The sequence below is a fragment of the Streptomyces sp. WAC05292 genome, assembly GCF_003949955.1.
Classification (GTDB): Bacteria; Actinomycetota; Actinomycetes; order Streptomycetales; family Streptomycetaceae; genus Streptomyces; species Streptomyces globosus.
Map to the genome: position 1 here is coordinate 1 of NZ_RPSE01000002.1, position 57,671 is coordinate 57,671.

General features: G+C 72.0%; 55 protein-coding genes. 47 read left to right on the top strand and 8 right to left on the bottom strand.

The window, feature by feature from the left end:
* Nucleotides 1-128: 128 nt before the first annotated feature.
* Entirely contained in the window at nt 129-611 is a 483-nt protein-coding gene (locus EF903_RS00330; RefSeq protein ID WP_125540570.1) for a GNAT family N-acetyltransferase, read from the bottom strand.
* 164 nt (nt 612-775) lie between these two features.
* Between EF903_RS00330 and thrS the strand changes: the two genes are divergently transcribed.
* Nucleotides 776-2,752, top strand: coding sequence for a threonine--tRNA ligase (gene thrS / locus EF903_RS00335; RefSeq protein WP_125540571.1), 1,977 nt, complete (start codon nt 776-778; stop codon nt 2,750-2,752).
* A 42-nt stretch (nt 2,753-2,794) separates the two neighbouring features.
* On the opposite strand, the gene EF903_RS00340 is transcribed toward thrS, so the two are convergent.
* Nucleotides 2,795-3,481, bottom strand: coding sequence for a potassium channel family protein (locus EF903_RS00340; RefSeq protein ID WP_125540572.1), 687 nt, complete (start codon nt 3,479-3,481; stop codon nt 2,795-2,797).
* 67 nt (nt 3,482-3,548) lie between these two features.
* On the opposite strand from EF903_RS00340, the gene EF903_RS00345 reads away from it, so the two are divergent.
* Entirely contained in the window at nt 3,549-4,109 is a 561-nt protein-coding gene (locus EF903_RS00345) for an HIT domain-containing protein (RefSeq protein ID WP_125540573.1), read from the top strand.
* A 54-nt stretch (nt 4,110-4,163) separates the two neighbouring features.
* Here EF903_RS00345 and EF903_RS00350 read toward each other — a convergent pair whose 3' ends face one another.
* Both EF903_RS00350 and EF903_RS00355 read right to left on the bottom strand, forming a co-directional pair.
* A complete protein-coding gene (locus tag EF903_RS00350; RefSeq protein ID WP_125540574.1) occupies nt 4,164-5,828 on the bottom strand; it encodes a hypothetical protein in 1,665 nt (554 codons plus the stop codon).
* A gap of 136 nt (nt 5,829-5,964) precedes the next feature.
* Nucleotides 5,965-8,169 (bottom strand): elongation factor G-like protein EF-G2, encoded by a 2,205-nt coding sequence (locus EF903_RS00355; protein WP_125540575.1) that lies wholly within the window; start codon nt 8,167-8,169, stop codon nt 5,965-5,967.
* A 255-nt stretch (nt 8,170-8,424) separates the two neighbouring features.
* Between EF903_RS00355 and pgsA the strand changes: the two genes are divergently transcribed.
* The 15 genes from pgsA (at nt 8,425) to EF903_RS00430 (ending at nt 23,403) form a co-directional block, all read left to right on the top strand.
* The gene (gene pgsA / locus EF903_RS00360) at nt 8,425-9,087 is read left to right on the top strand and encodes a phosphatidylinositol phosphate synthase (RefSeq protein ID WP_125540576.1); all 663 of its coding nucleotides are present in this window, start codon (nt 8,425-8,427) and stop codon (nt 9,085-9,087) included.
* On the top strand, nt 9,087-9,992 hold the full coding sequence (locus EF903_RS00365) for a phosphatidylinositol mannoside acyltransferase (RefSeq protein WP_125540577.1): 906 nt from the start codon (nt 9,087-9,089) through the stop codon (nt 9,990-9,992). The genes pgsA and EF903_RS00365 overlap by 1 nt, the downstream gene beginning before the upstream one ends.
* On the top strand, nt 9,989-11,158 hold the full coding sequence (locus EF903_RS00370; protein ID WP_125540578.1) for a glycosyltransferase family 4 protein: 1,170 nt from the start codon (nt 9,989-9,991) through the stop codon (nt 11,156-11,158). Before EF903_RS00365 ends, EF903_RS00370 begins: the two co-directional genes overlap by 4 nt.
* 67 nt (nt 11,159-11,225) lie before the next feature.
* Nucleotides 11,226-11,765 carry a hypothetical protein gene (locus tag EF903_RS00375; protein WP_125540579.1) on the top strand — a complete coding sequence of 180 codons (540 nt, stop codon included), beginning with the start codon at nt 11,226-11,228 and terminating at the stop codon, nt 11,763-11,765.
* A 149-nt stretch (nt 11,766-11,914) separates the two neighbouring features.
* Complete coding sequence (gene pdxS, locus EF903_RS00380; protein WP_125540580.1) at nt 11,915-12,826, top strand: pyridoxal 5'-phosphate synthase lyase subunit PdxS; 912 nt, start codon at nt 11,915-11,917, stop codon at nt 12,824-12,826.
* 12 nt (nt 12,827-12,838) lie between these two features.
* Nucleotides 12,839-13,432: a pyridoxal 5'-phosphate synthase glutaminase subunit PdxT gene (gene pdxT, locus EF903_RS00385; protein WP_125540581.1), complete on the top strand. Its 594-nt coding sequence runs from the start codon at nt 12,839-12,841 to the stop codon at nt 13,430-13,432.
* Between the two features lie 57 nt (nt 13,433-13,489).
* Entirely contained in the window at nt 13,490-14,242 is a 753-nt protein-coding gene (locus EF903_RS00390) for a YebC/PmpR family DNA-binding transcriptional regulator (protein ID WP_125540582.1), read from the top strand.
* A gap of 121 nt (nt 14,243-14,363) precedes the next feature.
* Nucleotides 14,364-14,894: a crossover junction endodeoxyribonuclease RuvC gene (gene ruvC / locus EF903_RS00395; protein ID WP_125540583.1), complete on the top strand. Its 531-nt coding sequence runs from the start codon at nt 14,364-14,366 to the stop codon at nt 14,892-14,894.
* Nucleotides 14,891-15,520 carry a Holliday junction branch migration protein RuvA gene (gene ruvA, locus EF903_RS00400; RefSeq protein ID WP_125540584.1) on the top strand — a complete coding sequence of 210 codons (630 nt, stop codon included), beginning with the start codon at nt 14,891-14,893 and terminating at the stop codon, nt 15,518-15,520. Before ruvC ends, ruvA begins: the two co-directional genes overlap by 4 nt.
* Before the next feature lie 44 nt (nt 15,521-15,564).
* Nucleotides 15,565-16,623, top strand: a complete 1,059-nt coding sequence (gene ruvB, locus EF903_RS00405) for a Holliday junction branch migration DNA helicase RuvB (RefSeq protein ID WP_125540585.1) — start codon at nt 15,565-15,567, stop codon at nt 16,621-16,623.
* Between the two features lie 165 nt (nt 16,624-16,788).
* Nucleotides 16,789-17,250 (top strand): preprotein translocase subunit YajC, encoded by a 462-nt coding sequence (gene yajC / locus EF903_RS00410; RefSeq protein ID WP_125540586.1) that lies wholly within the window; start codon nt 16,789-16,791, stop codon nt 17,248-17,250.
* A 150-nt stretch (nt 17,251-17,400) separates the two neighbouring features.
* Nucleotides 17,401-19,182 carry a protein translocase subunit SecD gene (gene secD, locus EF903_RS00415; protein ID WP_125540587.1) on the top strand — a complete coding sequence of 594 codons (1,782 nt, stop codon included), beginning with the start codon at nt 17,401-17,403 and terminating at the stop codon, nt 19,180-19,182.
* 3 nt (nt 19,183-19,185) lie between these two features.
* A complete protein-coding gene (gene secF, locus EF903_RS00420) occupies nt 19,186-20,247 on the top strand; it encodes a protein translocase subunit SecF (protein ID WP_125540588.1) in 1,062 nt (353 codons plus the stop codon).
* Nucleotides 20,244-20,795 (top strand): adenine phosphoribosyltransferase, encoded by a 552-nt coding sequence (locus EF903_RS00425; protein WP_125540589.1) that lies wholly within the window; start codon nt 20,244-20,246, stop codon nt 20,793-20,795. Before secF ends, EF903_RS00425 begins: the two co-directional genes overlap by 4 nt.
* A 226-nt stretch (nt 20,796-21,021) precedes the next feature.
* Nucleotides 21,022-23,403, top strand: coding sequence for a bifunctional (p)ppGpp synthetase/guanosine-3',5'-bis(diphosphate) 3'-pyrophosphohydrolase (locus EF903_RS00430; RefSeq protein WP_125540590.1), 2,382 nt, complete (start codon nt 21,022-21,024; stop codon nt 23,401-23,403).
* A 115-nt stretch (nt 23,404-23,518) separates the two neighbouring features.
* On the opposite strand, the gene EF903_RS00435 is transcribed toward EF903_RS00430, so the two are convergent.
* Together EF903_RS00435 and EF903_RS00440 are read right to left on the bottom strand one after the other, a co-directional pair.
* A complete protein-coding gene (locus EF903_RS00435; RefSeq protein ID WP_125540591.1) occupies nt 23,519-24,748 on the bottom strand; it encodes a DUF349 domain-containing protein in 1,230 nt (409 codons plus the stop codon).
* A 190-nt stretch (nt 24,749-24,938) separates the two neighbouring features.
* Nucleotides 24,939-25,721: a peptidylprolyl isomerase gene (locus tag EF903_RS00440; protein ID WP_125540592.1), complete on the bottom strand. Its 783-nt coding sequence runs from the start codon at nt 25,719-25,721 to the stop codon at nt 24,939-24,941.
* A gap of 165 nt (nt 25,722-25,886) precedes the next feature.
* On the opposite strand from EF903_RS00440, the gene EF903_RS00445 reads away from it, so the two are divergent.
* From EF903_RS00445 to EF903_RS00460, 4 genes are all read left to right on the top strand, one after another.
* Complete coding sequence (locus EF903_RS00445) at nt 25,887-26,600, top strand: MBL fold metallo-hydrolase (RefSeq protein ID WP_125540593.1); 714 nt, start codon at nt 25,887-25,889, stop codon at nt 26,598-26,600.
* Between the two features lie 10 nt (nt 26,601-26,610).
* Nucleotides 26,611-27,870 carry a histidine--tRNA ligase gene (gene hisS, locus EF903_RS00450; protein WP_125540594.1) on the top strand — a complete coding sequence of 420 codons (1,260 nt, stop codon included), beginning with the start codon at nt 26,611-26,613 and terminating at the stop codon, nt 27,868-27,870.
* Nucleotides 27,871-28,069: 199 nt separating this feature from the next.
* The gene (locus EF903_RS00455) at nt 28,070-28,678 is read left to right on the top strand and encodes a vitamin K epoxide reductase family protein (RefSeq protein ID WP_125540595.1); all 609 of its coding nucleotides are present in this window, start codon (nt 28,070-28,072) and stop codon (nt 28,676-28,678) included.
* Between the two features lie 40 nt (nt 28,679-28,718).
* A complete protein-coding gene (locus EF903_RS00460) occupies nt 28,719-30,077 on the top strand; it encodes a replication-associated recombination protein A (protein ID WP_125540596.1) in 1,359 nt (452 codons plus the stop codon).
* A 30-nt stretch (nt 30,078-30,107) separates the two neighbouring features.
* On the opposite strand, the gene EF903_RS00465 is transcribed toward EF903_RS00460, so the two are convergent.
* Nucleotides 30,108-30,770: a DUF2470 domain-containing protein gene (locus EF903_RS00465; RefSeq protein ID WP_125540597.1), complete on the bottom strand. Its 663-nt coding sequence runs from the start codon at nt 30,768-30,770 to the stop codon at nt 30,108-30,110.
* Nucleotides 30,771-31,047: 277 nt separating this feature from the next.
* On the opposite strand from EF903_RS00465, the gene rpsD reads away from it, so the two are divergent.
* The 15 genes from rpsD (at nt 31,048) to nusB (ending at nt 45,152) form a co-directional block, all read left to right on the top strand.
* Nucleotides 31,048-31,659, top strand: a complete 612-nt coding sequence (gene rpsD, locus EF903_RS00470; protein WP_114056761.1) for a 30S ribosomal protein S4 — start codon at nt 31,048-31,050, stop codon at nt 31,657-31,659.
* A gap of 202 nt (nt 31,660-31,861) precedes the next feature.
* Complete coding sequence (locus EF903_RS00475) at nt 31,862-32,293, top strand: DUF948 domain-containing protein (protein WP_125540598.1); 432 nt, start codon at nt 31,862-31,864, stop codon at nt 32,291-32,293.
* An 8-nt stretch (nt 32,294-32,301) separates the two neighbouring features.
* Nucleotides 32,302-32,652, top strand: a complete 351-nt coding sequence (locus EF903_RS00480) for a DUF6167 family protein (protein ID WP_125540599.1) — start codon at nt 32,302-32,304, stop codon at nt 32,650-32,652.
* Nucleotides 32,652-35,321, top strand: coding sequence for an alanine--tRNA ligase (alaS, locus tag EF903_RS00485; protein WP_125540600.1), 2,670 nt, complete (start codon nt 32,652-32,654; stop codon nt 35,319-35,321). Before EF903_RS00480 ends, alaS begins: the two co-directional genes overlap by 1 nt.
* A gap of 2 nt (nt 35,322-35,323) precedes the next feature.
* Nucleotides 35,324-35,794, top strand: a complete 471-nt coding sequence (gene ruvX, locus EF903_RS00490) for a Holliday junction resolvase RuvX (protein ID WP_125540601.1) — start codon at nt 35,324-35,326, stop codon at nt 35,792-35,794.
* Nucleotides 35,795-35,920: 126 nt separating this feature from the next.
* Nucleotides 35,921-37,726 carry an endolytic transglycosylase MltG gene (gene mltG / locus EF903_RS00500; RefSeq protein WP_125540602.1) on the top strand — a complete coding sequence of 602 codons (1,806 nt, stop codon included), beginning with the start codon at nt 35,921-35,923 and terminating at the stop codon, nt 37,724-37,726.
* 12 nt (nt 37,727-37,738) lie between these two features.
* Nucleotides 37,739-38,566 carry a shikimate dehydrogenase gene (locus EF903_RS00505; protein ID WP_125540603.1) on the top strand — a complete coding sequence of 276 codons (828 nt, stop codon included), beginning with the start codon at nt 37,739-37,741 and terminating at the stop codon, nt 38,564-38,566.
* Between the two features lie 222 nt (nt 38,567-38,788).
* Nucleotides 38,789-39,973: a chorismate synthase gene (aroC, locus tag EF903_RS00510; RefSeq protein WP_114056754.1), complete on the top strand. Its 1,185-nt coding sequence runs from the start codon at nt 38,789-38,791 to the stop codon at nt 39,971-39,973.
* Nucleotides 39,970-40,488 carry a shikimate kinase gene (locus EF903_RS00515; RefSeq protein WP_125540604.1) on the top strand — a complete coding sequence of 173 codons (519 nt, stop codon included), beginning with the start codon at nt 39,970-39,972 and terminating at the stop codon, nt 40,486-40,488. Before aroC ends, EF903_RS00515 begins: the two co-directional genes overlap by 4 nt.
* On the top strand, nt 40,485-41,576 hold the full coding sequence (gene aroB, locus EF903_RS00520; RefSeq protein ID WP_125540605.1) for a 3-dehydroquinate synthase: 1,092 nt from the start codon (nt 40,485-40,487) through the stop codon (nt 41,574-41,576). The genes EF903_RS00515 and aroB overlap by 4 nt, the downstream gene beginning before the upstream one ends.
* Complete coding sequence (aroQ, locus tag EF903_RS00525) at nt 41,573-42,013, top strand: type II 3-dehydroquinate dehydratase (RefSeq protein ID WP_125540606.1); 441 nt, start codon at nt 41,573-41,575, stop codon at nt 42,011-42,013. The genes aroB and aroQ overlap by 4 nt, the downstream gene beginning before the upstream one ends.
* 84 nt (nt 42,014-42,097) lie before the next feature.
* Nucleotides 42,098-42,904, top strand: a complete 807-nt coding sequence (locus EF903_RS00530; RefSeq protein ID WP_125540607.1) for an AAA family ATPase — start codon at nt 42,098-42,100, stop codon at nt 42,902-42,904.
* Nucleotides 42,905-42,982: 78 nt separating this feature from the next.
* Nucleotides 42,983-44,092, top strand: a complete 1,110-nt coding sequence (locus tag EF903_RS00535; protein ID WP_114056749.1) for an aminopeptidase P family protein — start codon at nt 42,983-42,985, stop codon at nt 44,090-44,092.
* Between the two features lie 59 nt (nt 44,093-44,151).
* The gene (gene efp / locus EF903_RS00540) at nt 44,152-44,718 is read left to right on the top strand and encodes an elongation factor P (RefSeq protein WP_125540608.1); all 567 of its coding nucleotides are present in this window, start codon (nt 44,152-44,154) and stop codon (nt 44,716-44,718) included.
* A 2-nt stretch (nt 44,719-44,720) separates the two neighbouring features.
* Nucleotides 44,721-45,152 carry a transcription antitermination factor NusB gene (nusB, locus tag EF903_RS00545; protein ID WP_125540609.1) on the top strand — a complete coding sequence of 144 codons (432 nt, stop codon included), beginning with the start codon at nt 44,721-44,723 and terminating at the stop codon, nt 45,150-45,152.
* A 173-nt stretch (nt 45,153-45,325) separates the two neighbouring features.
* On the opposite strand, the gene bldD is transcribed toward nusB, so the two are convergent.
* On the bottom strand, nt 45,326-45,826 hold the full coding sequence (gene bldD, locus EF903_RS00550) for a transcriptional regulator BldD (RefSeq protein ID WP_030841550.1): 501 nt from the start codon (nt 45,824-45,826) through the stop codon (nt 45,326-45,328).
* 246 nt (nt 45,827-46,072) lie between these two features.
* On the opposite strand from bldD, the gene pyrR reads away from it, so the two are divergent.
* From pyrR to rpoZ, 11 genes are all read left to right on the top strand, one after another.
* Nucleotides 46,073-46,666: a bifunctional pyr operon transcriptional regulator/uracil phosphoribosyltransferase PyrR gene (gene pyrR, locus EF903_RS00555; RefSeq protein ID WP_260614683.1), complete on the top strand. Its 594-nt coding sequence runs from the start codon at nt 46,073-46,075 to the stop codon at nt 46,664-46,666.
* Between the two features lie 106 nt (nt 46,667-46,772).
* Nucleotides 46,773-47,756, top strand: a complete 984-nt coding sequence (locus tag EF903_RS00560; RefSeq protein ID WP_114056746.1) for an aspartate carbamoyltransferase catalytic subunit — start codon at nt 46,773-46,775, stop codon at nt 47,754-47,756.
* A 2-nt stretch (nt 47,757-47,758) separates the two neighbouring features.
* Entirely contained in the window at nt 47,759-49,048 is a 1,290-nt protein-coding gene (locus EF903_RS00565) for a dihydroorotase (protein ID WP_125540610.1), read from the top strand.
* A complete protein-coding gene (locus EF903_RS00570) occupies nt 49,045-49,626 on the top strand; it encodes a hypothetical protein (protein WP_125540611.1) in 582 nt (193 codons plus the stop codon). Before EF903_RS00565 ends, EF903_RS00570 begins: the two co-directional genes overlap by 4 nt.
* Nucleotides 49,623-50,771 (top strand): glutamine-hydrolyzing carbamoyl-phosphate synthase small subunit, encoded by a 1,149-nt coding sequence (gene carA / locus EF903_RS00575; protein WP_125540612.1) that lies wholly within the window; start codon nt 49,623-49,625, stop codon nt 50,769-50,771. Before EF903_RS00570 ends, carA begins: the two co-directional genes overlap by 4 nt.
* Nucleotides 50,764-54,072 carry a carbamoyl-phosphate synthase large subunit gene (gene carB / locus EF903_RS00580; RefSeq protein ID WP_125540613.1) on the top strand — a complete coding sequence of 1,103 codons (3,309 nt, stop codon included), beginning with the start codon at nt 50,764-50,766 and terminating at the stop codon, nt 54,070-54,072. Before carA ends, carB begins: the two co-directional genes overlap by 8 nt.
* 87 nt (nt 54,073-54,159) lie before the next feature.
* Nucleotides 54,160-55,269, top strand: coding sequence for a quinone-dependent dihydroorotate dehydrogenase (locus EF903_RS00585; protein ID WP_125540614.1), 1,110 nt, complete (start codon nt 54,160-54,162; stop codon nt 55,267-55,269).
* Nucleotides 55,266-56,102, top strand: coding sequence for an orotidine-5'-phosphate decarboxylase (gene pyrF / locus EF903_RS00590; protein ID WP_125540615.1), 837 nt, complete (start codon nt 55,266-55,268; stop codon nt 56,100-56,102). The genes EF903_RS00585 and pyrF overlap by 4 nt, the downstream gene beginning before the upstream one ends.
* A gap of 276 nt (nt 56,103-56,378) precedes the next feature.
* Entirely contained in the window at nt 56,379-56,702 is a 324-nt protein-coding gene (locus tag EF903_RS00595) for an integration host factor (RefSeq protein ID WP_008740406.1), read from the top strand.
* 61 nt (nt 56,703-56,763) lie between these two features.
* Entirely contained in the window at nt 56,764-57,327 is a 564-nt protein-coding gene (gmk, locus tag EF903_RS00600) for a guanylate kinase (RefSeq protein ID WP_125540616.1), read from the top strand.
* A gap of 62 nt (nt 57,328-57,389) precedes the next feature.
* A complete protein-coding gene (rpoZ, locus tag EF903_RS00605) occupies nt 57,390-57,662 on the top strand; it encodes a DNA-directed RNA polymerase subunit omega (protein WP_114056739.1) in 273 nt (90 codons plus the stop codon).
* The last annotated feature ends 9 nt before the right edge of the window (nt 57,663-57,671 follow it).

Sequence of the window (57,671 nt, forward strand, 5' to 3'; positions counted from 1 at the left end):
GGGGCACGAGGGCCTTTCTGGTCGGTGTAGACGTCGCAATCCACACCGAACCCGGAAGGCCCTCACCCGTTCAAGACCCCACAACCGAGACCTGCACCACCCGTCCACAACCTCCCGGGTCAATACAACTAGGACGCGCGAGGGGCCAGTGCGAACGAGGCCATCACCAGGCCCGGCGCGGGGGAGAAGTCCGCACCCCGGACGAAGCCCAGCCGCTCGTACAGGGAGACCGCCGGCGCGTTCGCCGCACCCGTCGCCACCGTGACCGGCACCCGGGGCGGGAGCTCCGCCAGCAGGTGCCGCAGCAGCAGCGAGGCGATGCCGAGGCGGAAGCGGGCCGGGGCCACGCACAGCCGGTCCACGCACACGGAGCCGTCCGCCTCGCGCTCCCAGGCGACGAACCCGCCGATCTCCCCGTCCGCACGGACGGCACCCCGCCATTCCAAGGGCCTGCCGCGCATCTCGGCGAGACTCTCGTGCAGGGCGGGGATGCCGTCGAAGCCGATCAGCTCCGCCTCCACCGCGTACGCCGCCCGCCCGATCCGGTGGACGGCGGCGGCGACCTCCTCATCGGCCAGGTCCAGCGGCCGCACCGGCCATGTCGTCGTCATGGGCCCCACGCTATCCGCGGCGCGGGCCGCGGGACGCGGCGGGCCGGCGACAACCGCTTCGCGGGGGACCCGCTCCGCTCGGTACGATTCACACGCGCGGCGTCCACCGCCGCACGCCTCCCCGGGCCGACCGCCGGGAGGCGCCACCAGAGTCAGGAGAGACCGTGTCAGACGTCCGTGTGATCATCCAACGCGATTCCGAGCGGGACGAGCGCGTGGTGGCCACGGGCACTACGGCCGCCGACCTCTTCGCCGACGACCGCACCGTCATCGCCGCGCGCGTCGCGGGCGAGCTGAAGGACCTCTCCTACGCCGTCCAGGACGGCGAGACCGTCGAGCCCGTGGAGATCTCCTCCCCGGACGGCCTCGACATCCTGCGCCACTCCACCGCGCACGTCATGGCCCAGGCCGTGCAGGAGCTCTTCCCCGAGGCGAAGCTGGGCATCGGCCCGCCGGTCCGGGACGGCTTCTACTACGACTTCGACGTCGCGAGGCCCTTCACCCCCGAAGACCTCAAGGCCATCGAGAAGCGTATGCAGGAGATCCAGAAGCGCGGGCAGAAGTTCTCCCGCCGCGTCGTCACCGACGAGGCCGCCCGCGAGGAGCTCGCCGACGAGCCGTACAAGCTGGAGCTCATCGGCATCAAGGGTTCCGCGTCCGCCGACGACGGGGCGAACGTCGAGGTGGGCGGCGGCGAGCTGACCATCTACGACAACCTGGACGCCAAGACCGGCGAGCTGTGCTGGAAGGACCTCTGCCGAGGACCCCACCTGCCGACCACCCGCAGCATCCCGGCGTTCAAGCTGATGCGGAACGCGGCCGCCTACTGGCGCGGCAGCGAGAAGAACCCGATGCTCCAGCGCATCTACGGCACCGCCTGGCCGTCGAAGGACGAGCTGAAGGCCCACCTCGACTTCCTCGCCGAGGCCGAGAAGCGCGACCACCGCCGCCTCGGCACCGAGCTGGACCTCTTCTCCATCCCGGACGAGATCGGCTCCGGCCTCGCCGTCTTCCACCCCAAGGGCGGCATCATCCGCCGGGTCATGGAGGACTACAGCCGCAAGCGGCACGAGGAGGAGGGCTACGAGTTCGTCTACTCGCCGCACGCCACCAAGGGCGCCCTCTTCGAGAAGAGCGGCCACCTGGACTGGTACGCGGAGGGCATGTACCCCCCCATGCAGCTCGACGGCGGTACCGACTACTACCTCAAGCCGATGAACTGCCCCATGCACAACCTGATCTTCGACGCCCGCGGGCGCTCGTACAGGGAACTGCCGCTGCGGCTCTTCGAGTTCGGCACCGTCTACCGGTACGAGAAGTCCGGCGTGGTCCACGGCCTGACCCGCGCCCGCGGCTTCACCCAGGACGACGCGCACATCTACTGCACCCGCGAGCAGATGGCGGAGGAGCTGGACCGCACCCTCACCTTCGTCCTGAACCTGCTCCGCGACTACGGCCTGACCGACTTCTACCTGGAGCTGTCCACCAAGGACCCGGAGAAGTTCGTCGGCTCGGACGAGGTCTGGGAGGAGGCCACCGCCACCCTCCAGCAGGTGGCCGAGAAGCAGGGCCTCCCGCTGGTCCCGGACCCGGGCGGCGCCGCCTTCTACGGCCCGAAGATCTCCGTCCAGTGCCGTGACGCCATCGGCCGCACCTGGCAGATGTCGACCGTCCAGCTCGACTTCAACCTGCCCGAGCGCTTCGACCTGGAGTACACCGCCGGAGACGGCTCCCGCCGGCGGCCGGTCATGATCCACCGTGCGCTGTTCGGCAGCATCGAGCGGTTCTTCGCCGTCCTGCTGGAGCACTACGCCGGCGCCATGCCGCCGTGGCTCGCCCCGGTCCAGGCCGTCGGCATCCCGATCGGCGACGCGCACGTGGACTACCTGAAGGACTTCGCCGCCGAGGCCAAGAAGAAGGGCCTGCGGGTCGAGGTGGACGCCTCCTCCGACCGCATGCAGAAGAAGATCCGGACCTGGCAGAAGCAGAAGGTCCCGTTCATGATCATCGTCGGTGACGAGGACATGGCCGCGGGCACGGTCTCCTTCCGCTACCGCGACGGCTCGCAGGAGAACGGTGTCAGCCGTGACGCGGCGCTGGCGAAGCTCGTCGACGTGGTGGAGCGCCGAATTCAGGTGTGATCTGCTCCCCGCACCAGCGGGGATCGAGCCCCCGGGAAGTGATCACTTCCCGGGGGCTTCGTCGTCGCCCTCCTGGGCGAAGACCGACAGCAGCCATGAGGAGAACGAGCCGGTGACCGCGCCCAGCAGGGCCAGACCGCCGATCATCATGCCCACCGCCACGGTGCGGCCCCTGGCCGTCACCGGTACGACGTCCCCGTACCCGACCGTGGTGAGGGTGGCGGCCACCCACCACACCGAGTCCCCGAAAGTCGTGATCGTCGCGTCCGGGGCGTGGCGCTCCGCCTGGTACACGTTCAGCGCGCCCGCGAAGCCGAGCAGCAGCGCGGCCAGCCCGGCGTACGTGATCACGCGCGCGTGCAGACCGAGGCGGGCGCGGCTGCCCCGGCGCCGGATCGCGGTGTACACCTTCACCACCCGCAGGGGGCGCAGCAGCGGCAGCACGAGCACGACGGTGTCCAGCCAGTGGGTGCGGACGAAGCGGGCCGGCCGCTGCCGGCTGAGCCGGTAGCGCACGGCGTAGTCCACGAGGAACATCAGCCACGTGACGCCCACGGCGACCAGCCCCGTCTCGCGGACGAAGCGGTTGCCCTCCGGTACCAGGACGTGCAGCGCATAGCCCGCGAGGAAGACCAGGGAGGCGGCCAGCAGCGGCAGCTCAGCCCCGGCCTCCCAGCGTTCCAGCCGGGGGTCCGGGGGCACCGTGGCGTTCGGCGTGCGGTGTCTCATCCGGCCAGGATGGCCGCCCGCCGGGGGATCTCCGCCCCGGCGACACGCCGCCAGGCGGCAAGGTCATATGCTGCATGGCATGACGACTGAGCCGGAGCAGCAGAACGGCGTGGGTACGCAGGACGCCTTCCAGCGTCTGTGGACCCCTCACCGGATGGCGTACATCCAGGGCGAGAACAAGCCCACCGGCCCCGCGGCCGGGGACGGCTGTCCCTTCTGCGGGATCCCGGCGATGTCGGACGCGGACGGGCTGGTCGTGGCCCGCGGCAAGCACGTCTACGCGGTGCTGAACCTGTACCCGTACAACGGCGGCCACCTGATGGTGGTGCCCTACCGGCACGTCGCCGACTACACCGAGCTGGACGCCGACGAGACGGCCGAGCTGGCCGACCTGACCAAGCGGGCCATGGTGGCGCTGCGCAAGGCGTCCGGGGCGCACGGCTTCAACATCGGCATGAACCAGGGCGCGGCGGCGGGCGCCGGGATCGCCGCCCACCTGCACCAGCACATCGTGCCGCGGTGGGGCGGGGACACCAACTTCATGCCGGTCGTCGGGCACACGAAGGTGCTGCCGCAGCTCCTGGCCGACACCCGGCAGATGCTCGCGGACGCCTGGCCGGGCGAGTAGGACACGTCGCGGGGAGGGAGGCGGCAGCCGCCTCCCTCCCCGTTCGCATGCTCCTCACGCGTCGTAGACGTCGGCCTTGCGCGGGGAGGCGTCCTGCACGAGGCCGCTGACGATGAGCGAGCGGTTGGTGAAGCGGTCGATGTCGACGCCGTTCTCGTCGAGGACGCGCATGGCGGCGGCGTGCACCGCCCGCAGCACGGGCGTCGCCGCGCGCAGGGCGTCGTCGGCCATGAAGCGGTGGCGCCAGGGCTGCCCCGCCCAGACGTGCCGTACGCCGAACGGCTCGGGCAGGACGAGCTTGCCGCCGAAGAACTCCAGCAGCGGGGGGTACCAGGTGAGAGGGGCGCGGACCGCGAGCCGCACCACCTCCGCCGCGTCGACCAGCGGCAGCGGGCGCTCCACGGTCTCCCAGAAGCGGACGGACTTGGGGACCTCGACCTTGGGGGCCGCGGACTTGGTCGTGAACAGGCCGTGGACGGGGCCGAGTGCGTGCCCGGTGACCTCGACGCGGAGGGTCTTGTAGAGGACCGTCACCGTGACCAGCATCGTGATCACGAGCTGTCCGTCCCACAGCGGGTACTGGATGCCGAGGTAGTGCCGGTTTCCGCCGCTGAACTGCTGCTCGTTGCAGATGCGGGTGACCTCGTGCGGTTTGACGAGGAAGGTGTCGACGTCCGCGCCGGACGGCCGGGCCACCTCGCCGGCGCCCTCGCCGACCGGGGTGACGATCCAGTGCTGGATGCTCGCCGGCGGGAGGCCGCCGGTGTGCAGGGGGCCGCGCTCCAGCTTGCGCAGCTCGCTGTCGACCGCGCGTATGACGTCCCAGCTGCGGAAGGGGTGGATCTCCGCCGTGCCGGGCTTGGGGACGAGCTCCTCGGCGAGCTGCCAGCTGCCCCAGCGGGTGCCCATGCCGAGGATGCCCTTGGGGCCGGCGTAGAAGACGGAGTTGCTGCGGTTCTCGGCCGTCAGCTTGGCCAGGGAGTGGCGCAGGTCCTCGCGCGCCTTCTCGTCCGGGTTGCCGGGGACCGCCTCGGGGATCTTCGCGCCGACGCCGCCGCCCGAGAGGAGGCCGTCCCAGCGGGAGCGCAGGTCGGCGGCGGTGGACTCGCAGATCCGGCGGGCGAGGAACCAGCCGACCGCGGGGGCGATGACCATGGCGCGCAGGTAGAGGCCGAGGAAGCCGTCGAACGGGAGCCGGAACATCATCACGGCGACGACGACGGCGACGCCGACGAGGAGCAGCGTGCTCAGCCAGGAGGCGTACTTCTCGTTGCCGGTCAGGGTCCTGCGCAGCTGGAACAGGGCGAGCCACAGCAGCAGGCCCGGCAGGAACAGCACCCCGGCGACCAGCATGATCAGGCGGAGCTTGCGGTCGCGCTGCTTGCGGATGTGCGAGGCGGCCAGGCAGTGCTCGACGACGGTCTGCGGGTCGGCGCCGAAGGACTGGATGAGCGGCTTGCGGCCGGCGGGGATGGTGCGGGCCTCGACGGCGCGGCAGAAGGCCTCGCCGAGGTTCGGCTCGAAGAGGGAGATCTTCGGCGGCTTGACGGTGGAGGAGTGGTACTCGTTGTCCGCGGCGAGTATCGCGGAGAGCTTGGTGTCCTTCCCGCCGTCGCGGTAGGCCGCCGAGGCCAGCGCGTGCGTCGCCGCGGTCTGGCCCCCGCCGCCCTGGAGGGGCACCTGCGCCCCCGGCCTGAAGTCGAATCCGTCGTCCGCCACCGCTGCCCCCAACCCCCATCGCTGTGCGTCGTGCTCACGTACCGCCCGGACGAGCCTATCGGCGTATCCGCTCCCGCGGTCCCGGGACGGCGAAAGCCGCCCGCGGCAACCGGGCCGTACGGGCGGCTTCCTGGCGCTACGTCAGAGGACTTCCCTTCTCCAGGCGTTCGCGCACCTTCTCGGCGATGTTCGGCGGCATCGGCTCGTGGCGGGCGTAGGAGCGGGAGAAGCGGCCGGTGCCGTGGGAGACGGAGCGGAGCTCGACGGCGTACCGGCTGATCTCGATCTCGGGGATCTCCGCGCGGACCAGGGTGCGGCCCGATCCCGACTGCTCGGTGCCCACGACGCGGCCGCGGCGGCCGGCGAGGTCGCTCATGACGGGGCCGACGTAGTCGTCGGGGACGAGGACGGCGAGCTCGGCGACGGGCTCCAGCAGGTGGATGGCGGATGCGGCGGCGGCCTCGCGCAGGGCCAGCGCGCCCGCGGTCTGGAAGGCGGCGTCGGAGGAGTCCACCGAGTGCGCCTTGCCGTCGAGGAGGGTGACGCGGACGTCCACCAGCGGGTAGCCGGCGGCGAGGCCGCGCGCGGCCTGGGCGCGCACGCCCTTCTCCACGGACGGGATGAACTGGCGGGGGACGGCGCCGCCGACGACCTTGTCGACGAACTCGATGCCGCTGCCGGGCGGGAGCGGCTCCACCTCGATCTCGCAGATCGCGAACTGGCCGTGGCCGCCGGACTGCTTCACGTGCCGGCCGCGGCCGGAGGCGCGGGCGCCGAAGGTCTCGCGGAGGCTGACCTTGTGGGGCACCGGGTCGACCTGGACGCCGTACCGGGTCCGCAGGCGTTCGAGGGCGACGTCCTGGTGTGCCTCGCCGAGGCACCACAGGACCACCTGGTGGGTGTCCGGGTTCTGCTCCAGCCGCATGGTGGGGTCCTCGGCGGCGAGGCGGGCGAGGCCCTGGGAGAGCTTGTCCTCGTCGGCCTTGCTGTGGGCCTGGACGGCGAGGGGGAGCAGCGGGTCGGGCATCGTCCAGGGCTCCATCAGGAGCGGCCGGTCCTTGGCGGAGAGGGTGTCCCCGGTCTCGGCGCGGGTGAGCTTGGCCACGCAGGCGAGGTCGCCGGCGACGACGCGGGTGACGGGGCGCTGTTGTTTGCCGAAGGGGCAGGAGAGGGCGCCGATGCGCTCGTCGACGTCGTGGTCCTCGTGGCCGCGGTCGGTGAGGCCGTGGCCGCTGACGTGGACGGTCTGCTCGGGCAGGAGGGTGCCGGAGAAGACGCGGACGAGGGAGATGCGGCCGACGTAGGGGTCGGAGGAGGTCTTGACGACCTCGGCGACGAGCGGGCCGTCGGGGTCGCAGGCGACGGCGGGGCGCGCGGCGCCGTCGGGGGCGGTGACGGGTACGGGCTCCCGTTCGAGCGGGGTGGGGAAGCCGCGGGTGACCAGCTCCAGCAGTTCGACGGTGCCGAGGCCCTGCCGGGCGCCGTCGGCGGCGGGCGCCGCCATGAGGACGGGGTGGAAGGTGCCGCGGGCGACGGCCCGCTCCAGGTCGGCGACGAGCGACTTCAGGTCGATGTCCTCGCCGCCCAGGTAGCGGTCCATGAGGGTCTCGTCCTCGCTCTCGGCGATGACGGCCTCGATGAGCCGGGAGCGGGCCCCGGCGATCTGCGCGAGCTCCTCCGGCTCGGGGTCGCGCTCGGCGCGCCCGCCGGAGGAGTAGTCGTGGACGCGCTGGGTGAGCAGGTCGAGGAGCCCCGTCACGGGGGCGTGGCCGTCCGGGCCCGCGGGGCCGTACAGGGGCAGGTGGAGGGGGACGACGGCGTCCGGGTCGTCGCCGCCGAAGGCCTCCGCGCACACGGCGGCCATCTGCGCGTGGTCGGCGCGGGCCGCCTCCAGGTGGGTGATGACGATGGCGCGGGGCATGCCGACGGCCTGGCACTCCTCCCACACCATGCGGGTGGCGCCGTCGATGCCGTCGGAGGAGGAGACGACGAAGAGGGCCGCGTCGGCGGCGCGCAGGCCCGCCCGCAGCTCCCCGACGAAGTCGGCGTACCCGGGGGTGTCCAGGAGGTTGACCTTGGTCCCGGCCCATGCGACCGGGACGAGGGAGAGCTGGACGGACCGCTGCTGGCGGTGCTCGATCTCGTCGTGGTCGGAGACGGTCGAGCCGTCCTCGACGCGGCCGGCCCTGGTGACGGCTCCGGCCGTGAGGGCGAGGGCTTCGACCAGCGTCGTCTTCCCGGCTCCGGTGTGGCCGACCAGCACCACGTTCCGTACGGAGGAGGGGTGGTCGGCCGTTGGTGCCCTGCCGGCGGCTCCGGCTTGGTGTGATGTGGCTCCCATGGTGCTCGTGCCTCCCGGTGGGACGGTGACGAGGGTGGTCGGGGCTCCTCCGAGCTTTGCACCGGTGCCACACCGCGTCCATACGGAGTACCCCGCACGGGTCCGGGGGGCGGCTCCGGCGCGGACGGCAGGCGCCGGGCCGATTGTTCCGGGGTGATCCGCGGGTGCGCGGGCGTGCCGCCCCGGGGCGCTGGCTACGATGGGCCAGCCGGTGGCCGTAGGGGCCGTGCGGCCCAGCGACCCTCCGGGAAGGCCATGCTGAACAAGTACGCGCGTGCGTTCTTCACGCGTGTTCTCACGCCATTCGCCGCTTTTCTGCTCCGGCGGGGGGTGAGCCCGGACGCGGTCACGCTGATCGGCACCGCCGGAGTCGTGGCCGGCGCGCTGGTCTTCTTCCCCAGGGGCGAGTTCTTCTGGGGAACGATCACCATCACGCTGTTCGTGTTCTCCGACCTCGTCGACGGGAACATGGCCCGCCAGGCCGGGGTCTCCAGCCGGTGGGGGGCCTTCCTGGACTCCACGCTGGACCGGGTGGCCGACGCGGCCATCTTCGGCGGTCTCGCGCTCTGGTACGCCGGCTCCGGCGCCGACAACGTGCTGTGCGCGGTGGCGATCTTCTGCCTGGCCAGCGGCCAGGTCGTGTCGTACACCAAGGCCCGCGGCGAGTCCATCGGACTGCCCGTGGCCGTCAACGGCCTCGTCGAGCGGGCCGAGCGCCTGGTGCTGACGCTGGTGGCCGCCGGCCTGTCGGGCCTCCAGGTGTTCGGGGCGCCCTCGTGGCTGGGCGTCCTGCTCCCGATCGCGCTGTGGGCGGTCGCGGCGGGTTCGCTGGTCACCCTGGTGCAGCGGGTCGTCACCGTGCGCCGCGAGGCGGCCGAGGCCGATGCGGCCGCCGCCTCCGAGCCGGGCGCCGCCTGATGGGGGGCTACCGGGAGCGGCTCGTCGACGGCCTGTACGGGCTCGGCTGGGCCGGCGTGAAGAAGCTGCCCGAGCCGGCCGCCGCCGCCCTCGGCCGGCGGATCGCGGACACGGTCTGGCGCCGCCGCGGCAAGAGCGTGCTGCGGCTGGAGTCGAACCTGGCCCGCGTGGTGCCGGACGCCGGGCCGGAGCGGCTGCGCGAGCTGTCGCGGGCCGGGATGCGCTCGTACATGCGGTACTGGATGGAGTCGTTCCGGCTGCCCGCGATGGACCCGCAGCGCTTCGGCACCGACGTGGTGACGAAGGACGAGCACATCCTGCGCGAGGCCCTGGCCTCCGGGCGCGGGGTCGTCGTCGCCCTGCCGCACCTGGCCAACTGGGACCTGGCCGGGGCCTGGGTGACCGGGCACCTGGGCGTCCCCTTCACCACCGTCGCCGAGCGGCTGCGGCCCGAGTCGCTCTACGACCGGTTCGTCGCCTACCGCGAGGGGCTCGGCATGGAGGTCCTGCCGCACAGCGGCGGAGCCGCGTTCGGGGTGCTGGCGCGCCGGCTGCGCGCCGGCGGGCTGGTCTGCCTCGTCGCCGACCGCGACCTGTCCGCGTCCGGCGTCGAGGTGCGGTTCTTCGGTGCGGCGGCGCGGATGCCGGCCGGTCCGGCCCTGCTCGCCCAGCAGACGGGCGCCGCCCTGCTGCCCGCGACCCTTCACTACGGCGAGAGCCCGCAGATGCACATCCGGATCCACCCCGAGGTCGAGGTGCCCGCCTCCGGCGACCGCGCGCAGAGGACGGCCGCGATGACGCAGGCGGTGGCCGACGCCTTCGCCGAGGGCATCGCCGACCACCCGGAGGACTGGCACATGCTCCAGCGGCTGTGGCTGGACGACCTGGAGGAGCGCTCCGCGTGAAGATCGGCATCGTCTGCCCGTACTCGTGGGACGTGCCCGGCGGCGTCCAGTTCCACATCCGGGACCTCGCGGAGCACCTGATCCGCCGGGGCCACGAGGTGTCCGTCCTGGCCCCGGCGGACGACGACACGCCGCTGCCGCCGTACGTCGTCTCGGCCGGGCGGGCCGTGCCGGTGCCCTACAACGGGTCGGTGGCCCGGCTGAACTTCGGCTTCCTGTCGGCCGCACGGGTGCGGCGCTGGCTGCACGAGGGCGTCTTCGACGTCATCCACATCCACGAGCCCGCCTCGCCGTCCCTGGGCCTGCTGGCCTGCTGGGCCGCCCAGGGGCCGATCGTGGCCACCTTCCACACCTCCAACCCCCGGTCCCGGGCGATGATCGCCGCCTACCCGATCCTCCAGCCCGCCCTGGAGAAGATCAGTGCGCGGATCGCGGTCAGCGAATACGCCCGGCGCACGCTCGTCGAGCACCTCGGCGGCGACGCCGTGGTGATCCCGAACGGCGTGGACGTCGACTTCTTCGCCTCCGCCGAGCCCAAGGCCGAGTGGGGCGGGCAGACCCTCGGGTTCATCGGCCGCATCGACGAGCCCCGCAAGGGGCTGCCCGTCCTGATGGCGGCCTTCCCGGAGATCGTCCGGGAGTGCCCCGACGTCCGGCTGCTCGTGGCCGGCCGCGGCGACGAGGAGGAGGCCGTCGCCTCCCTGCCGCCGGACCTCCGCTCCCGCGTCGAGTTCCTCGGCATGGTCTCGGACGAGGACAAGGCCCGCCTGCTGCGCAGCGTCGACGTGTACGTCGCCCCCAACACCGGCGGCGAGAGCTTCGGCATCATCCTCGTCGAGGCCCTGTCGGCGGGCGCCGCCGTCCTCGCCTCCGACCTCGACGCCTTCGCCCAGGTCCTCGACCAGGGCGCGGCCGGCGAGCTGTTCGCGAACGAGGACGCGGGCGCGCTCGCCGCGGCCGCCGTGGCCCTGCTGCGCGACCCGGCGCGCCGGGCGGAGCTCAGCGCCCGCGGCTCCGCGCACGTGCGGCGCTTCGACTGGTCGACGGTCGGCGCGGACATCCTCGCCGTGTACGAGACGGTCACGGACGGCGCCTCCGCGGTCGCCGCCGACGAGCGGGCACCGCTGCGCACCCGCCTCGGCCTCACCCGGGACACCTCCGCCTGACGCCCGCGGCCGCCCGAGGCCCCCGGGCCCCGGGCCGTCCGGGCCCCGGGCGGTAGAGTCGCGGGCCGTGATCGAAACCCTTGTCTGGACCGCCCTGGCCCTCGCCGTCATCGGGGTCTACCTGAGCTGGACCGCCGGACGACTGGACCGGCTCCACTCGCGCATGGACGCCGCCCGCGCCGCGCTGGACGCCCAGCTGCTGCGGCGCTCCTCCGTCGTCATCGAGGTGGCGGCGTCCGGCGCCCTCGACCCGGCCTCCTCGATCGTGCTGTACGAGGCGGCGCACGCCGCCCGCCAGGCCGACGAGGAGCACCGCGAGGTCGCCGAGAGCGAGCTCAGCCAGGCGCTGCGCGCGGTCTTCGCCGACGCCGCCCAGGTCGAGGCGGTGCGTGAGGCGCCCGGCGGGGAGGCGGCCGCGGAGGAGCTGGCCGCGGCGGTGCGCCGGGTACCGATGGCCCGCCGCTTCCACAACGACGCCGTACGCGCGGCCCGGGCCCTGCGCCGGCACCGCAAGGTCCGCTGGTTCCGGTTGGCCGGGCACGCGCCGTTCCCGCTGGCGTTCGAGATGGACGACGAGCCCCCGGTGGATCTTGCCGACCGGCCGTAGCGCCGCCGCACCCGGGAGACTTGTACCCAATGGCCAAGTCGAAAGGGGCCACCGGCTCCTCATTGGCCCTTGCGGTGGACTGGCCGGGGACGGTTTGCTCGGTCGAGCACCACCGCAGCACCCGTCTTCCCCTTCCAGTGAGGTCATCCGTGAGCACGCTTCCCTCCACCCCGCAGACCCCCGAGACCGGCACCGCGCGCGTCAAGCGCGGCATGGCCGAGCAGCTCAAGGGCGGCGTGATCATGGACGTGGTCAACGCCGAGCAGGCGAAGATCGCCGAGGACGCCGGCGCCGTCGCCGTCATGGCGCTGGAGCGGGTCCCCGCCGACATCCGCAAGGACGGCGGCGTCGCCCGCATGTCGGACCCGAACATGATCGAGGAGATCATCGGCGCGGTCTCGATCCCGGTCATGGCCAAGTCCCGCATCGGCCACTTCGTCGAGGCGCAGGTCCTGCAGTCCCTCGGCGTCGACTACATCGACGAGTCCGAGGTCCTCACCCCGGCCGACGAGGTCAACCACTCCGACAAGTGGGCCTTCACCACCCCCTTCGTCTGCGGTGCCACCAACCTGGGCGAGGCCCTGCGCCGCATCGCCGAGGGCGCGGCCATGATCCGCTCCAAGGGCGAGGCCGGCACCGGCAACGTCGTCGAGGCCGTCCGCCACCTGCGCCAGATCAAGAACGAGATCGCCAAGCTGCGCGGCTTCGACAACAACGAGCTGTACGCCGCCGCCAAGGACCTGCGCGCCCCGTACGAGCTCGTCAAGGAGGTCGCCGAGCTCGGCAAGCTGCCCGTGGTGCTGTTCAGCGCCGGCGGCGTCGCCACCCCGGCCGACGCGGCCCTGATGCGCCAGCTCGGCGCCGAGGGCGTCTTCGTCGGCTCCGGCATCTTCAAGTCGGGCGACCCGGCCAAGCGCGCCGCCGCCATCGTGAAGGCCACCACCTTCTTCGACGACCCGAAGGTCATCGCGGACGCCTCCCGCAACCTGGGCGAGGCCATGGTCGGCATCAACTGCGACACCCTGCCCGAGGCCGAGCGCTACGCCAACCGCGGCTGGTAAGGCACCACGACCATGGACAACCCCCCCGTCATCGGTGTCCTGGCCCTCCAGGGCGACGTACGGGAGCACCTGATCGCCCTGGCCGCGGCGGACGCCGTGGCCAGGCCGGTCCGGCGCCCCGAGGAGCTCGCCGAGGTCGACGCCCTGGTGATCCCCGGCGGCGAGTCGACGACCATGTCGAAGCTCGCCGTCCTCTTCGGCATGCTGGAGCCGCTGCGCGAGCGCGTCCGCGGCGGCATGCCCGTGTACGGCACCTGCGCAGGCATGATCATGCTCGCCGACAAGCTGCTCGGCGGCCGTGAGGACCAGGAGACGCTCGGCGGCATCGACATGATCGTCCGCCGCAACGCCTTCGGCCGGCAGAACGAGTCCTTCGAGGCGTCGATCGACTTCGCCGGCATCGGCGGCGGACCCGTCGAGGGCGTCTTCATCCGCGCCCCCTGGGTCGAGTCCGTCGGCGCCGAGGTGCAGGTCCTGGCCACGTACGACGGCCACACGGTCGCCGTGCGCCAGGGCAACGTGCTGGCCACGTCGTTCCACCCGGAGCTGACCGGAGACGACCGCGTGCACGCCTACTTCGTCGACATGGTGCGCACGGGGCTGTGAGCGGCTCCCGGTAGGATCAGGAGCGAACACCATTGGTTACGCGAAGGAGACAGGCGGATGTCCGGCCACTCTAAATGGGCTACGACGAAGCACAAGAAGGCCGTGATCGATGCCAAGCGCGGCAAGCTCTTCGCGAAGCTGATCAAGAACATCGAGGTCGCGGCCCGCATGGGCGGCGCCGACCCCGAGGGCAACCCGACTCTCTTCGACGCCATCCAGAAGGCCAAGAAGCAGTCCGTCCCGAACAAGAACATCGACTCCGCGGTCAAGCGCGGCGGCGGCCTCGAAGCCGGCGGCGTGGACTACGAGACGATCATGTACGAGGGCTACGGCCCCAACGGCGTCGCGGTGCTCATCGAGTGCCTCACCGACAACCGCAACCGCGCCGCCTCCGACGTCCGCGTCGCCATGACCCGCAACGGCGGCTCCATGGCCGACCCGGGCTCGGTCTCGTACCTGTTCAACCGCAAGGGCGTCATCATCCTGCCCAAGGGCGACCTGAGCGAGGACGACGTCCTCGGCGCGGTCCTCGACGCCGGTGCCGAAGAGGTCAACGACAACGGCGAGACGTTCGAGATCATCAGCGAGGCGACCGACCTGGTCGCGGTCCGCACCGCGCTCCAGGAGGCGGGCATCGACTACGACTCGGCCGACTCCAGCTTCGTCCCGACCATGCAGGTCGAGCTCGACGAAGAGGGAGCGCGCAAGATCTTCAAGCTGATCGACGCGCTGGAGGACAGCGACGACGTCCAGAACGTCTTCGCCAACTTCGACGTCTCGGACGAGGTCATGGAGAAGGTCGACGCCTGACCGGCGTCCACCTCCCACCGCAGGTCAGACGGGCCGACGGGGACACACCCCGTCGGCCCGCCGCGTTGTCGGCGCCACCCGGTAGCCTGCACCGACAGGTGGATCCGAGGAGGGGGGTGCGGTGCGCGTACTCGGTGTGGACCCGGGACTGACCCGCTGCGGCGTCGGCGTGGTGGAAGGCGTCGCCGGCCGGGCCCTGACCATGCGCGGGGTGGGCGTCGTCCGCACCCCGGCCGATGCGGAGCTCGGGGACCGGCTCGTCGCCGTCGAGCGCGGCATCGAGCAGTGGCTCGACGAGCACCGGCCCGAAGTCGTCGCCGTCGAGCGGGTCTTCAGCCAGCACAACGTCAGCACGGTCATGGGCACCGCCCAGGCCAGCGCCGTCGCCATGCTGTGCGCGGCCCGCCGCGGCATACCGGTCGCCCTGCACACGCCCAGCGAGGTGAAGGCCGCCGTCACCGGCTCCGGCCGGGCCGACAAGGCCCAGGTCGGCGCCATGGTCACCCGGCTGCTGCGGCTCGCCGCCCCGCCCAAGCCGGCCGACGCGGCGGACGCCCTCGCGCTCGCCATCTGCCACATCTGGCGGGCCCCCGCCCAGAACCGCCTCCAGCAGGCGGTCGCCCTGCACACCCCGAAAGGCCGAACCCGATGATCGCCTTCGTCAGCGGCCCGGTCGCCGCCCTCACCCCCACCCTCGCCGTCGTCGAGGTCGGGGGAGTGGGCATGGCCGTGCAGTGCACCCCGGGCACCATCGCCGGCCTGCGCATCGGGGAACCCGCCCGGCTGGCCACCTCCCTGGTGGTCCGCGAGGACTCCCTCACCCTCTACGGCTTCGCCGACGACGACGAGCGGCAGGTCTTCGAACTCCTCCAGACCGCCAGCGGAGTCGGGCCGCGCCTGGCCCAGGCCATGCTCGGCGTCCACAGCCCCGACGTGCTGCGCCGCGCGGTCGAGACCGGCGACGAGAAGGCCCTCACCGCCGTCCCCGGCATCGGCAAGAAGGGCGCCCAGAAGCTGCTCCTCGAACTCAAGGGCAAGCTCGGCGCCCCCGCCGGCACCGGGGCCCTCGTCGGCGCCCAGCGCGCCGCCGCCGGCCCCGCCCCCTGGACCGAGCAGCTCTCCGCCGCGCTCATGGGGCTCGGCTACGCCTCGCGCGAGGCCGAGGAGGCGGTCGCCGCCGTCACCCCGCAGGCCGAGGCCGCCATCGCCGAGAACGGCTCCGCGCCCGTCCCGCAGCTGCTGCGCGCCGCCCTGCAGTCCCTCAACCGCGCCCGCTGACCGGCCGCAGCCCCCCGTACGCACCGAGAAGGCAGACTGACACCGTGAACTGGGACGACGACACCGACCGCATTGTCGCGCCGGCGGCGGACGGCGAGGACACCGCCGTCGAGGCGGCCCTGCGGCCGAAGGACCTCGGCGAGTTCGTCGGCCAGGAGAAGGTCCGCCAGCAGCTGGACCTCGTCCTGAAGGCGGCCCGGCAGCGCGGGGCCACCGCCGACCACGTCCTGCTCTCGGGCGCCCCCGGCCTCGGCAAGACCACCCTCTCCATGATCATCGCAGCGGAGATGGGCGCCCCGATCCGCATCACCTCCGGCCCGGCCATCCAGCACGCAGGCGACCTCGCCGCGATCCTCTCCTCCCTCCAGGAGGGCGAGGTCCTCTTCCTCGACGAGATCCACCGCATGTCCCGGCCCGCCGAGGAGATGCTCTACATGGCCATGGAGGACTTCCGCGTCGACGTCATCGTCGGCAAGGGCCCCGGCGCCACCGCGATCCCCCTGGAACTGCCCCCCTTCACCCTCGTCGGGGCGACCACCCGGGCCGGCCTCCTCCCGCCGCCGCTGCGGGACCGCTTCGGCTTCACCGGGCACATGGAGTTCTACGCTCCCGAGGAACTCGAAAGGGTCATCCGCCGCTCCGCCTCACTCCTCGACGTCGAGATCGACCCGGCCGGCGCCGCCGAGATCGCCGGCCGCTCCCGCGGCACCCCCCGCATCGCGAACCGCCTGCTGCGCCGCGTACGCGACTACGCCCAGGTCAGGGCGGACGGCGTGATCACCCGCGAGGTGGCCGCCACCGCCCTGCAGGTGTACGAGGTCGACGGGCGGGGCCTGGACCGGCTGGACCGGGCCGTGCTGGAGGCCCTGCTGAAGCTGTTCGGCGGGGGGCCCGTCGGGCTGTCCACCCTCGCCGTCGCCGTCGGCGAGGAGCGCGAGACCGTCGAGGAGGTCGCCGAGCCGTTCCTCGTCCGCGAGGGCCTCCTCGCCCGCACTCCCCGCGGCCGGGTCGCGACCCCCGCCGCATGGGCTCACCTGGGACTTGTCCCGCCGCAGCACGGCGGGACCGGATCGGGCGGGCAGCAGGGCCTGTTCGGAGTGTGACGGCGCGGAGGTTGGCCCGGCCGGGAACTGCGGTGCCATGCTGGGCGTTGTTCCATCGGTGCGGACTCGCCTAGACTCCGCCGATGCCGACCCTTCGGGTCGGCGTGCCCACCCCCCGTAGAAAAAGGCCGTCTCCCGAGCGGTCGTGCGAAGGATCTCCGTCCCGTGAATCTCGTGACCCTCCTCCCGTTCATTGTGCTCATCGGGGCGATGTTCCTGATGACGCGCTCCGCGAAGAAGAAGCAGCAGCAGGCCGCGCAGATGCGCGACACCATGACGCCCGGCACCGGCATCCGCACCATCGGCGGCATGTACGCCACGGTCAAGGAGCTCGGCGACGACACCGTCACCCTCGAGGTGGCCCCCGGCGTCCACGCGATCTACGCGAAGATGGCCATCGCGGCGGTTCTGGAGGACGACGAGTACAACCGCATCGTCCACGGCACCGCGGCCCCGGCCGACGCGGACTCGCCCGTCGTCCCCGACGACATCTCGTCCCTGACCCGGGACGGGGCCGAGGCCCCGGAGACCGGCCCTGCGAAGCAGGACGCGGCCGAGGAGCCCAAGCTCGACCTGGGCAAGAAGGACGCCGACGGCAAGGGCGACGGCGAGGGCGGCGCGAAGTAACGCGCGGCCGGGACCGCGGGACCGCCCGACCGGCGGCCGCGCGGTCCCGCTTGTGACACTTCTGCGGGGGGCAGGGGTCCCCACCACACATTTCGTGGCCGTCCGCGCGCTGACCCGGCGCGGGACGGTTGGACAGGGAGATACGACAAGGTGGCAGCACCGAAGAAGGGCCGGCGGCCCACGGGGGCGCAGGGGAGGCCGGGGCGCGCCCTGGCGGTCATCCTGATCGCGATGGTGGCGCTCACCGCGGGGATGTTCCTCACGAAGCAGACGACGCCCCGGCTCGGCATCGACCTCGCGGGCGGCACGAGCATCACGCTCAAGGCCAAGAGCGAGCCGGGCAAGCCGGACGCGATCAACGAGACCAACATGAACACGGCGGTCGGCATCATCGAGCGCCGCGTCAACGGTCTCGGCGTCTCGGAGGCCGAGGTCCAGACCCAGGGCCGCGACCACATCATCGTGAACATCCCCAAGGGGACGAACGAGAAGCAGGCCCGCGAGCAGGTCGGCACCACCGCCCAGCTCTACTTCCGACCGGTCCTGGCGTTCGCCGACGGCGCCCCGGCCGCGCCCGAGACCGCGCCGAGCCCGTCCGCCAGCCCCTCCGGCGCCCCCAAGGCCGAGGGCAGCTCCAAGCCCAGCGCGTCGGCCACGCCGTCGTCCAGCGCCACTTCCCAGGGCCGTGCGCTCAGCGAGGCCCTCAAGGCCCCCGCCGCCACGGCCTCTCCCTCGCCCTCGGCGAGCGAGTCGAAGAAGGCAGACGACAACAAGGCCGCCCCGTCCCCCGCCCCGACCCCGGCTCCCGCGGACGCGGCCGTGGCGGGCCTCCAGGCCAAGTTCGCCGCACTGGACTGCACCGACGAGGCGCAGCGCGCCACCGCCGGCAAGGAGGCCAAGCCCGAGGAGCCGACGGTGGCCTGCGGCCAGCGCGGCGACGCCTGGGGCAAGTGGATCCTCGGCCCGGCCGGTGTCGCCGGTACGGACGTCAAGGACGCCAAGGGCGTCGTCGACCCGCAGCGCGGCATGTGGATCGTCACGATGGAGTTCACCGACAAGGGCGCCGACAAGTTCGCCAAGATCACCGGTGAGCTCGCCACCAAGCAGCCCCCGCAGAACCAGTTCGCGATCGTGCTCGACGGCCAGGTCATCTCCGACCCGTCCGTCAGCCAGGCGCTGACCGGCGGCAACGCCGAGATCTCCGGCGGCTTCACCCAGCAGTCCGCGCAGGACCTGGGCAACATGCTCTCCTACGGCGCCCTCCCGCTGTCCTTCCAGGAGGACAGCGTCACCACCGTCACCGCCGCGCTCGGCGGCGAGCAGCTGAAGGCCGGCCTCATCGCCGGCGCCATCGGCCTGTTCCTCGTGGTCGTCTACCTGCTCGTGTACTACCGGGGCCTGTCCCTGATCGCGATCGTCAGCCTTCTGGTCTCCGCGATCCTCACGTACACGCTCATGGCGCTGCTCGGGAAGGCGATCGGCTTCGCGCTGAACCTGCCCGCCGTCTGCGGTGCCATCGTCGCGATCGGCATCACCGCGGACTCGTTCATCGTGTACTTCGAGCGCATCCGCGACGAGATCCGCGAGGGCCGCACCCTGCGCCCCGCCGTGGAGCGGGCCTGGCCGCGCGCCCGGCGCACCATCCTGGTGTCCGACTTCGTGTCGTTCCTCGCCGCCGCGGTGCTGTTCGTCGTCACCGTCGGCAAGGTGCAGGGCTTCGCCTTCACGCTCGGCCTCACCACCCTGCTCGACGTGGTCGTGGTGTTCCTCTTCACCAAGCCGATCATGACGCTGCTGGCCCGTACGAAGTTCTTCTCCAGCGGTCACCCCTGGTCCGGACTCGACCCGAAGCGGCTCGGCGCCAAGCCGCCGCTGCGCCGGTCCCGCCGCACCGGCCCCGTCACCGCTCCCGTCGACGCAAAGGAGGCGTGAGAGATGTCGAAGCTGGGAGATCTCGGCGCCAGGCTGTACCGCGGCGAGGTCGGGTACGACTTCGTCGGCAAGCGCTTCGTCTGGTACGGCGTTTCCATCCTGATCACCATCACGGCGATCGTGGCCCTGGCCGTCCAGGGCCTCAACATGGGCATCGAGTTCAAGGGCGGTGCCGTCTTCACGACCGGCAAGACCACCGTCTCCGACACCAAGGCCCGCGAGCTCGCCAAGGAGGCCTCCGGCCACGAGGCGATCGTGCAGAAGCTCGGCAACGGCACGCTGCGCATCCAGATCGCGAGCCTGGACACCGAATCCGCGGCCGACGTCAAGAAGGAACTGGCGACCGGCCTGAAGATGCCGGAGCAGGACATCAACGCGGACCTGGTCGGCCCGAGCTGGGGCGAGCAGATCGCGAACAAGGCCTGGACCGGCCTCGGCGTCTTCATGATCCTCGTGGTGATCTACCTCGCCATCGCCTTCGAGTGGCGGATGGCGGTCGCCGCGCTGATCGCCCTGATCCACGACCTCACCATCACCGTCGGCATCTACGCGCTCGTCGGTTTCGAGGTCACCCCCGGCACGGTGATCGGTCTGCTGACCATCCTCGGCTACTCCCTCTACGACACCGTCGTCGTCTTCGACGGCCTGAAGGAGAGCTCGAAGGACATCACGAAGCAGACCCGCTACACCTACGCCGAAGTCGCCAACCGCAGCATCAACGGCACCCTGGTGCGCTCCATCAACACCACGGTCGTCGCGCTGCTGCCGGTCGCCGGCCTGCTGTTCATCGGCGGCGGCTTCCTGGGCGCCGGCATGCTCAACGACATCTCGCTCTCGCTGTTCGTCGGCCTCGCGGCCGGCGCGTACTCCTCGATCTTCATCGCGACCCCGCTGGTCGTCGACCTCAAGGAGCGCGAGCCGGCGATCAAGGCGCTGCGCAAGCGGGTCCTCGCCAAGCGGGCCGCGGGCGCGGCCAAGGGCGGGTCCGCCGAGGACGAGGCGTCGTACGGCTCCGACGAGGCGCCGCAGATCGTGGCGCAGGGCCGGGCGGAGCGGCGCCGGTGAGCCCGGCGGCCCCCGAGGTCCGCGAGCTGCTGCTCGCCCGGATCAAGGACATCCCGGACTACCCGAAGCCGGGCGTGGTGTTCAAGGACATCACGCCGCTGCTGGCCGACCCGCAGGCGTTCGCCGCGCTGACGGACACCCTCGCGGGCCTCGCCGCCCGCTACGGCGCCACGAAGATCGTCGGCCTGGAGGCGCGCGGCTTCATCCTCGCGGCCCCCGTCGCCGTCCAGGCCGGCGTCGGCTTCGTCCCGGTCCGCAAGGCGGGCAAGCTGCCGGGCGCGACCCTGGCGCAGGCCTACGAGCTGGAGTACGGCACCGCGGAGATCGAGGTGCACGCCGAGGACCTGAGGCCCGGCGACCGGGTCATGGTCATCGACGACGTCCTGGCCACCGGCGGCACCGCCGAGGCCTCGCTGACGCTGATCCGACGGGCCGGCGCCGACGTCGCCGGTGTGGCGGTGCTCATGGAGCTGTCCTTCCTGCCCGGCCGCGCCCGGCTGGCGCAGGGCCTGGCGGGCGCACCGCTGGACGCGCTGATCACCGTCTGACGGGCGCGCAGGACGCACCGAGTCCGCCGAGCGGCGGGTTCCCCGGGCCGTGCCGGGGAACCCGCCGCTCCGCCTTTTCCGGGCCGCTCCGCCCCGGGCCGGGCGCCTGCCGCAAGGGCCGGGGAACGGGCCGGCGGAACCCTCGCTACCATTGGTTATCCGGACCTGACCGGGGCACCGGATCCTCCCCCGGACTCCGCCCGGGGGGACGCCCAGAGGAGCGCTCTTGCCAGACGAGGTCCAGCCACTCTCCGCCGCGCAGCCCGACCCGCAGGCCGACCGTGCCGCGGCGCCGGCGAAGTCCGCAGGGTCGTCCAACCGCGTCCGGGCCCGGCTCGCCCGCCTCGGCGTCCAGCGTTCCAACCCGTACAACCCGGTGCTGGAACCCCTCCTGCGCATCGTCCGCGGCAACGACCCGAAGATCGAGACGGCCACGCTGCGGCAGATCGAGCAGGCGTACCAGGTCGCCGAGCGCTGGCACCGCGGCCAGAAGCGCAAGAGCGGCGACCCGTACATCACCCACCCGCTCGCGGTCACCACGATCCTCGCCGAGCTCGGCATGGACCCGGCCACCCTGATGGCCGGCCTGCTCCACGACACCGTCGAGGACACCGACTATGGGCTGGAGGACCTGCGGCGGGACTTCGGCGACGCCGTCGCCCTCCTCGTCGACGGCGTCACCAAGCTGGACCGGGTCAAGTTCGGCGAGGCCGCACAGGCCGAGACCGTCCGCAAGATGGTCGTCGCCATGGCGAAGGACCCGCGCGTCCTCGTCATCAAGCTCGCCGACCGCCTGCACAACATGCGCACCATGCGCTACCTCAAGCGGGAGAAGCAGGAGAAGAAGGCCCGCGAGACCCTGGAGATCTACGCCCCGCTCGCCCACCGCCTGGGCATGAACACGATCAAGTGGGAGCTGGAGGACCTCTCCTTCGCGATCCTCTACCCCAAGATGTACGACGAGATCGTCCGGCTGGTCGCCGAGCGCGCCCCGAAGCGGGACGAGTACCTCGCCGTCGTCATCGACGAGGTCCAGACCGACCTCAGAGCGGCGCGCATCAAGGCCACCGTCACCGGCCGCCCCAAGCACTACTACAGCGTCTACCAGAAGATGATCGTCCGCGGCCGCGACTTCGCGGAGATCTACGACCTCGTCGGCATCCGCGTCCTCGTCGACACCGTCCGCGACTGCTACGCGGCACTGGGCACCGTCCACGCCCGCTGGAACCCGGTTCCGGGGCGGTTCAAGGACTACATCGCGATGCCCAAGTTCAACATGTACCAGTCGCTCCACACGACGGTCATCGGCCCGGGCGGCAAGCCCGTCGAACTGCAGATCCGCACCTTCGACATGCACCGCCGCGCCGAGTACGGCATCGCCGCGCACTGGAAGTACAAGCAGCAGACCGTCGCCGGAGCCTCCAAGATCCGCACGGACGTCCCGCAGGCCGCCAAGGGCAGCGCCGGACAGGACACCGTCAACGACATGGCCTGGCTGCGCCAGCTCCTCGACTGGCAGAAGGAGACCGAGGACCCCGGCGAGTTCCTCGACTCGCTCCGCTTCGACCTCTCCCGCAACGAGGTCTTCGTCTTCACCCCGAAGGGCGACGTCATCGCCCTGCCCGCCGGGGCCACCCCCGTCGACTTCGCGTACGCCGTGCACACCGAGGTCGGCCACCGGACCATAGGCGCCCGCGTCAACGGCCGCCTCGTCCCCCTGGAGTCCACCCTCGACAACGGCGACCTCGTCGAGGTCTTCACCTCCAAGGCCGAAGGCGCCGGCCCGTCCCGCGACTGGCTCGGCTTCGTCAAGTCCCCGCGGGCCCGCAACAAGATCCGCGCCTGGTTCTCCAAGGAGCGCCGCGACGAGGCCATCGAGCACGGCAAGGACGCCATCGCGCGGGCCATGCGCAAGCAGAACCTGCCGATCCAGCGCATCCTGACCGGCGACTCCCTCGTCACCCTCGCGCACGAGATGCGCTACCCCGACATCTCCTCCCTCTACGCCGCGATCGGCGAGGGCCACGTGGCCGCGCAGGGCGTCGTCCAGAAGCTCGTCCAGGCGCTCGGCGGCGAGGAGGCCGCCAACGAGGACATCGAGGAGAGCGTCCCGCCGTCCCGCGCCCGCACCAAGCGGCGCGGCAGCGCCGACCCGGGCGTGGTCGTCAAGGGCGTCGACGACGTGTGGGTCAAGCTCGCCCGCTGCTGCACGCCCGTCCCCGGCGACCCGATCATCGGGTTCGTCACCCGCGGCAGTGGCGTATCGGTTCACCGCGCGGACTGCGTCAACGTCGACTCGCTCTCCCAGCAGCCCGAGCGGATCCTCGAAGTCGAGTGGGCGCCCACCCAGTCCTCGGTCTTCCTCGTCGCCATCCAGGTCGAGGCCCTGGACCGCTCCCGGCTGCTCTCGGACGTCACCAGGGTCCTGTCGGACCAGCACGTGAACATCCTCTCCGCCGCCGTCCAGACCTCCCGCGACCGGGTGGCCACCTCCCGGTTCACCTTCGAGATGGGCGACCCGAAGCACCTGGGACACGTCCTGAAGGCCGTGCGCGGCGTCGAGGGCGTCTACGACGTCTACCGCGTCACCTCGGCCCGCAGGCCCTAGGCGCGCAGCCCCTGCCGGCGGGGGCAACCGCCGGTACGGGGCCGCTCCGAACACGGGAGGGCCCCGGTACGCACCGCGTACCGGGGCCCTCCCGCTGCTGCCGGGGTCGTCCGCCTCAGCCGCCGAACTCCTCCAGGCCCTTCAGCGCCTGGTCCAGCAGGGCCTGGCGGCCCTCCAGCTCACGCGCCAGCTTGTCGGCCTTCGCGTTGTTGCCCGCCGCACGCGCCGCGTCGATCTCCGCGCGCAGCTTGTCGACCGCCGCCTGGAGCTGGCCCGTCAGGCCGGCCGCACGGGCCCGCGCCTCCGGGTTCGTCCGGCGCCACTCGCCCTCCTCGGCCTCCTGGATCGCCCGCTCGACGGCGTGCATGCGGCCCTCGACCTTGGCCCGGGCGTCCCGCGGCACGTGGCCGACGGCCTCCCAGCGCTCGTTGATCGACCGGAACGCGGCCCGGGCCGCCTTCAGGTCCGCCACCGGGACGAGCTTCTCGGCCTCCTCGGCCAGCTCCTCCTTCAGCTTGAGGTTCTCCACCTGCTCGGCGTCGCGCTCGGCGAACACCTCGCTGCGCGCCGCGAAAAACACGTCCTGCGCACCGCGGAAACGGTTCCACAGGTCGTCCTCGGCCTCGCGCTGCGCCCGGCCCGCCGCCTTCCAGTCGGCCATCAGCTCGCGGTAGCGCGCGGCCGTCGGACCCCAGTCCGTCGACCCCGACAGCGCCTCCGCCTCGGCGACCAGCTTCTCCTTCACCTTGCGGGCGTCCTCGCGCTGCGCGTCCAGTGCGGCGAAGTGCGCCTTGCGGCGCTTGGAGAAGGCGGAGCGGGCGTGCGAGAAGCGGTGCCACAGCTCGTCGTCCGATTTGCGGTCCAGCCGCGGCAGGCCCTTCCACGTGTCCACCAGCGCGCGCAGCCGCTCGCCCGCCGAGCGCCACTGGTCGCTCTGCGCCAGCTCCTCGGCCTCGGCCACCAGGGCCTCCTTGGCCGTGCGGGCCTCGTCCGCCTGCCGGGCCTTCTGCGCCCGGCGCTCCTCGCGCCGCGCCTCGACCGTCGCGACCAGCTTGTCCAGCCGCACGCGCAGCGCGTCAAGGTCGCCGACGGCGTGGTGCTCGTCCACCTGCGTGCGCAGGTGGTCGATCGCCGTCTGCGCGTCCTTGGCGGACAGATCGGTGGTCCGCACCCGCCGCTCGAGGAGGCCGATCTCGACCACCAGGCCCTCGTACTTGCGCTCGAAGTAGGCCAGGGCCTCCTCGGGGGTGCCCGCCTGCCACGAGCCGACGACCTTCTCCCCCTCGGCAGTACGCACGTACACGGTGCCCGTCTCGTCGACGCGGCCCCACGGGTCGCTGCTCACAGCGCCTCCTCCACCTGATGCCTGCAAAGGGGGTGACCCCCTGGGCATCGTCCACAGTTTCCTCGGGCGGGCAGCACCCGCCCTGCACAACGCCAACATAGGCGACCGCCGGGCCGGCTGTCCGCATCCCGCACGACGCAATGTCGCCGCACGGGCGCGGGGCCGGCCGGACGCGGCGCCACCGCCCCCGTCAGTTCTGCGTGACGGTGCCCTTCTCGATGGTCACGGGGGTCTTCGGGGCCCCGTCCTGGCCGCCGTCGGCGGTGCCCGCCTTCGCGACCCCCTCCAGCGCCTTCATGCCCCCCGCGTCGATCCTGCCGAACGGGGTGTACGACGGCGCCAGCGGGCTGTCCTTGTAGACCAGGAAGAACTGGCTGCCGCCGCTGTTCGGCCGGCCGGTGTTCGCCATCGCCACCGTGCCCGCCGGGTAGACCACCTGGCCCTGCTCGTTCGGCTTGCCCAGCGCGTCCAGGTTCTCGTCCGCGATCGTGTAGCCCGGGCCGCCCATGCCGGTGCCCTCCGGGTCGCCGCACTGGAGCACGTAGATCCCGGACGTGGTCAGGCGGTGGCACTTCGTGTTGTCGAAGAAGCCCTTGTCCGCCAGCGCCTTGAACGAGTTGACGGTCTCCGGAGTCTTGGCCGCGTCCATCTCGACCTTGATCTCACCCGCGCTCGTCTTCAACGCGAAGGTGTACTTGGCCTTCTGGTCGATCGCCATCGCGGGCGCCGGGGAGGCCTTCGGGCTCGCCGACGCCGACGGGTCCGCCGCCGGGTCGGCGGCACTGCCCTTCTTGCCGGAGTCGAACACCCCGCCCACCACCAGGCCGACCAGCGTCGCGGCCACCACGGCCGCCGCCGCGCCGGCGATGACCGCCCGCTGCCGCGCCTTGCGCCGGGCCTCGGCGCGCCGCTTCTGCTGACGCTCGAACTTCTCCCTGGCGAGCTGTCGCCGCCGCTGATCGCTCGTGACCACCGGGTCGTCTCCTTGTGCGTGTCTGGTACCGCTGTCCGGGCACGGTATGGCCGTACCGTATATGGGTTCGCTGTGGAACGAGCCGCGCCGGTAGGCTCTGAGCAGCAGCATTGGCGGACAACCACCGCAGCTGCAGCTCCCGCCGGACGAAGAATGAGGACGAACGTGCTGATTGCCGGGTTCCCCGCCGGGGCCTGGGGGACCAACTGCTACGTGGTCGCCCCCGCCGCAGGCGAGGAGTGCGTGATCATCGACCCGGGCCACCAGGCGGCCCAGGGCGTCGAGGAGACCCTCCGCAAGCACCGGCTCAAGCCCGTGGCCGTCGTCCTCACCCACGGCCACATCGACCACGTGGCCTCCGTCGTCCCGGTGTGCGGAGCGCACGACGTGCCGGCCTGGATCCACCCCGAGGACCGCTACATGATGAGCGACCCGGAGAAGGCCCTCGGCCGCTCCATCGGGATGCCGCTCATGGGCGAGCTGACCATCGGCGAGCCGGACGACGTCCGCGAGCTCGCCGACGGCGCCGGCCTGAAGCTCGCCGGCCTCGACTTCACGGTGGCGCACGCGCCCGGCCATACCAAGGGGTCGGTGACCTTCCGGATGCCCGAGCAGGCGGACATCCCGCCGGTGTTCTTCTCGGGCGACCTCCTCTTCGCCGGCTCCATCGGACGCACCGACCTGCCCGGCGGCTCCCACGCCGAGATGCTCGAGTCGCTGGCCCGCGTGTGCCTGCCGCTCGACGACTCGACCGTGGTGCTGTCCGGCCACGGTCCCCAGACCACCATCGGCCGCGAGCGCGCGACCAACCCGTACCTGCGGGAGGTAGCCGCCGGCCTGGCAGCGGACCCCACGGCCGCTCCACGACGAGGAATGTGACGAGACTTTCGTGAGCACCTTCAAGGCCCCCAAGGGCACGTACGACCTGATCCCGCCCCGCTCGGCCAAGTTCCTGGCGGTCCGCGAGGCCATCGCCGCGCCCCTGCGCAACTCCGGCTACGGATACGTGGAGACCCCGGGCTTCGAGAACGTCGAGCTGTTCTCCCGCGGCGTCGGCGAGTCCACGGACATCGTGTCCAAGGAGATGTACACCCTCACGACCCGCGGGGGCGACAAGCTCGCCCTGCGCCCCGAGGGCACCGCGTCCGTGCTGCGCGCCGCCCTGGAGGCCAACCTGCACAAGCAGGGGAACCTGCCGGTCAAGCTCTACTACTCCGGCTCGTACTACCGGTACGAGCGCGCCCAGGCCGGCCGCTACCGCCACTTCTCGCAGGTCGGCGCCGAGGCGATCGGAGCCGAGGATCCCGCCCTGGACGCCGAGCTGATCATCCTGGCCGACCGGGCCTACCGCTCGCTGGGGCTGAAGAACTTCCGGATCCTGCTGAACTCCCTGGGCGACAAGGAGTGCCGTCCCGCCTACCGGGAGACCCTCCAGGCCTTCCTGCGCGGGCTCGACCTGGACGAGGAGACCCTGCGCCGCGCCGAGATCAACCCGCTGCGGGTCCTCGACGACAAGCGGCCCGAGGTCCAGAAGCAGCTCGCCGACGCCCCGCTGCTGCGCGACTACCTCTGCGACGGCTGCAAGGCGTACCACGAGGAGGTGCGCGCGCTGGTCACCGCGGCGGGCGTCGTCTTCGAGGACGACCCGAAGCTGGTCCGCGGACTGGACTACTACACCCGCACCACCTTCGAGTTCGTCCACGGCGGCCTGGGCTCGCAGTCCGCGGTCGGCGGCGGCGGCCGCTATGACGGCCTGTCCGAGATGATCGGCGGTCCGGCGCTGCCGTCGGTGGGCTGGGCGCTCGGCGTCGACCGCACCGTCCTGGCCCTGGAGGCCGAGGGCGTCGAGCTGGACATCGCCCGGACCACCGACGTCTTCGCCGTCGCGCTGGGCGACGCGAAGCCGACCGTCTTCGGGCTGGTCACCGAGCTGCGCCGGGCCGGTGTGTCCGCGGACATGTCGTACGGCGGCAAGGGCCTCAAGGGGGCCATGAAGGACGCCAACCGCTCGGGCGCCCGCTTCGCCGTCGTCGCGGGGGACCGCGACCTCGCCGAAGGCGTCGTCCAGCTCAAGGACATGGAGTCCGGCGAGCAGACGGCCGTGCCGCTGGACGCCCTGGTCGAGAGCGTGCGCGCGAAGCTCGCGTGATGTGTCGAGGCCGGGCGGCGGATACCGTCCGGCCTCGAACCCCGCGAGTGCGGGGAGCAGGCGCCGCCGTTCGTCTCGAAGGCGTACATCTCCGGATCATCCCCGCACCGTCGGGGACCAGCTGACCGGACAACGAGCGGTGGCCGCACGCGGTTACCGCCCGGAAGGCCGCACAGGACCGTGCGGCAGAATGCAGCGCATGACGACGACTACAGGCGACACGACCGTGCGGACCGTCGGCGCGAGCAGGGCCCTGGCCTGGCTGCTGGTGATCACCGGCGCGGCCGGGCTGCTGGCGGCCTGGGTGATCACGATCGACAAGTTCAAGCTGCTGGAGGACCCGAACTTCACGCCCGGGTGCAGCCTGAACCCCATCGTCTCCTGCGGCAACATCATGAAGAGCGAGCAGGCGGCGGTCTTCGGCTTCCCGAACCCGATGCTCGGCCTCGTCGCCTACGGCATCGTGATCTGCGTCGGCATGAGCGTCCTGGCCGGCGCCCGCTTCCGCCCCTGGTACTGGCTCACGTTCAACGCGGGCACCCTCTTCGGCGTCGTCTTCTGCGCCTGGCTGACGTACCAGTCGCTGTACAACATCAGCGCCCTCTGCCTGTGGTGCTGCCTGGCCTGGGTCGCCACCATCCTGATGTTCTGGTACGTCACCGCGCACAACGTCCGCGAGGGGCTGCTGCCCGCGCCGGCCTGGCTGCGGAACTTCCTCGACGAGTTCACCTGGGTCCTGCCGGTACTGCACATCGGGATCATCGGCATGCTGATCCTGACCCGCTGGTGGGAGTTCTGGACCTCCTGAGGCCGCCCGGGCTGTCGGCGGGAGCGCATAGGCTTCCCGTGTGGAACCAGACCTGTTCACCGCCGCAGCCGAAGACCGTGCGGAGAAGGACCCGGCGAGCTCCCCGCTCGCCGTCCGGATGCGCCCGCGCAACCTGGACGAGGTCGTCGGGCAGCAGCACCTGCTGAGGCCGGGCTCGCCGCTGCGGCGGCTGGTCGGCGAGGGTGCGGGCGGCCCGGCCGGTTCCTCGTCGGTGATCCTGTGGGGCCCGCCCGGCACCGGCAAGACGACCCTGGCGTACGTGGTGAGCCAGGCGACGCAGAAGCGCTTCGTGGAGCTGTCCGCGATCACCGCCGGGGTCAAGGAGGTCCGGGCCGTCATCGAGGGCGCCCGGCGCGCCGCGGGCGGCTACGGCAAGGAGACCGTCCTCTTCCTCGACGAGATCCACCGCTTCAGCAAGGCGCAGCAGGACTCGCTGCTCCCGGCCGTCGAGAACCGCTGGGTGACCCTGATCGCGGCGACGACGGAGAACCCGTACTTCTCGGTGATCTCCCCGCTGCTGTCGCGCTCGCTGCTGCTGACGCTGGAGCCGCTGTCCGACGCGGACCTGAGCGGGCTGCTGCACCGGGCCCTGGACGAGGAGCGGGGGCTCGGCGGGGCGGTGTCGCTGCCGGAGGACGCCGAGGCGCACCTGCTGCGGATCGCGGGCGGGGACGCCCGGCGGGCGCTGACGGCGCTGGAGGCGGCCGCGGGGGCGGCCCTCGCCAAGGGCGAGGACGAGATCACGCTCGGGACGGTCGAGGAGACCGTCGACCGGGCGGCCGTGAAGTACGACCGGGACGGCGACCAGCACTACGACGTGGCGAGCGCCCTGATCAAGTCGATCCGCGGCTCCGACGTGGACGCGGCCCTGCACTACCTGGCGCGGATGATCGAGGCGGGGGAGGACCCGCGGTTCATCGCGCGCCGCCTGATGATCTCGGCGAGCGAGGACATCGGGCTGGCGGATCCGAACGCGCTGCCGCTGGCGGTGGCCGCGGCGCAGGCGGTGGCGATGATCGGCTTCCCGGAGGCGGCGCTGACCCTGTCCCACGCGACGATCGCGCTGGCACTGGCCCCGAAGTCGAACACGGCGACGACGGCGATCGGCGCGGCCCTCGCGGACGTGCGGGCGGGCCTGGCGGGGGCGGTGCCGTCGCACCTGCGGGACGGGCACTACAAGGGGGCGGCGAAGCTCGGGCACGCGGTGGGGTACGTGTACCCGCACGACGTGCCGGGGGCGATCGCGGCGCAGCAGTACGCGCCGGACGCGGTCCACGGCAAGCGGTACTACGAGCCGACGCGGTACGGCGCCGAGGCGCGCTACGCGGACGTGGTGGAGAAGGTCCGCGAGCGGCTCCGCGGCGCGGGCGGCGCCTGACCGGCCGCCGGATCACCGGCGGGGGAGTACCTAGCGGCCGGCCGCGGCGAAGAGGTGGTGCATCGCGCGGCGCAGTCCGCACACGTCGCGCACGGGGTCGGGGAAGTCGAAGCGGGCGTCGAAGGAGGAGGACGCCGCGGCGCCGGGGCGGCTGAAGCGGACGCGCAGGCCGAGGCGGTCCAGGGCCAGCGGGACGGCGGTGAGGGCGCCGTCCCGGCGGGGGCCCAGCAGGGAGCCGAGGTCGGCGACGCGGTCGCGGTGGGCGGCGGCGAGGTGCTGGAGGAGTTCGGTCTCGTGGTCCAGGAGGGGGTCGGGCTCGGCTGCGGCGAGGTCGTCGGGGTCGACGTGCTCGGCGCCCCACAGGTCGTCGACGGAGACCTCGCCGACCTCCAGGCGCAGCAGCACCCATCCGGGGCGGGAGTCCAGGCCGAGGAGTCCGCCGACGGGCCGGCGCTCGGCGAGGAGGGCGGCGCAGGCGGCACGCTCGGCCGCGGGGACCCGCGTCAGCCACCCGGCGAGCCAGGCGCGGCCTCGGATACGATGGGGCACGGACACCGGCGCCACGTCCGTGATCTCGATCACGGCGGTGAGGTCGTCGTCCTGGGCGTGAGCGGCTGCCCTGGCAGCCGCGGATTCCCCTGGTACCAGGAGAAGCACGTCCCCGTCCGGGGTGGCGGTCCGCGCGGCCGGCACCCCTGTCCACCACTCTCCCTGGTCGTGAGCACCCGGCAGCGTGAGGGATACTGAGGCGTTGGACTCTACGAGGGTTCGTACGCGTTCGGCTCCGGTGAGCTGCCGAACGCCTTCCCTGGGACGCGGCTGACCTTGTTCATCGTCGTCGAAAGCGGATTCCGGTTGATGGGAATCCGAACTCCGATGCGCTCTGGGCAGGGGGATCCCATGCGGTCGAGACATTACGTCCTCCTCGATAAGGTAAGCCTCACCTAACTTACATGGAGGTAGGTTCCCCGTGAACCAGAAGCGACCCAAGGTCAAGAAGTCGCGTGCTCTCGGCATCGCCCTGACGCCGAAGGCCGTCAAGTACTTCGAGGCCCGCCCCTACCCGCCGGGCGAGCACGGCCGTGGCCGCAAGCAGAACTCGGACTACAAGGTCCGCCTGCTCGAGAAGCAGCGTCTGCGCGCCCAGTACGACATCTCCGAGCGCCAGATGGCCCGCGCCTACGACCGCGCCAAGAAGGCCGAGGGCAAGACGGGCGAGGCGCTGGTCGTCGAGCTCGAGCGTCGCCTCGACGCCCTGGTCCTGCGTTCGGGCATCGCCCGCACCATCTACCAGGCCCGCCAGATGGTCGTCCACGGCCACATCGAGGTCAACGGCGCCAAGGTCGACAAGCCGTCGTTCCGTGTCCGCCCGGACGACGTCATCACCGTGCGCGAGCGCAGCCGCGAGAAGGTCCCGTTCCAGATCGCCCGCGAGGGCGGCTACGCAGGTGAGGGCGAGACCCCGCGCTACCTGCAGGTCAACCTGAAGGCCCTGGCCTTCCGCCTGGACCGCGACCCGAACCGCAAGGAGATCCCGGTCATCTGCGACGAGCAGCTCGTCGTCGAGTACTACGCCCGCTGATCCAGCGGACGGAAGGCTCACAGCCGGTCAGCCCGCCGGCTCCCCCTCGGGGGAGCCGGCGGGCTTCCTGCTTGCCGGCCCCCCGCCGCCCCGTGCCCGGCCCTGCCGACCCGGTATTCCGGTACGGCGGCGGATCTGCGGCGCGATAGGGTCGGAGGACGACTTTTCGACGTAGCGATCAACATGCAGAGAGCGGTGCAACGTGTCCGGTGGAGAGGTGGCCGGAATCCTCGTGGCCGTCTTCTGGGCCATCCTCGTCTCCTTCCTCGCCGTGGCGCTGGCGAGGCTGGCGCAGGTGCTCAAGGCGACCACCAAACTGGTGGCCGACGTGACCGAGCAGGCCGTCCCCCTGCTCGCCGACGCCTCCACCACCGTCCGCTCCGCGCGCACCCAGCTCGACCGGGTCGACGCCATCGCGAGCGACGTCCAGGAGGTCACGTCCAACGCCTCCGCCCTGTCCTCCACCGTGGCCTCCACCTTCGGCGGCCCGCTCGTGAAGGTCGCCGCCTTCGGCTACGGGGTCCGCAAGGCCCTGGGCAGGAGCCGGGAAGGGGCGCCGCGCTCCGCCGAACGGCGTACCGTGATCGTTGGCCGCACGGTGCCGGCCGCGCGGCGCCGCAAGCAGAAGGGCTGAGAGAGCCGATGTTCCGCCGAGCCTTCTGGTTCACCGCAGGCGCAGCCGCCGGCGTGTGGGCCACCACCAAGGTCAACCGCCGGCTGAAGCAGCTGACGCCGGAGAGCCTCGCCGCGCAGGCCGCCGACAAGGCCGTGGAGGCCGGCCACCGGCTCAAGCACTTCGCCCTCGACGTCAAAGCGGGAATGTCGCAGCGCGAGGACGAGCTGAACGACGCACTGGGGTTGCATCAGGACCCCGACCGGCCCGACAACGTCACCGCCCTCCCCGGGCCGCGGCGGCTGCAGGCCATCGAGAACCCGCAACGCACCACCCACCGACCGAACTTCTCCCACATCAACCGGAATGAGGACCACTGATGGAGTCGGCTGAAATCCGCCGCCGCTGGCTGAGCTTCTTCGAGGAGCGCGGTCATGCCGTTGTCCCTTCGGCGTCGCTCATCGCGGACGACCCGACTCTGCTGCTGGTCAACGCGGGCATGGTCCCGTTCAAGCCGTACTTCCTCGGCGAGACCAAGCCCCCGGCCCCGCGGGCCACCAGCGTGCAGAAGTGCGTCCGCACCCCGGACATCGAAGAGGTCGGCAAGACGACCCGCCACGGCACGTTCTTCCAGATGTGCGGCAACTTCTCCTTCGGCGACTACTTCAAGGAAGGCGCCATCAAGCTCGCCTGGGAGCTGCTGACCACCCCGGTGGCGGACGGCGGCTACGGGCTGGAGCCGGAGAAGCTCTGGATCACCGTCTACCAGGACGACGACGAGGCCGAGCAGATCTGGCGCGACGTGGTCGGCGTCCCCGCCGAGCGCATCCAGCGCCTGGGCAAGAAGGACAACTTCTGGTCCATGGGCGTCCCCGGCCCCTGCGGCCCCTGCTCCGAGATCAACTACGACCGCGGCCCCGAGTTCGGCGTCGAGGGCGGCCCCGCCGTCAACGACGAGCGGTACGTGGAGATCTGGAACCTCGTCTTCATGCAGTACGAGCGGGGCGCCGGAGACGGCAAGGAGGACTTCCCGATCCTCGGCGACCTGCCGTCGAAGAACATCGACACCGGCCTCGGCCTCGAACGCCTGGCGATGATCCTCCAGGGCGTCCGGAACATGTACGAGACCGACACCCTGCGCGTCGTCATGGACAAGGCCACGGAGCTGACCGGTGTCCGCTACGGCGCCGCCAAGGAGACCGACGTCTCGATGCGCGTGGTCGCCGACCACATGCGCACCTCCGTCATGCTCATCGGCGACGGCGTCACCCCCGGCAACGAGGGCCGCGGCTACGTGCTGCGCCGCATCATGCGCCGCGCCATCCGCAACATGCGCCTCATGGGCGCGACGGGCCCGGTCGTCAAGGAGCTGCTGGACACCGTCATCGACACGATGGGGCAGCAGTACCCGGAGCTGATCACCGACCGGCAGCGCATCGAGACCGTCGCGCTCGCCGAGGAGGCCCGCTTCCTGAAGACCCTGAACGCCGGCACCAACGTCCTCGAAGGCGCCATCACCGAGACCAAGGCCGGCGGCGGCTCGGTCCTGGCCGGCGACAAGGCGTTCCTGCTGCACGACACGTGGGGCTTCCCGATCGACCTGACCCTGGAGATCGCCGCCGAGCAGGGCCTGACCGTCGACGAGCCCGGCTTCCGCCGCCTGATGCAGGAGCAGAAGGACAAGGCCAAGGCGGACGCGAAGGCCAAGAAGACCGGCCACGCCGACGTCGCCGCCTACCGCGAGATCGCCGACTCGGCGGGCGGCACGGAGTTCACCGGCTACGCCACCAACCAGGGCGAGGCCACCATCGTGGGCCTGCTCGTCAACGGCGTCTCCTCCCCGGCGGCCTCCGAGGGCGACGAGGTCGAGGTCGTCCTGGACCGCACCCCCTTCTACGCCGAGGGCGGCGGCCAGCTCGCCGACCAGGGCCGCATCAAGCTCGACTCGGGCGCCGTCATCGAGGTCCGCGACGTCCAGCAGCCGGTCCCCGGCGTCTCCGTCCACAAGGGCTCCGTCCAGGTCGGCGAGGTGACCGTCGGCGCCTCCGCGTACGCGGCGATCGACGTCCGGCGCCGCCGGGCCATCGCGCGCGCCCACTCGGCGACCCACCTGACCCACCAGGCGCTCCGCGACGCCCTGGGCCCGACGGCCGCTCAGGCCGGCTCGGAGAACAGCCCGGGCCGCTTCCGCTTCGACTTCGGCTCGCCGAACGCCGTCCCCGGCACGGTCCTCACCGACGTCGAGCAGAAGATCAACGACGTGCTCTCGCGCGAGCTGGACGTCACCGCCGAGATCATGAGCATCGACGAGGCGAAGAAGCAGGGCGCCATCGCCGAGTTCGGCGAGAAGTACGGCGAGCGGGTCCGCGTCGTGACCATCGGCGACTTCTCCAAGGAGCTGTGCGGCGGCACGCACGTCGGCAACACCGCCCAGCTGGGCCTGGTGAAGCTGCTCGGCGAGTCCTCCATCGGCTCCGGCGTGCGCCGCGTCGAGGCGCTCGTGGGCGTGGACGCCTACAACTTCCTCGCCAAGGAGCACACGGTCGTCGCCCAGCTCCAGGAGCTGGTCAAGGGCCGCCCCGAGGAGCTCCCGGAGAAGATCGCCTCCATGCTCGGCAAGCTGAAGGACGCCGAGAAGGAGATCGAGAAGTTCCGCGCGGAGAAGGTCCTCCAGGCCGCCGCCGGCCTCGCGGAGAACGCCCAGGACATCCGCGGCGTCGCGCTCGTGGTGGGGCAGGTCCAGGACGGCACCGGCGCCGACGACCTGCGCAAGCTGGTCCTCGACGTCCGCGGCCGCATCCAGGGCGACCGCCCGGCCGTCGTCGCGCTCTTCACCGTCGCGGGCGGCCGCCCGCTGACCGTGGTCGCCACCAACGAGGCCGCCCGCGAGCGCGGCCTGAAGGCCGGCGACCTGGTCCGCACGGCCGCCAAGACCCTCGGCGGCGGAGGCGGCGGCAAGCCCGACGTCGCCCAGGGCGGCGGCCAGAACCCGGACGCCGTGCCGGAGGCCATCGCCGCGGTCGAGCGCCTCGTCGTCGAGACGGCCTGACGATGGCACTGCGCCGCGGACGCCGCCTCGCCATCGACGTCGGGGACGCCCGGATCGGGGTCGCGACCTGCGACCCCGACGGGGTGCTGGCCACACCGGTGGAAACCGTGCCCGGCCGGGACATCCCCTTCGCCCACCGGCGGCTGCGGCAGCTCGTGGAGGAGTACGAACCCCTGGAGGTCGTGGTCGGCCTGCCCCGCTCGCTCAGCGGGCGGGAGGGGCCGGCCGCGGCCAAGGTGCGCGCCTTCGCCGCCGAACTGGCCAAGGGCGTGAGGCCCGTTCCGGTCCGGCTCGTGGACGAGCGGATGACCACGGTCACCGCCGCCCAGGGGCTGCGGGCCTCCGGGCGGAACGCCAAGAAGGGGCGGTCGGTCATCGACCAGGCCGCCGCCGTGGTGATCCTTCAGAACGCTCTTGAGACCGAACGGGTATCGGGTAATCCGCCCGGCGAGTGCGTCGAAGTGGTTGTCTGATCGCGGTACGGTAACGTTCCGCGAGATGCGGCGGCATTCGAACAGTCGTCGCCCACCACTTCAGAGGCGGAACCGGGTGCCTGGCGGCCGTTGCCGGGCACTCCGTCTCGCGGCTCTAGGGGATCCATGACTGAGTATGGCCGGGGCTCTGGCCCCGAACCGTGGCACCCGGAGGACCCCCTGTACGGGGACTCCGGGTGGAGCGGGCACGAGGCCCGGCAGGGCCGGATGCCGTTCGGCGGGAGCCCGCAGCAGCAGTACCCACAGGAGCCGCAGCACCAGCAGTACCACCAGCAGGAGCAGTACCCGGGGCAGATGCAGGGCTACCCGCAGCAGCCCCTGCCCCACGAGCAGATGCCGGTGCAGCAGCCCGCCTACGACGGCGGCGGGCAGGCCTGGGACACCGCCCGCGGCGGCTACACCGCGGCCCCGCAGGCGGCCCAGGGCTACCCGGGCACCGGGCAGTACCCGGGGGCCGCCGAGGGCTACCCGGGGACCGGCGCCCACCCCGGAACGGACGCCTACCCCGGAACCGACGCCTACCCGGCGGCCGACCCGTACCCGGCGCCGGACCCGTACGCGGGCGCGGACCCCTACGCCCAGCAGCCGGTCGGCGGCTACCCGGGGGAGACCCCGGACCTCTACGGCACCCCGGAGGCCTACCCGCCTCCGAAGCCCCCCGGCCGACGCGATCCGGAACCCGATGCGGAACCGGAGGATGACGCGCCGGACGAGGACTCGGCCCTGGCCGACAGCGGCCGCGACGGCGACGAAGACGACCGTGACGCCGGATCCGGCGGCGGACGCCGTGCCGGCCGCTCCAAGGGGAAGGGCAAGGGGAAGCCGAAGCGGAGCGGCGCCGCCTGCCTCGTGGCGGCCCTCGTGATCGCCGGTGTCGTCGGCGGCGGCGGGTACTACGGCTACAGCTACCTCAAGGCCCGCTTCGGCAGCGCCGAGGACTACGCGGGCTCCGGCAACGGCGAGAGCGTCGAGGTCGAGATCCCCAACGGCGCGACCGTCGCCCAGATGGGGTCGATCCTCAAGGAAGCCGGCGTCGTCGCCAGCACGCAGGCCTTCGTCGACGCCGCCACCGCCGACAAGCGGAGCACCGGCATCCAGCCGGGCACGTACACGTTGCAGAAGAAGATGTCGAGCGCGTCCGCCATCGCGGTCCTCGTCGACCCCTCCAAGCTCAACGTGCTCACCATCCCCGAGGGCAAGCGCGCCGTCGACGTCTACAAGATGATCGACAAGAAGCTCGGCAAGCCCGAGGGCACCACCGCCCAGGTCGCGCAGCAGCAGGCGAAGAACCTCGGCCTGCCCGCCTGGGCCGTCAGCACCAGGAAGGTGCGCGACCCGCTGGAGGGCTTCCTCTACCCGACGCGCTACGACCTGTCGAAGGAGACCACGCCCGAGTCCCTGCTCAAGCAGATGGTCAAGAACGCGAACGACAAGTACGCGGCGCTCGGCCTGGAGGGCAAGGCCAAGGAGCTGGGCCTGGCGAACCCGTACGAGCTCGTCATCGTCGCGAGCCTGGTGCAGGTCGAGGGCAACAAGCACGACGACTTCCGCAAGATGTCCGAGGTCATCTACAACCGCCTGAAGCCGTCGAACACCGCCACGAACCAGAAGATCGAGTTCGACTCGACGATCAACTACATCAAGGGCACCAGCAACATCAACGTCAGCCGCGAGGAGACGCGGAAGATCGACGACCCGTACAACACCTACCGCTACGCCGGACTCCCGCCCGGCCCCATCAGCAACCCGGGCGACGAAGCCGTCAACGCGGCGCTCGACCCGGACAAGGGCGGCTGGATGTTCTTCGTGTCCATCGACGGCAACACCACGACCTTCACCAAGACGTTCGCGGAACACGACAAACTGGTGACGGAGTTCAACGAACGGCAGAAGAAGAAGTCGGGCGGGTAGGTAGGTAAGCAGATGTCACGCATACGGGCCGCGGTGCTGGGTTCCCCCATCGAGCACTCCCTCTCACCGGTGCTGCACCGCGCCGCCTACCGGGAGCTCGGCCTCGCCGACTGGTCGTACGACCGCTTCGACCTCGGCGAGGCCGCGCTCGCGGACTTCATGGCCGGCCTCGGCCCCGAGTGGGCCGGGCTCTCCCTGACCATGCCGCTCAAGCGCGCGGTCATCCCGCTGCTCGACGCGATCAGCGACACCGCCGCCTCCGTCGAGGCCGTCAACACCGTCGTCCTGACCGCGGACGGCCGCCGTCTCGGAGACAACACCGACATCCCCGGGATCATCGCCGCCCTCCACGAGCGCGGTGTCGACAAGGTCGACAGCGCGGCGATCCTCGGCGCCGGAGCCACCGCCTCCTCCGCGCTCGCCGCCCTAGGGCGGATATGCACCGGCGAGGTCACCGCCTACGTCCGCTCCCGCGCCCGGGCCGACGAGATGCTCCGCTGGGGCGAGCGGCTCGGCGTCGCCGTCCGCACGGCCGACTGGGCGGACGCCTCCCGCGCCCTCACCGCCCCCCTGGTCATCGCCACCACGCCCGCCGGCGCCGCCGACCGGCTCGCCGCCGACGTCCCCGACGCGCCCGGCACCCTCTTCGACGTCCTGTACGACCCCTGGCCGACCGCCCTCGCCGCCGCCTGGTCGGCCCGCGGCGGCTGCCTCCTGGGCGGCCTGGACCTCCTCGTCCACCAGGCCGTCCTCCAGGTGGAGCAGATGACCGGCCGCACCCCCGGACCGCTCGCCGCGATGCGGGCCGCCGGCGAGGCCGCCCTGCGGGCCCGCCACTGACGGCCCCCGCCGCCGCACCCCGCCCTACCTGATGCACTGTGCCGCCCGGTGTTGCCCCCGCCGGGCGCTGCGGCCAGGGTGGGCCTGGTGGACCGCCCGTCCCGCCAGCTGGACCGGGGGGCGGTGCACCGGCCCGGACGTGGGAGGATCGGGTAAAGGCGGGTCCGGGCCGCGCACCCGGCCGCGCCGCCGCTGTACCAGGCGCGAGCATGAGGAGCATCGTTGAGCAGGTTGCGTTGGCTGACCGCCGGGGAATCGCACGGTCCGGCGCTGGTGGCGACGCTGGAGGGGCTTCCCGCCGGCGTCCCGGTGACCACGGAGCTGGTCGCCGACCACCTGGCGCGGCGCCGGCTCGGGTACGGGCGCGGCGCGCGGATGAAGTTCGAGCAGGACGAGGTCACCTTCCTCGGCGGCGTGCGCCACGGCCTGTCGCTGGGCTCCCCGGTCGCCGTCATGGTCGGCAACACCGAGTGGCCCAAGTGGGAGAAGGTCATGTCGGCCGACCCCGTCGACCCCTCGGAGCTGAAGGAGACCGGCCGCAACGCGCCGCTCACCCGGCCCCGCCCGGGCCACGCCGACCTCGCCGGCATGCAGAAGTACGGCTTCGACGAGGCCCGGCCGATCCTGGAGCGCGCCAGCGCCCGTGAGACCGCCGCCCGCGTCGCCCTCGGCGCCGTCGCCCGCTCCTTCCTGAAGGAGGCCGCCGGCATCGAGATCGTCAGCCACGTCGTCGAACTCGCCGCCGCCAAGGCCCCGTACGGCGTCTACCCCACCCCGGCCGACGTCGAGAAGCTGGACGCCGACCCGGTGCGCTGCCTCGACGCGGACGCCTCGAAGGCGATGGTCGCCGAGATCGACCAGGCCCACAAGGACGGCGACACCCTCGGCGGCGTCGTCGAGGTCCTCGCCTACGGCGTCCCCGTCGGCCTCGGCTCGCACGTCCACTGGGACCGCCGCCTGGACGCCCGCCTCGCGGCCGCGCTGATGGGCATCCAGGCCATCAAGGGCGTCGAGGTCGGCGACGGCTTCGACCTGGCCCGCGTCCCCGGCTCCAAGGCGCACGACGAGATCGTCGCCACCCCCGAGGGCATCAAGCGGACCTCCGGCCGCTCCGGCGGCACCGAGGGCGGCCTGACCACCGGCGAGCTGCTCCGCGTCCGCGCCGCGATGAAGCCCATCGCGACCGTCCCGCGCGCCCTGGCCACCATCGACGTCGCCACCGGCGAGGCGGCCGCCGCGCACCACCAGCGCTCCGACGTGTGCGCCGTCCCGGCGGCCGGCATCGTGGCCGAGGCCATGGTCGCCCTGGTCCTCGCCGACGCCGTCGTGGAGAAGTTCGGCGGCGACTCGGTCGCCGAGACCCGCCGCAACGTGCAGTCGTACCTCGACAACCTGCACATCCGGTGACCGGCGGACCCCTGGTCGTCCTCGTCGGCCCCATGGGCTCCGGCAAGTCCACCGTCGGCCGGCTCCTCGCCGACCGGCTCGGCGTCCCCTACCGGGACACCGACGCCGACATCGTCGCCGCCGAGGGCCGGGCGATCGCCGACATCTTCGTCGACGAGGGCGAGCCGCACTTCCGCGAGCTGGAACGGCAGGCGGTCGCCGCGGCCGTCGCCGAGCACACCGGCGTGCTCGCCCTCGGCGGCGGCGCCGTCCTCGACGCGGACACCCGTGCCCTGCTGGCCGGCCTGCCCGTCGCCTACCTGTCGATGGACGTCGAGGAGGCCGTCCGGCGCGTCGGCCTCGGCGCCGCCCGCCCGCTGCTCGCCGTCAACCCGCGCCGGCAGTGGCGCGAGCTGATGGAGGCGCGCCGCCCCCTGTACACCGAAGTCGCGCGCGTCGAGGTCGCCACCGACGCGCGCACCCCCGAAGAGGTCGCCCAGGCGGTCCTCGACGCACTGGAGTTGAAGGACGTATGACAGACCAGGTGACGAGGATCCACGTCGGCGGCAGCGCCGGCCACGACCCGTACGACGTGCTGGTCGGCCGGCAGCTGCTCGGCGAGCTCGGCGCTCTGATCGGCACCAAGGCCCAGCGGGTCGCCGTGATCCACCCCGAGGCGCTCGCCTCCACCGGCGAGGCGCTGCGCGACGACCTGGCCGAGCAGGGCTACGAGGCCATCGCCATCCAGGTGCCGAACGCCGAGGAGGCCAAGACCGCCGAGGTCGCCGCCTACTGCTGGAAGGCGCTCGGCCAGTCCGGCTTCACCCGCACCGACGCCGTCGTCGGCGTCGGCGGCGGCGCCACCACCGACCTGGCGGGCTTCGTCGCGGCCACCTGGCTGCGCGGCGTGCGCTGGATCGCCGTGCCGACCACCGTCCTCGCGATGGTCGACGCGGCCGTCGGCGGCAAGACGGGCATCAACACCGCCGAGGGCAAGAACCTCGTCGGCGCCTTCCACCCGCCCGCGGGCGTCCTGTGCGACCTGGCCGCCCTCGACTCGCTGCCGGTCCACGACTACGTCAGCGGCCTCGCCGAGATCATCAAGGCCGGCTTCATCGCCGATCCCGCCATCCTCGACCTGATCGAGGCCGACCCGGCCGCCGCCCGCACCCCGGACGGCCCGCACACCGCGGAGCTCATCGTCCGCTCCATCCGGGTCAAGGCGGACGTCGTCTCCAGCGACCTCAAGGAATCGGGCCTGCGGGAGATCCTCAACTACGGCCACACCCTGGCCCACGCCATCGAGAAGAACGAGCGCTACAAGTGGCGCCACGGCGCCGCCGTCTCCGTCGGCATGGTCTTCGCCGCCGAGCTCGGCCGGCTCGCCGGCCGCCTCGACGACGCCACCGCCGACCGGCACAGGGAGATCCTCGCCTCCGTCGGCCTGCCGCTCACCTACCGCGGCGACCAGTGGCCCAAGCTGCTCCAGACCATGCAGGTCGACAAGAAGTCCCGCGGCAACCTGCTGCGGTTCATCGTCCTCGACGGGCTGGCCAAGCCGACGGTCCTGGAGGGCCCCGACCCGGCCCACCTCATCGCCGCCTACGGCGAGGTGTCGGCGTGAGCCGCCGGGTGCTGGTGCTGAACGGCCCCAACCTCGGCCGGCTCGGCTCCCGCGAGCCCGACGTGTACGGGGCCACCTCGTACGCCGGGCTCGTCGAGACCTGCCGGGACCTCGGCGCGGAGCTCGGCTTCGACGTCGAGGTCCGCGAGACCAACGACGAGGGGGAGCTGATCCGCTGGCTCCACGAGGCCGCCGACGGGAAGATCCCCGTGGTCATCAACCCCGGCGCGTTCACGCACTACTCGTACGGCATGCGGGACGCGGCCGCGCAGCGCACCGCCCCGCTGATCGAGGTGCACATCTCGAACCCGTACGCCCGTGAGGAGTTCCGGCACACCTCGGTGATCGCCGCGGTCGCCACGGGCACCGTGGCGGGCTTCGGCATCGGCTCGTACCGGCTCGCCCTGCGCGCCCTCGCGGAGGAAGTCGCCCGCTGAGGCGGACGCCGGTGGGATGCGCCGCGCCCGCAGTCATATAACGTTCTCGCATCAGTCGGTGGAACGAGACGGAGTGGCAGCGGAATGCACCAGGGAGTCGGGGGCGGCAGCGGCGGCTGGGGTCCGCAGGGACACCGGCCGGCGGTGCCGCCGCAGCCGCCGATAGCGCCCGCCCAGGGCTGGCCGGGCTCCCCGCCGCCCCCTCACATGCCGCAGCCCGGGCCCCAGCCCAACCCGCAGCCCGGCCCGCCCGCGGGGCCCGAGGCCACCGGGCACATCCCGCTGCCGCCCGCGGCCGCCGCGCCGGCCGCCGGCGGGACCGGCCACGGCACCGGCACGGCGACGATCGCCGTGCTCCTCATCGGCCCGGCCGGAGCCGGCAAGACCACCGTGGCCCGGCACTGGGCGGGCAGCCGCCGCGTGCCCACCGCGCACATCAGCCTCGACGACGTCCGCGAATGGGTCTGCTCCGGCTTCGCCGACCCCCAGGCCGGCTGGAACGACCACTCCGAGGCCCAGTACCGCCTCGCCCGCCGCACCTGCGGCTTCGCCGCCCGCAACTTCCTGGCCAACGGGATCTCCTGCATCCTCGACGACGCCGTCTTCCCCGACCGGCCCGTCGTCGGCCTCGGCGGCTGGAAGCGCCACGTCGGCCCCCACCTGCTGCCCGTGGTGCTCCTGCCGGGCCTGGAGATCGTCCTGGAGCGCAACGCACAGCGCTCCGGCAACCGCAGGCTCTCCGACGAGGAGGTCGCCCGCATCCACGGCCGGATGGCCGGCTGGTACGGGTCCGGGCTGCCGATCATCGACAACTCCGACCTCGACGTCGAAGCCACCGCCCGCGCCCTGGACGAGGCCCTGGCCCACTCCCTCTCCACCGCCTCGCCCTGAGGTCCTCCGCACACGGCCCCGCACCGGACGGGGGCGCTCGCCGGGCCGGATGCGCCGGGCGCTCGTAGGCTCGAAGACATGTCAGACGTGTACGCGGCCCGCCGGGGCCTGCTTCGCGACCGCTGTGCCGCCGCCGGGAACGACGCCGCACTGATCACGCGTCCGGCGAACGTCCGCTACCTCGCCGGGGGAGCCCCGCGGGGAGCCGTCCTGCTCCTGGGACCCGGCGGCGAGGACAGCCTCTTCACGGTGGGCCCGCCCAGCGGGGAGCTCGACGAGGGCCGCCTCGACGAGCGGCTGCGGCTCTCCGTGCTGGCCGGGCCCGGCGCGGACGCGGCCGTCGCCGCCGCCGACCTGGCCGGCTCCGCCCGCGCCGACTGCCTCGCCGTCGAGGAGCACCACCTCACCGTCGCCCGCCACCGCGCCCTGCACTCCGTCGCGCCGCGGCTGCGGCTCACCGACCTCGGGACCGCCGTCGAACAGCAGCGCCTGGTCAAGGACGAGGAGGAGATCGCCTGCCTGCGGATCGCCGCCGAGATCGCCGACCAGGCCCTCGGCGAACTGCTGGAGTCGATCCTCGTCGGGCGCACCGAGCGCCACCTCGCCCTGGAGCTGGAGCGCCGCCTCGTCGACCACGGGGCCGACGGCCCGGCCTTCCCGACCTCCGTAGGCACCGGGCCGCACTCGGGCCGCGCCCGGCACCGGCCCTCCGACCGGAGGGTGGAGGAGGGCGACTTCCTGACCGTCTGCCTGGGCGCCAACTACCGCGGCTACCGGTGCGAGATCGGCCGGACCTTCGTCATCGGCACCAGCCCGGCCGACTGGCAGATCCAGCTGTACGACCTCGTCTTCGCCGCCCAGCGCGCCGGCCGCGAGGCGCTCCTGCCGGGGGCCGCGTACAGGGACGTGGACCGCGCGGCGCGCTCCCTGCTGGACTCCGCGGGCCACTCGGAAGCCGTCGCTCCGTCGACCGGGCACGGCGTCGGCCTGGAAATCGACGAGGACCCGCAGCTTGCACCTACGGCAATGGGTAAACTGGACGCTTGCGTGCCGGTCACCGTCGAACCGGGGGTCCACCTCCCGGGCCGGGGCGGAGTCCGGATCGATGACACGCTCGTCGTACGCCCCGAGGCGGACGGCGGTCCCGAGCTACTCACCATTACGACCAAGGAGCTGCTCGCACTGTAGGCCCGTCCGGCGGGCCGTGTGCGCACCCGTGGTCTTCCAGTGCAGGAGATTCCGCAACCGTGGCTTCCACGAACGACCTCAAGAACGGCATGGTGCTCAAGCTCGACGGTGACCAGCTCTGGTCCGTCGTCGAGTTCCAGCACGTCAAGCCCGGCAAGGGCCCGGCCTTCGTGCGCACCAAGCTCAAGAACGTGCTGTCCGGCAAGGTCGTCGACAAGACCTTCAACGCGGGTGTGAAGGTCGAGACGGCCACCATCGACCGCCGCGACATGCAGTTCTCGTACATGGACGGCGACTACTTCGTCTTCATGGACATGCAGACCTACGACCAGCTGCACGTCGACCGCAAGGCCGTCGGCGACGCCGCCAACTTCCTGATCGAGGGCTTCACCGCCTCCGTCGCCCAGCACGAGGGCGAGGTGCTCTACGTCGAGCTGCCGGCCGCCGTCGAGCTGGTCATCGAGCACACCGACCCGGGCGTCCAGGGCGACCGCTCCACCGGCGGCACCAAGCCCGCCCGCCTGGAGACCGGCCACGAGATCCAGGTCCCGCTGTTCGTCACCACGGGCGAGAAGGTCAAGGTCGACACCCGCACCAGCGACTACCTCGGCCGGGTGAACGGCTAACCGTGGCTGCCCGCAGCAACGCGCGCAAGCGCGCCTTCCAGATCCTGTTCGAGGCCGACCAGCGCGGGGTGCCCGTGCGGGAGGTCCTCGCGGACTGGGTCCGCCACGCGCGGTCGGACGACCGGCAGCCTCCGGTCAACGCCTTCACGATGGACCTCGTCGAGGGCTACGCCGACAAGGTGAACCGCATCGACGACCTGATCGTCACCTACGCCGTGGACTGGGAGCTCGACCGCATGCCGGTCGTCGACCGGAACATCGTGCGGCTCGGGGCGTACGAGCTGATCTGGGTGGACGACACCCCGGACGCCGTGGCCATCGACGAGGCCGTGCAGCTGGCCAAGGAGTTCTCCACGGACGAGTCGCCGTCCTTCGTCAACGGGCTCCTCGCCCGCTTCAAGGACCTGAAGCCGAGCCTGCGCCGGGGCGAGTAGCCCCCGGCAGCCGCCCGGCACGCCGGAAGGGGCCCGCAGCGCACCAGCGCCGCGGGCCCCTTCCGCCTCTCCGGACCCCCGACGGCCGGTGCGAAACCGGTGCGGGCCGGGAGCCTGATCCGGCTCCCGGCCCGCACCGGTAACGTTTCTGCTGGTCCCGGGGGACCGGGGGACTACGCGTCCTCGTGCGCCACGGCGCGGCGCGCGTCGGCGTCGAGCACGCCCCAGCTGATCAGCTGCTCGGTCAGGACCGAGGGCGACTGGTCGTAGATGACGGCCAGGGTGCGCAGGTCGTCCTGGCGGATCGACAGCACCTTGCCGTTGTAGTCGCCGCGCTGGCTCTGGATCGTCGCCGCGTAGCGCTGGAGCGGTCCGGCCTTCTCCGCGGGGACGCCGGCCAGGCGCTCCAGGTCCAGGCGCAGCTTCGGCGGCGGCTCGGCCGCCCCGCCGGGCGTGGTGCCCGGGAGGAGCTCCTGCACCGGCACCCCGTAGAAGTCCGCCAGCTCGGCGAGGCGCTGGACGGTCACGGCGCGGTCCCCGCGCTCGTACGAACCGACCACCACGGCCTTCCACCGGCCCTGGGACTTCTCCTCGACACCGTGGAGGGAGAGGCCCTGCTGGGTGCGGATGGCGCGGAGCTTGGCCCCGAGCTGTTTGGCGTATTCGCTGGACATAACGCTCCCGGACGCTGTGACGCTGTGGCTACTTGACTCCGAGCGGCTCGCCGCGCGGCTGGTAACTCACTGTGAGGTTACGCAGCGTGATTTGGGTGCGTCAAGCCGAATGCCGACCCCGGCGCACGGACGAGGGGCCCCGCACGCCCCCGGTTCGGCCCCCGCCCGGACCACTGGTACCGTGGGGACCGTTGCAGACGTCCTTTAAGGTCCGTCCCGTGAGGCGGAGAAGGAGGTCCTTTTCCCATGGACGCTCAGGCTTTGAACGCCGGTGCCGTCGAGACCGGGCCCATGCGCCCCGTCCTCGAGGCACAGGACATCGCGCGGGTCCTCACCCGCATCGCCCACGAGATCGTCGAACGCGCCAAGGGCGCCGACGACGTGGTGCTCCTCGGCATCCCCACCCGCGGCGTGTTCCTCGCCCGCCGGCTGGCCGCCAAACTCGAAGAGATCACCGGCGCGAAGATCCCGGTCGGCTCCCTCGACATCACCATGTACCGCGACGACCTGCGGATGAAGCCGGCGCGCGCCATCGGCCGCACCGAGATCCCCGGTGACGACATCGACGGCCGGCTCGTCGTCCTCGTCGACGACGTCCTCTTCTCCGGCCGTACCATCCGCGCCGCCCTCGACGCCCTCGGCGACCTCGGCCGCCCCCGCGCGGTGCAGCTCGCCGTCCTCGTCGACCGCGGCCACCGCGAACTGCCGATCCGCGCCGACTACGTCGGCAAGAACCTCCCGACCTCCCTGCGGGAGATCGTCAAGGTCCAGCTCCAGGAGGAGGACGGCCGTGACGCCGTGCTGCTCGGGCAGCGGACCGACGCCGAAGCCGGGCAGTAGCCCGACCCCCTGACGGGCCCCGCACGGGCCCGCGCTCCGGCCTGCCCCGCACCCCTCCGGCACGCCGCCCGCCGCTCTGCCCTCCTTCGACCAACGGAGCACCCAGATGAAGCGCCACCTCATCTCGGCCGCCGACCTCACGCGCGACGACGCCGTCCTGATCCTCGACACCGCCGAGGAGATGGCGCGCGTCGCCGACCGGCCGATCAAGAAGCTGCCCACCCTGCGCGGCCGCACGATCTGCAACCTCTTCTTCGAGGACTCCACCCGCACCCGGATCTCCTTCGAGGCCGCCGAGAAGCGCCTGTCCGCGGACGTCATCAACTTCGCGGCCAAGGGCTCCTCCGTTTCCAAGGGCGAATCCCTCAAGGACACCGCCCAGACCCTGGAGGCCATGGGCGTCGACGCCGTCGTCATCCGGCACGGCGCCTCCGGCGCCCCCTACCGCCTGGCGAACTCCGGCTGGATCGACGCCCCCGTCATCAACGCCGGCGACGGCACCCACCAGCACCCCACCCAGGCCCTGCTGGACGCCTTCACCATGCGCCGCCGCCTCGTCGGCCGCGACGCCGGCCTCGGCAAGGACCTCGCCGGCCGCCGCATCACCATCGTCGGCGACATCCTCCACAGCCGCGTCGCCCGCTCCAACGTCGACCTGCTGCACACGCTCGGAGCCGAGGTCACCCTCGTGGCCCCGCCCACCCTCGTCCCCGTCGGGGTCGAGACCTGGCCCTGCGAGGTCTCCTACAGCCTCGACGAGGTGCTGCCGAAGTCCGACGCGGTCATGATGCTGCGTGTGCAGCGCGAACGGATGAACGCCGCGTTCTTCCCCACCGAGCGCGAATACTCCCGCCGGTACGGGCTCGACGCCGCCCGGATGGCGCGGATGCCCGAGCACGCCGTCGTCATGCACCCCGGCCCCATGGTCCGCGGCATGGAGATCACCGCCGAGGTCGCCGACTCCGACCGCTGCACCGTCGTCGAGCAGGTCGCCAACGGCGTCTCCGTCCGCATGGCCGTCCTCTACCTCCTGCTCGGCGGCTCCGAGCCCGCCGTCACCGCCCCGTCCCGCACCGAGGAGACCAAGTAACCATGTCCAAGACCCTGATCCGCGGTGCGAAGGTCCTCGGCGGCGAGGCACAGGACGTCCTCATCGACGGCGAGACCATCGCCGAGGTCGGACGGAACCTCTCCGCCGACGGCGCGACCGTCGTCGAGGCCGCCGGCCAGGTCCTCCTCCCCGGCCTCGTCGACCTCCACACCCACCTGCGCGAGCCCGGCCGCGAGGACTCCGAGACCGTCCTGACCGGCACCCGCGCCGCCGCCTCCGGCGGCTACACCGCCGTCTTCGCCATGGCGAACACCTTCCCCGTCGCCGACACCGCCGGCGTGGTCGAGCAGGTCTACCGCCTCGGCAAGGAGTCCGGCTACTGCGACGTGCAGCCCATCGGCGCCGTCACCATCGGCCTGGAGGGCAAGAAGCTCTCCGAGCTCGGCGCCATGCACGAGTCCGCCGCCCGCGTCACCGTCTTCTCCGACGACGGCAAGTGCGTCGACGACGCCGTGATCATGCGCCGCGCCCTGGAGTACGTGAAGGCCTTCGGCGGCGTCATCGCCCAGCACGCCCAGGAGCCCCGCCTCACCGAGGGCGCCCAGATGAACGAGGGCATCGTCTCCGCCGAGCTCGGCCTCGGCGGCTGGCCCGCCGTCGCCGAGGAGTCGATCATCGCCCGCGACGTCCTCCTCGCCGAGCACGTCGGCTCCCGCGTCCACATCTGCCACCTCTCCACCGCCGGCAGCGTCGAGATCGTCCGCTGGGCCAAGTCCCGCGGCATCGACGTCACCGCCGAGGTCACCCCCCACCACCTCCTCCTCACCGACGAGCTGGTCCGCTCCTACAACCCCGTCTACAAGGTCAACCCGCCGCTGCGCACCGAGCGCGACGTCATGGCGCTGCGCGAGGCGCTCGCCGACGGCACCATCGACATCGTCGCCACCGACCACGCCCCGCACCCGCACGAGGACAAGGACTGCGAGTGGGCCGCCGCCGCCATGGGCATGGTCGGCCTGGAGACCGCCCTGTCCGTCGTCCAGCAGACGATGGTCGAGACGGGCCTCCTCGACTGGGCCGGCGTCGCCGAGCGCATGTCCTTCGCGCCCGCCCGCATCGGCGGCCTGTCCCACCGCCACGGACGCCCCGTCTCGGCAGGTGAACCCGCGAACCTCACCCTGGTCGACACCTCGTACCGTGGTGTCGTGGACCCCGCAGGGTTCGCCTCCCGCAGCCGCAACACCCCCTACGAGGGCCGCGAGCTGCCGGGCCGCGTCACCCACACCTTCCTGCGGGGCCGGACAACGGTCGTGGACGGGAAGCTCGCGTGACACCTGCAGTGATCCAACTGGCCGCCGAGGCCGCCGAACGCAAGTCGGCGGAGGTGACGGACTGGGGCGCGCGCATCGCGTGGGTCATCGGCCTGCTCGTCTTCATCGCCTTCGTCTACTGGCTGATGCGGCAGGGCTGGAAATGGCGCGGCGCCCTGCAGGGCGGTCTGCCGGAACTGCCCACCGCCCCCGAAGGCCTCCCCGAGCACCGGCTGGCACTCACCGGCCGGTACCACGGGTCGACCACCGCCGGGCAGTGGCTCGACCGGATCGTCGCCCACGGGCTGGGCGTGCGCAGCCGGGTCGAGCTCACCCTCACCGACGCGGGCCTCCAAGTGGTCCGTCCGGGTGCAGGCGACTTCTTCGTACCGGCCGCGCAGCTGCGCGGCGCCCGCCTCGACAAGGGGATCGCGGGCAAGGTACTCACCGAGGGCGGTCTGCTCGTCGTCACGTGGGCCCACGGCGACACGCTGATCGACTCCGGATTCCGCTCCGACCGGGCGGCCGAGCACGCCGCCTGGGTCGAGGCCATCACCTCCATGAACCACACCACCACGACGGAAGGCGCCGAACGATGACGACCTCCACCAGGGGAGCAGCCAAAGCTCCCGCCGTACTCGTCCTGGAGGACGGCCGCATCTTCCGCGGCCGCGCCTACGGCGCAGTGGGGGAGACCTTCGGCGAGGCCGTGTTCTCCACCGGAATGACCGGCTACCAGGAGACCCTCACCGACCCGTCGTACCACCGGCAGGTCGTCGTGATGACCGCCCCGCACGTCGGCAACACCGGCGTCAACGACGAGGACCCCGAGTCCGCCCGCATCTGGGTCGCCGGCTACGTCGTCCGCGACCCCGCCCGCGTCCCGTCCAACTGGCGCGCCAAGCGCTCGCTGGACGAGGAGCTCGCCGCGCAGGGCGTCGTCGGCATCAGCGGCATCGACACCCGTGCCCTCACCCGCCACCTGCGCGAGCGCGGCGCCATGCGCGTCGGCATCTTCTCCGGCGCCGCCGCCGAGGGCGTCCGCGACGAGGCCCTGGTCTCCCGCGTCCAGGCGGCCCCGCAGATGAAGGGCGCGAACCTCTCCGCCGAGGTCGCCACCAAGGAGCCCTACGTCGTCCCCGCCATCGGCGAGAAGCGGTTCACCGTCGCGGCCGTCGACCTCGGCATCAAGGGCATGACCCCGCACCGCATGGCGGAGCGCGGCATCGAGGTGCACGTCCTGCCCGCCACCGCCACCGTCGAGGACGTCTACGCGGTCTCCCCGGACGGCGTGTTCTTCTCCAACGGCCCCGGCGACCCGGCCACCGCCGACCACGCCGTCTCCGTCATGCAGGGCGTCCTGGAGCGCAAGACGCCGCTCTTCGGCATCTGCTTCGGCAACCAGATCCTCGGCCGCTCCCTCGGCTTCGGCACCTACAAGCTGAAGTACGGCCACCGCGGCATCAACCAGCCGGTCCAGGACCGCACCACCGGCAAGGTCGAGGTCACCGCCCACAACCACGGCTTCGCCGTGGACGCGCCCCTCGACAAGGTCTCCGAGACCCCCTACGGCCGCGCCGAGGTCTCCCACGTCTGCCTGAACGACAACGTCGTCGAAGGCCTCCAGCTGCTCGACCAGCCGGCCTTCAGCGTCCAGTACCACCCCGAGGCGGCCGCCGGCCCGCACGACGCCGCGTACCTCTTCGACCGCTTCGTATCCCTGATGGAGGCCGAGCGTGCCTAAGCGCACCGATATCCAGTCCGTCCTGGTCATCGGCTCCGGCCCGATCGTCATCGGCCAGGCCGCCGAGTTCGACTACTCCGGCACCCAGGCCTGCCGCATCCTCAAGGCCGAGGGCCTGCGGGTCATCCTCGTCAACTCCAACCCCGCGACGATCATGACCGACCCGGAGATCGCCGACGCCACGTACGTCGAGCCGATCACCCCCGAGTTCGTCGAGAAGATCATCGCCAAGGAGCGCCCCGACGCGCTCCTGCCCACCCTCGGCGGCCAGACGGCCCTCAACACCGCCATCTCCATGCACGAGCAGGGGGTGCTGGAGAAGTACAACGTCGAGCTCATCGGCGCCAACGTCCAGGCCATCCACAAGGGCGAGGACCGCGACCTCTTCAAGGAGGTCGTCGAGGAGGTCCGCCGCAAGATCGGCCACGGCGAGTCCGCCCGCTCGGTCATCTGCCACACCATGGACGAGGTCATCGCCGGCGTCGAGACCCTCGGCGGCTACCCCGTCGTCGTCCGCCCCTCCTTCACCATGGGCGGCGCCGGCTCCGGCTTCGCCCACGACGAGGAGGAGCTGCGCCGCATCGCAGGCCAGGGCCTCACGCTCTCCCCGACCACCGAGGTGCTCCTGGAGGAGTCCATCCTCGGCTGGAAGGAGTACGAGCTGGAGCTGATGCGCGACAAGGCCGACAACGTCGTGGTCGTCTGCTCCATCGAGAACTTCGACCCGATGGGCGTCCACACCGGCGACTCCATCACCGTCGCCCCGGCGATGACCCTCACCGACCGCGAGTACCAGCGCCTGCGCGACATCGGCATCGCGATCATCCGCGAGGTCGGCGTCGACACCGGCGGCTGCAACATCCAGTTCGCGGTCAACCCTGACGACGGCCGCATCATCGTCATCGAGATGAACCCCCGCGTCTCCCGCTCCTCGGCGCTCGCCTCCAAGGCCACCGGCTTCCCGATCGCCAAGATCGCCGCCAAGCTGGCCGTCGGCTACACGCTCGACGAGATCCCCAACGACATCACCGAGAAGACGCCGGCCTCCTTCGAGCCGACCCTCGACTACGTCGTCGTCAAGGCCCCCCGCTTCGCCTTCGAGAAGTTCCCGGCCGCCGACGCCACCCTCACCACCACCATGAAGTCCGTCGGCGAGGCCATGGCCATCGGCCGCAACTTCACCGAGGCCCTCCAGAAGGCCCTGCGCTCCCTGGAGAAGAAGGGCAGCCAGTTCGCCTTCACCGGCGAGCCCGGCGACAAGGACGAGCTGCTGCGCCTCGCCGTCCGCCCCACCGACGGCCGCATCAACACCGTCATGCAGGCCATCCGCGCCGGCGCCACCCAGGAGGAGGTGTTCGACGCCACCAAGATCGACCCCTGGTTCGTCGACCAGCTCTTCCTCATCAAGGAGATCGCCGACGAGCTCGCCGCCGCCGAGAAGCTCGACCCCGAGCTCCTCGCCGAGGCCAAGCGCCACGGCTTCTCCGACGCCCAGATCGCCGAGATCCGCGGCCTGCGCGAGGACGTCGTCCGCGAGGTGCGCCACGCCCTCGGCGTCCGCCCCGTCTACAAGACGGTCGACACCTGCGCCGCCGAGTTCGCCGCCAAGACCCCGTACTTCTACTCCTCCTACGACGAGGAGACCGAGGTCGCACCGCGCACCAAGCCCGCGGTGATCATCCTGGGCTCCGGCCCGAACCGCATCGGCCAGGGCATCGAGTTCGACTACTCCTGCGTCCATGCCTCCTTCGCCCTCAGCGACGCCGGCTACGAGACGGTGATGGTCAACTGCAACCCGGAGACCGTCTCCACCGACTACGACACCTCCGACCGCCTGTACTTCGAGCCCCTCACCCTCGAAGACGTCCTGGAGATCGTCCACGCCGAGTCCCTCGCCGGCCCCATCGCCGGCGTCGTCGTCCAGCTCGGCGGCCAGACCCCGCTCGGCCTCTCCCAGGCCCTGAAGGACAACGGCGTGCCCGTCGTCGGCACCTCCCCGGAGGCCATCCACGCCGCCGAGGACCGCGGCGCCTTCGGCCGCGTGCTCCAGGAGGCGGGCCTGCCCGCCCCCAAGCACGGCACCGCCACCACCTTCGCCGGAGCCAAGGCCATCGCCGACGAGATCGGCTACCCCGTCCTCGTCCGCCCGTCCTACGTGCTCGGCGGCCGCGGCATGGAGATCGTCTACGACGAGGCGCGCCTGGAGGCGTACATCGCCGAGTCCACCGAGATCTCCCCGACCCGCCCCGTGCTGGTCGACCGCTTCCTCGACGACGCCATCGAGATCGACGTCGACGCCCTCTACGACGGCGAGGAGCTCTACCTCGGCGGCGTCATGGAGCACATCGAGGAAGCCGGCATCCACTCCGGCGACTCCGCCTGCGCCCTGCCCCCGATCACCCTCGGCGGCTTCGACATCAAGCGCCTGCGCGCCTCCACCGAGGCGATCGCCAAGGGCGTCGGCGTCCGCGGCCTGATCAACATCCAGTTCGCGATGGCCGGGGACATCCTCTACGTCCTGGAGGCCAACCCGCGCGCCTCCCGCACCGTCCCCTTCACCTCGAAGGCCACCGCCGTCCCGCTCGCCAAGGCCGCCGCCCGCATCTCGCTCGGCGCGACCATCGCCGAGCTGCGCGCCGAGGGCCTGCTGCCGAAGACCGGCGACGGCGGCACCCTGCCGCTCGACGCGCCGATCTCCGTCAAGGAGGCCGTCATGCCGTGGTCGCGCTTCCGCGACATCCACGGCCGCGGCGTCGACACGGTCCTCGGCCCGGAGATGCGCTCCACCGGCGAGGTCATGGGCATCGACTCGGTCTTCGGCACGGCCTACGCCAAGTCGCAGGCCGGCGCCTACGGCCCGCTGCCCACCAAGGGCCGTGCGTTCATCTCCGTCGCCAACCGCGACAAGCGCTCGATGATCTTCCCGGCGCGCGAGCTCGTCGCCCACGGCTTCGAGCTGCTCGCCACCTCCGGCACCGCCGAGGTCCTGCGCCGCAACGGCATCAACGCCACCGTCGTGCGCAAGCTCAGCGAGGGCGAGGGCCCCGGCGGCGAGAAGACCATCGTCCAGCTCATCCACGACGGCCAGGTCGACCTGATCGTCAACACCCCGTACGGCACCGGCGGCCGCCTCGACGGCTACGAGATCCGCACCGCCGCCGTGGCCCGCGGAGTCCCGTGCCTGACCACGGTCCAGGCGCTCGCCGCGGCCGTCCAGGGCATCGAGGCGCTCGGACACGGCGAGGTCGGCGTCCGCTCCCTCCAGGAGCACGCCGAGCACCTGACCGCGGCCCGCGACTAGCAGCCCGTCCGGACGAGGGGGACACCACGAGCGCGACTGCGCGGCGGTGTCCCCCTCTCCATGAGCGCACAAGGGAACTCCCGAAGCATGTACAAGCTCTTCTTCAACCTGGTCTTCAAGCGGATGGACCCCGAGGCCGCCCACCACATGGCCTTCCGCTGGATCCGCCTCGCCGCCCGAACCCCGGTCGTGCGGACCTTCGCGGCCGCCGCCCTGGCCCCCCGCCACAAGGAGCTGCGCACCGAGGCCCTCGGCCTGCGCATGCACGGCCCCTTCGGCCTCGCGGCCGGCTTCGACAAGAACGCCGTCGCCATCGACGGCATGGCCATGCTCGGCTTCGACCACGTCGAGATCGGCACCGTCACCGCCCAGGCCCAGCCCGGCAACCCCAGGAAGCGGCTCTTCCGCCTCGTCCCGGACCGCGCGCTGATCAACCGCATGGGATTCAACAACGACGGCTCCGAGGCCGTGGCGGCCCGCCTGGCGGCCCGCAAGGCGGTCTTCAAGACGGTCGTCGGCGTCAACATCGGCAAGACCAAGGTCGTGCCCGAGGAGGAGGCCGTCGCGGACTACGTGGCCTCCACCGAGCGCCTCGCCCGGCACGCCGACTACCTCGTCGTCAACGTCTCCTCCCCGAACACCCCTGGCCTGCGCAACCTCCAGGCCACCGAGTCCCTGCGCCCCCTGCTCGCCGCCGTCCGCGAGGCCGCCGACCGCAGCGTCCCCGACCGCCGCGTCCCGCTGCTGGTGAAGATCGCACCCGACCTCGCCGACGAGGACGTCGACGCCGTCGCCGACCTCGCCCTGGAGCTCGGCCTCGACGGCATCATCGCCACCAACACCACCATCGCCCGCGAGGGCCTCGGCCTGAAGTCCGACCCCGCCCTCGTCCAGGAGACCGGCGGCCTCTCCGGCGCCCCCGTCAAACAGCGCTCCCTGGAGGTCCTGCGCCGCCTGTACGCCCGCGTGGGCGACCGCCTGGTCCTCGTCGGCGTCGGGGGCATCGAGAACGCCGAGGACGCCTGGCAGCGCATCCTGGCCGGCGCCACCCTCGTCCAGGGGTACAGCGCGTTCATCTACGAGGGCCCGCTCTACGCCCGCGCCATCCACAAGGGCCTGGCCGCCCGCCTCGCCGCCAGCCCGTACGCCACCCTCGCCGAGGCCGTCGGCGCCGAGACCCGAAAGGCCGCCCAGTGACTCCCTCCTTCGGCACCCGCCTGCGCTCCGCCATGGACGAGCGCGGCCCGCTCTGCGTCGGCATCGACCCGCACGCCTCCCTGCTGGCCTCCTGGGGCCTGGACGACGACGTCGCCGGCCTGGAGCGCTTCTCGCGCACGGTCGTCGAGGCCCTCGCCGACACGGTCGCCGTCTTCAAGCCGCAGGCCGCCTTCTTCGAGCGCTTCGGCTCCCGCGGCGTGGCGGTCCTGGAGCGGACCGTCGCCGACGCCCGCGCCGCCGGCGCCCTCGTGGTCATGGACGCCAAGCGCGGCGACATCGGCTCCACCATGGCCGCCTACGCCGAGACCTTCCTCCACCCGGACGCCCCGCTGTTCTCCGACGCCCTGACCGTGTCCCCGTACCTGGGCTACGGCTCGCTCGCCCCCGCGGTCGAGCTGGCCCGCACCTCCGGCGCCGGCCTGTTCGTCCTCGCCCTCACCTCCAACCCCGAGGGCGCGGAGGTCCAGCGGGCGGTCCGCGAGGACGGGCGGACCATCGGCGCGACCATGCTGGCCCACCTTGCCGCGGAGAACGCCGGGGAGTCGCCCCTGGGCTCCTTCGGGGCGGTCGTGGGCGCCACCCTCGGCGACCTGTCCTCCTTCGACCTGGACATCAACGGCCCGCTGCTCGCCCCCGGCATCGGGGCGCAGGGCGCGACCGCCGCCGACCTGCCCCGCGTCTTCGGCGCGGCCGTGCGCAACGTCGTGCCGAACGTCTCGCGCGGTGTCCTGCGGCACGGACCGGACGCCGCGGCGCTGCGCGGGGCGGCGGAGCAGTTCGCCGAGGAGATCCGCAAGGCCGTCTCCGGCTGACCCGTACGTCGTACGGTCCGACGAAATCTGACGGGAATCGAACGTCTTTCGCCGGACAAATCCGGGGCGGTTTGTCCGTGATGTACGGTTCAGTGGAGGCTGACCAGGACTTTTCGTCCGTTCTCGCTGACTGGAGCGGCCTTGGCCGCTAGTCTCCGACCAGAGTGAACGAGCAGCGAACCAGTTCCACCGCTGTTCGGGCATTCGCCTGGTGTGGCGTCCCATGGGCTCCCACCGGTCCGTATCCGACAGTTCGACATCCGAGGTGACGTAGGCGTGGCTCTTCCGCCCCTTACCCCTGAACAGCGCGCAGCCGCGCTCGAAAAGGCCGCCGCGGCTCGCCGGGAGCGGGCCGAGGTGAAGAATCGACTCAAGCACTCCGGCGCCTCGCTCCAAGAGGTCATCAAGACGGGCCAGGAGAACGACGTCATCGGCAAGATGAAGGTCTCCGCCCTGCTGGAGTCCCTGCCCGGCGTGGGCAAGGTCCGCGCCAAGCAGATCATGGAGCGCCTCGGCATCTCCGAGTCCCGGCGTGTCCGAGGTCTCGGCTCCAACCAGATCGCCTCGCTGGAGCGTGAGTTCGGCACCCCTGCCGGCTGACGTGCCGCCCGGAGTGGCTCCGGCGTTCCCAGGCAGTCCCGGGAACCTGGATAATCGCTCTATGGCAGCAGAGGTTCGTCCGCGGCTGACCGTGCTCTCCGGCCCCTCAGGGGTCGGCAAGAGCACGGTCGTCGCGCATATGCGCAAGGTCCACCCCGAGGTGTGGCTCTCGGTGTCGGCCACCACCCGCAAGCCGCGGCCCGGTGAGCGACACGGAGTCCACTACTTCTTCGTCGGCGACGACGAGTTCGACAAGCTGATCGCCAACGGCGAGCTGCTGGAGTGGGCCGAGTTCGCGGGCAACCGCTACGGCACCCCGCGCGGCGCGGTGGTCGAGCGCCTGGAGAACGGCGAGCCCGTCCTCCTGGAGATCGACCTCCAGGGCGCCCGCCTGGTGCGGGAGTCGATGCCGGAGGCCCAGCTGGTCTTCCTGGCGCCGCCGAGCTGGGAGGAGCTGGTCCGCCGGCTCACCGGCCGGGGCACCGAGTCCCCCGAGGTCATCGAGCGCCGCCTGGCGGCGGCCCGGGTCGAGCTGGCCGCCGAGTCCGAGTTCGACACCACCCTGGTCAACACCTCCGTCGAGGACGTGGCGCGTGAGCTGCTAGCCTTGATGGACGTTGTGTGATCGTCGACCGGTGTGCGCACCGGTGGGCGTCTGAACTTTCATCCATCTTCGGAAGGTAGAGCGTGTCCTCTTCCATCACTGCGCCCGAGGGCATCATCAACCCGCCGATCGACGAGCTGCTCGAGGCCACGGACTCGAAGTACAGCCTCGTGATCTACGCGGCCAAGCGCGCGCGTCAGATCAACGCGTACTACTCGCAGCTCGGTGAGGGCCTGCTCGAGTACGTCGGCCCCCTGGTGGACACCCACGTCCACGAGAAGCCGCTTTCGATCGCGCTGCGCGAGATCAACGCGGGCCTGCTGACCTCCGAGGCCATCGAGGCCCCGGTCCAGTAGGGCACCGAG

Coding starts and splice junctions, on each gene's coding strand:
- EF903_RS00330 (WP_125540570.1), bottom strand. CDS start 611: ATGACGACGACATGGCCGGTGCGGCCGCTGGACCTGGCCGATGAGGAG.
- EF903_RS00340 (WP_125540572.1), bottom strand. CDS start 3,481: ATGAGACACCGCACGCCGAACGCCACGGTGCCCCCGGACCCCCGGCTG.
- EF903_RS00345 (WP_125540573.1), top strand. CDS start 3,549: ATGCTGCATGGCATGACGACTGAGCCGGAGCAGCAGAACGGCGTGGGT.
- EF903_RS00355 (WP_125540575.1), bottom strand. CDS start 8,169: ATGGGAGCCACATCACACCAAGCCGGAGCCGCCGGCAGGGCACCAACG.
- pgsA (WP_125540576.1), top strand. CDS start 8,425: ATGCTGAACAAGTACGCGCGTGCGTTCTTCACGCGTGTTCTCACGCCA.
- EF903_RS00365 (WP_125540577.1), top strand. CDS start 9,087: ATGGGGGGCTACCGGGAGCGGCTCGTCGACGGCCTGTACGGGCTCGGC.
- pdxT (WP_125540581.1), top strand. CDS start 12,839: ATGGACAACCCCCCCGTCATCGGTGTCCTGGCCCTCCAGGGCGACGTA.
- EF903_RS00390 (WP_125540582.1), top strand. CDS start 13,490: ATGTCCGGCCACTCTAAATGGGCTACGACGAAGCACAAGAAGGCCGTG.
- ruvA (WP_125540584.1), top strand. CDS start 14,891: ATGATCGCCTTCGTCAGCGGCCCGGTCGCCGCCCTCACCCCCACCCTC.
- secF (WP_125540588.1), top strand. CDS start 19,186: ATGTCGAAGCTGGGAGATCTCGGCGCCAGGCTGTACCGCGGCGAGGTC.
- EF903_RS00455 (WP_125540595.1), top strand. CDS start 28,070: ATGACGACGACTACAGGCGACACGACCGTGCGGACCGTCGGCGCGAGC.
- EF903_RS00480 (WP_125540599.1), top strand. CDS start 32,302: ATGTTCCGCCGAGCCTTCTGGTTCACCGCAGGCGCAGCCGCCGGCGTG.
- alaS (WP_125540600.1), top strand. CDS start 32,652: ATGGAGTCGGCTGAAATCCGCCGCCGCTGGCTGAGCTTCTTCGAGGAG.
- ruvX (WP_125540601.1), top strand. CDS start 35,324: ATGGCACTGCGCCGCGGACGCCGCCTCGCCATCGACGTCGGGGACGCC.
- mltG (WP_125540602.1), top strand. CDS start 35,921: ATGACTGAGTATGGCCGGGGCTCTGGCCCCGAACCGTGGCACCCGGAG.
- EF903_RS00505 (WP_125540603.1), top strand. CDS start 37,739: ATGTCACGCATACGGGCCGCGGTGCTGGGTTCCCCCATCGAGCACTCC.
- aroB (WP_125540605.1), top strand. CDS start 40,485: ATGACAGACCAGGTGACGAGGATCCACGTCGGCGGCAGCGCCGGCCAC.
- EF903_RS00530 (WP_125540607.1), top strand. CDS start 42,098: ATGCACCAGGGAGTCGGGGGCGGCAGCGGCGGCTGGGGTCCGCAGGGA.
- EF903_RS00535 (WP_114056749.1), top strand. CDS start 42,983: ATGTCAGACGTGTACGCGGCCCGCCGGGGCCTGCTTCGCGACCGCTGT.
- bldD (WP_030841550.1), bottom strand. CDS start 45,826: ATGTCCAGCGAATACGCCAAACAGCTCGGGGCCAAGCTCCGCGCCATC.
- pyrR (WP_260614683.1), top strand. CDS start 46,073: ATGGACGCTCAGGCTTTGAACGCCGGTGCCGTCGAGACCGGGCCCATG.
- EF903_RS00560 (WP_114056746.1), top strand. CDS start 46,773: ATGAAGCGCCACCTCATCTCGGCCGCCGACCTCACGCGCGACGACGCC.
- EF903_RS00565 (WP_125540610.1), top strand. CDS start 47,759: ATGTCCAAGACCCTGATCCGCGGTGCGAAGGTCCTCGGCGGCGAGGCA.
- carA (WP_125540612.1), top strand. CDS start 49,623: ATGACGACCTCCACCAGGGGAGCAGCCAAAGCTCCCGCCGTACTCGTC.
- EF903_RS00585 (WP_125540614.1), top strand. CDS start 54,160: ATGTACAAGCTCTTCTTCAACCTGGTCTTCAAGCGGATGGACCCCGAG.
- gmk (WP_125540616.1), top strand. CDS start 56,764: ATGGCAGCAGAGGTTCGTCCGCGGCTGACCGTGCTCTCCGGCCCCTCA.